Origin of the sequence: Lysinibacillus sp. NPDC048646, from assembly GCF_050272295.1 — a bacterium.
In the GTDB taxonomy this organism is placed as follows: domain Bacteria; phylum Bacillota; class Bacilli; order Bacillales_A; family Planococcaceae; genus Lysinibacillus.
Genome location: NZ_JBNNLZ010000028.1, coordinates 1 through 55174 on the forward strand (window position 1 = coordinate 1; position 55174 = coordinate 55174).

54 protein-coding genes, 3 tRNA genes and 1 rRNA gene are annotated in these 55174 nt (G+C 38.4%); 53 read left to right on the forward strand and 5 right to left on the reverse strand.

The features are described 5' to 3' along the window. The 11 genes from rrf to rsmI form a co-directional block, all read left to right on the forward strand. Window positions 1–93: ribosomal RNA gene (gene rrf / locus ACQKII_RS20990) — 5S ribosomal RNA — on the forward strand; the annotation flags it as partial. Window positions 94–489: 396 nt separating this feature from the next. Next, entirely contained in the window at window positions 490–1914 is a 1425-nt protein-coding gene (locus ACQKII_RS20995; protein WP_427462408.1) for an aminotransferase class I/II-fold pyridoxal phosphate-dependent enzyme, read from the forward strand. A gap of 17 nt (window positions 1915–1931) precedes the next feature. Then, a complete protein-coding gene (gene tmk / locus ACQKII_RS21000) occupies window positions 1932–2561 on the forward strand; it encodes a dTMP kinase (RefSeq protein WP_427462409.1) in 630 nt (209 codons plus the stop codon). A 180-nt stretch (window positions 2562–2741) separates the two neighbouring features. Next, entirely contained in the window at window positions 2742–3071 is a 330-nt protein-coding gene (locus tag ACQKII_RS21005) for a cyclic-di-AMP receptor (protein ID WP_010857007.1), read from the forward strand. A gap of 185 nt (window positions 3072–3256) precedes the next feature. Next, window positions 3257–3697, forward strand: a complete 441-nt coding sequence (locus ACQKII_RS21010; RefSeq protein ID WP_054768425.1) for a YaaR family protein — start codon at window positions 3257–3259, stop codon at window positions 3695–3697. A 565-nt stretch (window positions 3698–4262) separates the two neighbouring features. Next, entirely contained in the window at window positions 4263–5267 is a 1005-nt protein-coding gene (holB, locus tag ACQKII_RS21015) for a DNA polymerase III subunit delta' (RefSeq protein ID WP_427462451.1), read from the forward strand. Then, window positions 5260–6075, forward strand: coding sequence for a PSP1 domain-containing protein (locus ACQKII_RS21020; RefSeq protein ID WP_427462410.1), 816 nt, complete (start codon window positions 5260–5262; stop codon window positions 6073–6075). The genes holB and ACQKII_RS21020 overlap by 8 nt, the downstream gene beginning before the upstream one ends. 26 nt (window positions 6076–6101) lie before the next feature. Further along, window positions 6102–6458 carry a DNA replication initiation control protein YabA gene (yabA, locus tag ACQKII_RS21025; protein WP_427462411.1) on the forward strand — a complete coding sequence of 119 codons (357 nt, stop codon included), beginning with the start codon at window positions 6102–6104 and terminating at the stop codon, window positions 6456–6458. Between the two features lie 63 nt (window positions 6459–6521). Next, the gene (locus ACQKII_RS21030) at window positions 6522–7271 is read left to right on the forward strand and encodes a tRNA1(Val) (adenine(37)-N6)-methyltransferase (RefSeq protein ID WP_427462412.1); all 750 of its coding nucleotides are present in this window, start codon (window positions 6522–6524) and stop codon (window positions 7269–7271) included. Further along, on the forward strand, window positions 7255–7518 hold the full coding sequence (locus ACQKII_RS21035; RefSeq protein WP_427462413.1) for a GIY-YIG nuclease family protein: 264 nt from the start codon (window positions 7255–7257) through the stop codon (window positions 7516–7518). Before ACQKII_RS21030 ends, ACQKII_RS21035 begins: the two co-directional genes overlap by 17 nt. Then, window positions 7515–8390 (forward strand): 16S rRNA (cytidine(1402)-2'-O)-methyltransferase, encoded by an 876-nt coding sequence (rsmI, locus tag ACQKII_RS21040; RefSeq protein WP_427462414.1) that lies wholly within the window; start codon window positions 7515–7517, stop codon window positions 8388–8390. The genes ACQKII_RS21035 and rsmI overlap by 4 nt, the downstream gene beginning before the upstream one ends. A 278-nt stretch (window positions 8391–8668) precedes the next feature. Here the strand turns inward: rsmI and ACQKII_RS21045 are convergent, their stop codons facing one another. Then, window positions 8669–8947, reverse strand: a complete 279-nt coding sequence (locus ACQKII_RS21045) for an AbrB/MazE/SpoVT family DNA-binding domain-containing protein (RefSeq protein ID WP_427462415.1) — start codon at window positions 8945–8947, stop codon at window positions 8669–8671. Between the two features lie 346 nt (window positions 8948–9293). On the opposite strand from ACQKII_RS21045, the gene metG reads away from it, so the two are divergent. From metG to ACQKII_RS21170, 25 genes are all read left to right on the forward strand, one after another. Continuing rightward, window positions 9294–11270: a methionine--tRNA ligase gene (gene metG, locus ACQKII_RS21050; RefSeq protein WP_427462416.1), complete on the forward strand. Its 1977-nt coding sequence runs from the start codon at window positions 9294–9296 to the stop codon at window positions 11268–11270. 254 nt (window positions 11271–11524) lie between these two features. Beyond that, entirely contained in the window at window positions 11525–12295 is a 771-nt protein-coding gene (locus ACQKII_RS21055) for a TatD family hydrolase (RefSeq protein ID WP_427462417.1), read from the forward strand. Between the two features lie 135 nt (window positions 12296–12430). Further along, window positions 12431–13642, forward strand: coding sequence for a ubiquitin-like domain-containing protein (locus tag ACQKII_RS21060; protein ID WP_427462418.1), 1212 nt, complete (start codon window positions 12431–12433; stop codon window positions 13640–13642). Window positions 13643–13808: 166 nt separating this feature from the next. After that, window positions 13809–14375, forward strand: coding sequence for a ribonuclease M5 (rnmV, locus tag ACQKII_RS21065; protein ID WP_427462419.1), 567 nt, complete (start codon window positions 13809–13811; stop codon window positions 14373–14375). Beyond that, entirely contained in the window at window positions 14368–15249 is an 882-nt protein-coding gene (gene rsmA, locus ACQKII_RS21070; protein ID WP_427462420.1) for a 16S rRNA (adenine(1518)-N(6)/adenine(1519)-N(6))-dimethyltransferase RsmA, read from the forward strand. Before rnmV ends, rsmA begins: the two co-directional genes overlap by 8 nt. Window positions 15250–15404: 155 nt before the next feature. Further along, a complete protein-coding gene (gene veg, locus ACQKII_RS21075; RefSeq protein ID WP_219363879.1) occupies window positions 15405–15665 on the forward strand; it encodes a biofilm formation stimulator Veg in 261 nt (86 codons plus the stop codon). A gap of 113 nt (window positions 15666–15778) precedes the next feature. Further along, complete coding sequence (locus tag ACQKII_RS21080) at window positions 15779–15961, forward strand: small, acid-soluble spore protein, alpha/beta type (RefSeq protein WP_010857022.1); 183 nt, start codon at window positions 15779–15781, stop codon at window positions 15959–15961. Window positions 15962–16270: 309 nt separating this feature from the next. Beyond that, window positions 16271–17137 (forward strand): 4-(cytidine 5'-diphospho)-2-C-methyl-D-erythritol kinase, encoded by an 867-nt coding sequence (gene ispE / locus ACQKII_RS21085; protein WP_427462421.1) that lies wholly within the window; start codon window positions 16271–16273, stop codon window positions 17135–17137. A gap of 56 nt (window positions 17138–17193) precedes the next feature. Continuing rightward, window positions 17194–18021, forward strand: a complete 828-nt coding sequence (gene purR, locus ACQKII_RS21090; protein ID WP_427462422.1) for a pur operon repressor — start codon at window positions 17194–17196, stop codon at window positions 18019–18021. Window positions 18022–18024: 3 nt separating this feature from the next. After that, on the forward strand, window positions 18025–18399 hold the full coding sequence (locus ACQKII_RS21095) for a RidA family protein (RefSeq protein ID WP_427462423.1): 375 nt from the start codon (window positions 18025–18027) through the stop codon (window positions 18397–18399). A 239-nt stretch (window positions 18400–18638) separates the two neighbouring features. Beyond that, on the forward strand, window positions 18639–18932 hold the full coding sequence (gene spoVG / locus ACQKII_RS21100; RefSeq protein WP_427462424.1) for a septation regulator SpoVG: 294 nt from the start codon (window positions 18639–18641) through the stop codon (window positions 18930–18932). A 271-nt stretch (window positions 18933–19203) separates the two neighbouring features. Next, a complete protein-coding gene (gene glmU / locus ACQKII_RS21105; protein ID WP_427462425.1) occupies window positions 19204–20574 on the forward strand; it encodes a bifunctional UDP-N-acetylglucosamine diphosphorylase/glucosamine-1-phosphate N-acetyltransferase GlmU in 1371 nt (456 codons plus the stop codon). A gap of 24 nt (window positions 20575–20598) precedes the next feature. After that, window positions 20599–21558, forward strand: coding sequence for a ribose-phosphate diphosphokinase (locus ACQKII_RS21110; protein ID WP_143996618.1), 960 nt, complete (start codon window positions 20599–20601; stop codon window positions 21556–21558). A 342-nt stretch (window positions 21559–21900) separates the two neighbouring features. Then, window positions 21901–22488: a 50S ribosomal protein L25/general stress protein Ctc gene (locus ACQKII_RS21115; RefSeq protein WP_427462426.1), complete on the forward strand. Its 588-nt coding sequence runs from the start codon at window positions 21901–21903 to the stop codon at window positions 22486–22488. A 248-nt stretch (window positions 22489–22736) separates the two neighbouring features. Next, a complete protein-coding gene (pth, locus tag ACQKII_RS21120) occupies window positions 22737–23297 on the forward strand; it encodes an aminoacyl-tRNA hydrolase (protein WP_427462427.1) in 561 nt (186 codons plus the stop codon). Between the two features lie 235 nt (window positions 23298–23532). Next, entirely contained in the window at window positions 23533–23760 is a 228-nt protein-coding gene (locus ACQKII_RS21125) for an anti-sigma-F factor Fin (RefSeq protein ID WP_143996615.1), read from the forward strand. 314 nt (window positions 23761–24074) lie between these two features. Continuing rightward, complete coding sequence (gene mfd / locus ACQKII_RS21130; protein WP_427462428.1) at window positions 24075–27587, forward strand: transcription-repair coupling factor; 3513 nt, start codon at window positions 24075–24077, stop codon at window positions 27585–27587. A gap of 198 nt (window positions 27588–27785) precedes the next feature. Then, a complete protein-coding gene (spoVT, locus tag ACQKII_RS21135) occupies window positions 27786–28319 on the forward strand; it encodes a stage V sporulation protein T (RefSeq protein ID WP_427462429.1) in 534 nt (177 codons plus the stop codon). 163 nt (window positions 28320–28482) lie between these two features. Then, complete coding sequence (locus ACQKII_RS21140; protein ID WP_427462430.1) at window positions 28483–30102, forward strand: putative polysaccharide biosynthesis protein; 1620 nt, start codon at window positions 28483–28485, stop codon at window positions 30100–30102. A gap of 9 nt (window positions 30103–30111) precedes the next feature. After that, entirely contained in the window at window positions 30112–31572 is a 1461-nt protein-coding gene (mazG, locus tag ACQKII_RS21145; protein ID WP_427462431.1) for a nucleoside triphosphate pyrophosphohydrolase, read from the forward strand. A gap of 4 nt (window positions 31573–31576) precedes the next feature. Continuing rightward, complete coding sequence (locus ACQKII_RS21150; protein WP_427462432.1) at window positions 31577–31867, forward strand: RNA-binding S4 domain-containing protein; 291 nt, start codon at window positions 31577–31579, stop codon at window positions 31865–31867. A 145-nt stretch (window positions 31868–32012) separates the two neighbouring features. Continuing rightward, window positions 32013–32312, forward strand: coding sequence for a sporulation protein YabP (gene yabP / locus ACQKII_RS21155; RefSeq protein WP_004229167.1), 300 nt, complete (start codon window positions 32013–32015; stop codon window positions 32310–32312). Continuing rightward, on the forward strand, window positions 32309–32800 hold the full coding sequence (gene yabQ / locus ACQKII_RS21160) for a spore cortex biosynthesis protein YabQ (protein ID WP_427462433.1): 492 nt from the start codon (window positions 32309–32311) through the stop codon (window positions 32798–32800). Before yabP ends, yabQ begins: the two co-directional genes overlap by 4 nt. Before the next feature lie 16 nt (window positions 32801–32816). Next, window positions 32817–33221 (forward strand): FtsB family cell division protein, encoded by a 405-nt coding sequence (locus tag ACQKII_RS21165; RefSeq protein ID WP_427462434.1) that lies wholly within the window; start codon window positions 32817–32819, stop codon window positions 33219–33221. A gap of 134 nt (window positions 33222–33355) precedes the next feature. Continuing rightward, window positions 33356–33784 (forward strand): S1 domain-containing RNA-binding protein, encoded by a 429-nt coding sequence (locus ACQKII_RS21170; protein WP_054768432.1) that lies wholly within the window; start codon window positions 33356–33358, stop codon window positions 33782–33784. 244 nt (window positions 33785–34028) lie between these two features. On the opposite strand, the gene ACQKII_RS21175 is transcribed toward ACQKII_RS21170, so the two are convergent. The 4 genes from ACQKII_RS21175 to ACQKII_RS21190 form a co-directional block, all read right to left on the reverse strand. Beyond that, window positions 34029–34280 carry a hypothetical protein gene (locus tag ACQKII_RS21175; protein ID WP_427462435.1) on the reverse strand — a complete coding sequence of 84 codons (252 nt, stop codon included), beginning with the start codon at window positions 34278–34280 and terminating at the stop codon, window positions 34029–34031. Window positions 34281–34500: 220 nt separating this feature from the next. Beyond that, window positions 34501–34572, reverse strand: a tRNA-Glu gene (locus ACQKII_RS21180). A gap of 5 nt (window positions 34573–34577) precedes the next feature. Next, a tRNA-Met gene (locus ACQKII_RS21185) sits at window positions 34578–34654 on the reverse strand. 10 nt (window positions 34655–34664) lie between these two features. Next, a tRNA-Gly gene (locus ACQKII_RS21190) sits at window positions 34665–34739 on the reverse strand. 453 nt (window positions 34740–35192) lie between these two features. Between ACQKII_RS21190 and ACQKII_RS21195 the strand changes: the two genes are divergently transcribed. The 17 genes from ACQKII_RS21195 to lysS all read left to right on the forward strand — a co-directional run bounded on the left by ACQKII_RS21195 (window position 35193) and on the right by lysS (window position 54586). Further along, entirely contained in the window at window positions 35193–37586 is a 2394-nt protein-coding gene (locus ACQKII_RS21195) for a SpoIIE family protein phosphatase (protein ID WP_427462436.1), read from the forward strand. 28 nt (window positions 37587–37614) lie between these two features. After that, complete coding sequence (gene tilS, locus ACQKII_RS21200; protein WP_427462437.1) at window positions 37615–39021, forward strand: tRNA lysidine(34) synthetase TilS; 1407 nt, start codon at window positions 37615–37617, stop codon at window positions 39019–39021. Between the two features lie 68 nt (window positions 39022–39089). Beyond that, on the forward strand, window positions 39090–39632 hold the full coding sequence (gene hpt, locus ACQKII_RS21205) for a hypoxanthine phosphoribosyltransferase (protein ID WP_427462438.1): 543 nt from the start codon (window positions 39090–39092) through the stop codon (window positions 39630–39632). A 303-nt stretch (window positions 39633–39935) separates the two neighbouring features. Further along, window positions 39936–41960: an ATP-dependent zinc metalloprotease FtsH gene (gene ftsH / locus ACQKII_RS21210; RefSeq protein ID WP_427462439.1), complete on the forward strand. Its 2025-nt coding sequence runs from the start codon at window positions 39936–39938 to the stop codon at window positions 41958–41960. Window positions 41961–42069: 109 nt separating this feature from the next. Further along, window positions 42070–42918 carry an aldo/keto reductase gene (locus tag ACQKII_RS21215; protein WP_427462452.1) on the forward strand — a complete coding sequence of 283 codons (849 nt, stop codon included), beginning with the start codon at window positions 42070–42072 and terminating at the stop codon, window positions 42916–42918. A 334-nt stretch (window positions 42919–43252) separates the two neighbouring features. Further along, complete coding sequence (locus ACQKII_RS21220) at window positions 43253–44020, forward strand: type III pantothenate kinase (RefSeq protein ID WP_427462440.1); 768 nt, start codon at window positions 43253–43255, stop codon at window positions 44018–44020. 20 nt (window positions 44021–44040) lie between these two features. Continuing rightward, window positions 44041–44922 (forward strand): Hsp33 family molecular chaperone HslO, encoded by an 882-nt coding sequence (hslO, locus tag ACQKII_RS21225; protein WP_427462441.1) that lies wholly within the window; start codon window positions 44041–44043, stop codon window positions 44920–44922. Then, complete coding sequence (locus ACQKII_RS21230) at window positions 44906–45865, forward strand: peptidyl-prolyl cis-trans isomerase (RefSeq protein WP_427462442.1); 960 nt, start codon at window positions 44906–44908, stop codon at window positions 45863–45865. Before hslO ends, ACQKII_RS21230 begins: the two co-directional genes overlap by 17 nt. 149 nt (window positions 45866–46014) lie before the next feature. Next, a complete protein-coding gene (gene cysK, locus ACQKII_RS21235) occupies window positions 46015–46944 on the forward strand; it encodes a cysteine synthase A (RefSeq protein ID WP_427462443.1) in 930 nt (309 codons plus the stop codon). A gap of 156 nt (window positions 46945–47100) precedes the next feature. Next, the gene (locus ACQKII_RS21240; protein WP_427462453.1) at window positions 47101–48480 is read left to right on the forward strand and encodes an anthranilate synthase component I family protein; all 1380 of its coding nucleotides are present in this window, start codon (window positions 47101–47103) and stop codon (window positions 48478–48480) included. After that, window positions 48477–49058 (forward strand): aminodeoxychorismate/anthranilate synthase component II, encoded by a 582-nt coding sequence (gene pabA, locus ACQKII_RS21245; protein WP_427462444.1) that lies wholly within the window; start codon window positions 48477–48479, stop codon window positions 49056–49058. The genes ACQKII_RS21240 and pabA overlap by 4 nt, the downstream gene beginning before the upstream one ends. Beyond that, a complete protein-coding gene (pabC, locus tag ACQKII_RS21250) occupies window positions 49059–49898 on the forward strand; it encodes an aminodeoxychorismate lyase (RefSeq protein WP_427462445.1) in 840 nt (279 codons plus the stop codon). A gap of 13 nt (window positions 49899–49911) precedes the next feature. Next, window positions 49912–50766 (forward strand): dihydropteroate synthase, encoded by an 855-nt coding sequence (gene folP, locus ACQKII_RS21255; RefSeq protein ID WP_427462446.1) that lies wholly within the window; start codon window positions 49912–49914, stop codon window positions 50764–50766. Continuing rightward, entirely contained in the window at window positions 50766–51134 is a 369-nt protein-coding gene (gene folB / locus ACQKII_RS21260; RefSeq protein ID WP_427462447.1) for a dihydroneopterin aldolase, read from the forward strand. The genes folP and folB overlap by 1 nt, the downstream gene beginning before the upstream one ends. Next, complete coding sequence (gene folK, locus ACQKII_RS21265; RefSeq protein ID WP_427462448.1) at window positions 51131–51652, forward strand: 2-amino-4-hydroxy-6-hydroxymethyldihydropteridine diphosphokinase; 522 nt, start codon at window positions 51131–51133, stop codon at window positions 51650–51652. Before folB ends, folK begins: the two co-directional genes overlap by 4 nt. A 178-nt stretch (window positions 51653–51830) precedes the next feature. Next, window positions 51831–52871: a tRNA dihydrouridine synthase DusB gene (gene dusB, locus ACQKII_RS21270; protein ID WP_427462449.1), complete on the forward strand. Its 1041-nt coding sequence runs from the start codon at window positions 51831–51833 to the stop codon at window positions 52869–52871. A gap of 212 nt (window positions 52872–53083) precedes the next feature. Beyond that, window positions 53084–54586: a lysine--tRNA ligase gene (lysS, locus tag ACQKII_RS21275; RefSeq protein WP_427462450.1), complete on the forward strand. Its 1503-nt coding sequence runs from the start codon at window positions 53084–53086 to the stop codon at window positions 54584–54586. The last annotated feature ends 588 nt before the right edge of the window (window positions 54587–55174 follow it).

Consider the following 55174-nt stretch of genomic DNA (forward strand, 5'->3'; position numbering starts at 1 on the left):
CACACCCGTTCCCATACCGAACACGGAAGTTAAGCTCTTTAGCGCCGATGGTAGTTGGGGGCTTCCCCCTGTGAGAGTAGGACGTCGCTAGGCACCTGTAAAAAGATCAAAGAGAAATCTTTGGTCTTTTTTTATTTTTGTTTTATATCGGGAAGGAAATTTTGCTAGGTTACTGGAATGGAAAAAGGTTATTTGATTAAATGCACCTTATATTCGTCAATTGATTGAAATTAATAGATGCTTGTCTAAGTGGATTGTTGGTGTACTAGGAGGTGCAACGACTTGAACGAAATAGAATCAATACCATGGGAAGGGCAAAAGTGAAAATTAATATTTTATTTAAAGAAATGCAAGGGGACAACGGTGTCTACTTTTTATAATGAACGATACTGTAATGGAGTAATCTCACCTATTTCGTAGGATTGCTTTTTTATCCTGTTGGAATCCCGTATAATTAAAGAACAATATAATGGAAATGGGTGTCTTGCTTTGCAAAAGAAAAAGCCAATTGTGGAAGGACTAGAGGGTTTTCGACAACAACAAAATATTTCTTTTCATGTGCCAGGTCATAAGCATGGAGAATTGTCACACTTACCTCAAGCTTTCAAAGATGTAATGCGTTATGATGTGACCGAATTATCGGGTCTGGATGATTTACATCATCCAGAGGAAATGATTTTTGAGGCAGAAGCTTTGCTTGCGGACACATATGGAGCAATGAAAAGTTTCTTTTTAGTAGGAGGCACGACTGTTGGGAATTTAGCAATGATTTATGCCACATGCAAAAAAGGCGATCAAGTTATTGTGCAACGTAATGCCCACAAATCTATTTTTCATGCTATTGAGCTTGTTGGGGCAAAGCCTATATATGTTTCACCGCACTGGGATGATCGGACATTAACTGCCACTCATATTTCATTTACAAATCTTAAAGAAGCAGTGGATAATTATCCAAAGGCGAGGGTAGTCGTTTTAACGTATCCAACTTATTACGGTATGGTTTCTAAAGAAATACAGCAACAGATTGCCTATTGTCACGAAAAAAGGATACCGGTCTTGGTAGATGAAGCGCACGGAGCTCATTTCAGCGTTTGTGCATTATTTCAACCTTCTGCTTTGACATACGGGGCAGATGTTGTTGTACAATCTGCGCATAAAACATTACCAGCCATGACAATGGCATCTTTTATGCATGTTAATTCAGAATTAGTTGATGTTGATAAAATTAATCACTATTTACGTATGCTCCAATCTAGCAGTCCATCTTATCTATTATTAGCATCATTAGATGATGCACGTTATTATGTACAGACATATATGGAGAGTGATGGTGCATATATAATAGAGAAAAAAAATCAGTGGGTTGAAGCATTACGTGCAATTGGTTCACTTCATGTCATTGAGGTAGATGATCCTTTAAAGCTATTGCTTCGTGTTGATGGTTATAGTGGCTTTCAAGTGCAAGAGGCTTTAGAAGCCAAACAAATTTATGCGGAGCTAGCAGACGCTCATCAAGTATTACTCGTATTACCACTTTTGAAGCTTGGACATATCTATCCATTTGCTGAAATACGCGTTCGTATTAAAGATGCCGTGACAGCGTTATTATCCATGAAAAAAACTGAAAAACTTTTTGCTACGCAAACGGCATATAATTTTATAGCGATTTCCGAACCTACCTGCACGTTCGAAGAAATAGCCAATTTAGATAAGGAATGGCTTCCATATATGCGTGCAATGGGACGAATTGCTGCAAGTATGATTATTCCTTACCCGCCCGGTATTCCATTACTAGTTCCAGGAGAAAAAATTACAGTGTCAAAATTGAGTCAGCTTGAGGAGTTGTTAGCAACCGGTGCAACTTTCCAAGGGAATCATCGTTTAGAAGAAAAAATGATTGAGGTCATTAAATAGTTGGAGGCAATAACAGCATGAATTGCAATTTATTTATAACATTTGAAGGTCCAGAAGGTGCGGGTAAAACAACAGTCATTCAACAGATTGCTGAGCGATTTGCACTAGAAAATATAGATGTATTAGCGACGAGAGAGCCAGGTGGCATTGAAATTGCTGAAAAAATTCGTACCATCATTTTAAACCCAGCACATACAGCGATGGATGAACGTACTGAGGCATTATTATATGCAGCTGCGAGAAGTCAGCATTATTTTGAAAAGGTTCGACCGGCTTTAGATGCTGGGAGGATGGTTATTTGTGATCGCTTTATCGATTCATCTTTAGCTTATCAAGGATATGCTCGTGGTATTGGTGTAGATGAAGTACTATCTATTAATGAGTTTGCAATAGGTAAGAAGTTACCAGATATTACGATTTTATTTGATCTGGCACCAGAGGTTGGTTTAGCACGTATTCATGCACATGGAGAACGAGAAGTGAACCGTTTAGACGTTGAAAGCTTGGCCTTTCATGAAAAGGTTCGTGAAGGGTATTTACAATTGGTAGAACGTTATCCTGAGCGTATATATGTTGTCAATGCAGACCAAAATATTGAGCGTGTGGTGGAAGATGTATGGTCATTACTGTCTGAGGCAATGCAGTAAAAGTGTGAAGTTGTCTACCGTATTGTGATATAATGGTAACATCTAATTAATTTTTGTTTTACAGGTGATAAACCTTTAAAATAAGAATTAAAGGTTTCATTAGATGTTACAGAATCTGTATTGTGGTTATACGATTTTAAAACCTATGATAGGTTAATTTTATAAAAGGGGTGAGTGCGAATGAAGTTAGTCGTAGCTGTGGTGCAAGATCAGGATAGTAGCCGCTTATCGAATGCTTTAACGAAAAATCAGTTTCGCGCAACAAAATTAGCGAGTACAGGAGGCTTTTTACGCTCTGGTAATACGACGTTTCTCATTGGAACGGAAGACTCCCTCATACCCAAAGTTTTAGATATAATCCGTGATAATTGTCGAGCGCGCGAACAAATGGTTGCCCCGGTTTCACCATTAGGCGGTAACGCAGATTCTTATATACCTTATCCTGTGGAGGTAGAGGTAGGAGGCGCTACTGTATTTGTTTTACCAATTGAACAATTTCACCATTTTTAATTTTAAGCAGTATATTTAATATACCTAGAGTCTTCGCGTCAGATTAGATTATGAATTAGTATTGTGTTTCGCGCAATGTTAATTCAAGACGCGAAGTTTTCTGTGGAAAATATGGAATAGATATAGATAAGGGGCAAGTTCGCTAAGGCGAAGTTGATAAGAAAGCAAGTGGGGGCGAATACAGCTTGAAAATCAATCAAGATTTACGTGTTGGATTAAATACTAATCGCAAAGAGCCACTGCAAAATAATAATCAGAATAACCGTTTCGGTGATATGGTCGTCAAGCAAGGTTCTAAACTGCAGACTGAACAGCTAACACGATTATTAGGGGATATCTCTACTGCTGGAGATCGTGTTGCAAGATCGCGCAATTTACGTGAACTTGCTCGTTTTAAAATGCTTGTGAAGCGTTTCTTACAGGAAACTGTAGAGCATGGTATGGAATTAAAACAATCACATACATGGAATCGCTTTGGTGAAGGAAGACGCTTAAAAATAATCGAAACAATCGATACTCGTCTCGTGGAGCTAGCACAAGATCTTTTAGATGAGGAAAAGGAAGCAATAGACCTTCTCGATAAAATCGGTGAAATTAAAGGCTTATTAATTAATTTATATATGTAAAACCCGTGTCTTTTCACTTGTAGGCGCGGGCTTTTTTCAAATACTTTCAGCAAGGGTCTCTTATAAATGAGAGAATACTAATGGTTTAAGTCACTTGCAGATGAAATTAAGCTTCCGGCAGATGTAAAGAATTTTCAAGTGAGCTGGTTAGGGTAGTTAATTTAAGCTTAATGTAAAGGTGTTTTAACTAGAGAAAAATCTATTCTGCCCAAATATAAGAAGATGTACCGGCGACAGGCACAACAGCTAATAGAAAATTCCACGTCTGGTGGTATTACTGAAATGCCTGACATTGTGTTTACCTAACACATTTTAGAATCCTGACATATTGTTTATCCTCGTAAAAGTGAAGTGATAACAATGCGTCAGTGAAGGATGTATTTTGTACCGAAAGCGTAGCGACAGATGTTTTTTTGCGCGAAAGCAAAGCGACAGCAGCAGCAGGTACTTTTTGCGCGAAAGCAAAGCGACAGCAGCAGCAGGTACTTTTTGCGCGAAAGCAAAGCGACAGCAGCAGGTACAATTACGCCAAGGCGTAGTTGATAGAGGAAGGAATTTAATGAAAATGGCCAAGAATGTTGAAGAGCTATTCACACTACAACCAGTCGTAATGAAACAGCTTCAAACGATTTTTGACAAAAATAGATTAGCACATGCTTATATTTTTGACGGTGAAAAAGGGACAGGAAAAGCGGCTATCATGCAATTTTTTGTCAAATTAATGCTTTGCGAGCAACCGCATCAAAATGTTCCATGTGAAACATGTCGAAATTGCAGACGTGTTGATTCGGGAAACCATCCTAATATTCATCAAATTTATCCAGAGGGTCAATTTATTAAAATTGATCAAATTAGAGAACTCATTGCAGAAATGAAGATGATGGGTGTTGAAGAAGGGCGTAAAGTCTACGTACTTCATCATGCAGACCGACTCAATATTGCATCTGCTAACATGATATTAAAATTTTTAGAGGAACCGAACGGAGAAGTGACAGCTATTTTATTAACTGAGCAAATGCAGTCTATTTTACCAACAATACGCTCGCGCTGTCAGCATATAAAATTTCAAAAAATGCCACGTCAAGTATTGTTAAAGCATTTGCAGGAAAACAATGTTCCTCACTCGATGGCTTCTACAGTGAGCATGATGACGAATGAGCTCGAAACAGCTATTTTTTTAGCAAATGATGAGCAGTTTGCACATGCTCGAAAAACAGTGTTAAAATTAGTAGAGGCAATTCGCCAAAATGTACATGAAGCAATGCTCGTTGTACATGAAGAATGGTTGCCACTGTTTAAGGAAAAAAGCGAGATGGAGCAAGCATTGGATTTACTACTATTTGCTTACCGTGATATAGTGTCAATAAAAGCTAATCCCGAAGCAGCTTGTACTTATCCAGACATGTTACAGTCATATAAAGAAACCGCATTACATTCGACTTACGAACGTCTGTCTAGTCAAATAGAGGCCATTTTACAGGCTCGCGCATCTTTACAGCGTAACATGAATAGGACGTTAATGATGGAGCAGCTAATGCTAAATCTGCAGGAGGGATATACATTTGTATAATGTAGTGGGAGTCCGCTTCAAAAAAGCGGGTAAAATATATTATTTTGATCCAGCATCATTTCTACTAGAAGACAGCCAATATGTTATTGTAGAAACAGCTCGCGGTGTAGAATACGGGAAAGTGGTTGTTCCTCAAAAAGTAGTGGGGGAAAATGATGTTGTTTTACCACTTAAACAAGTACTACGGCCAGCAGATGAACGTGACCGTATACAAGTTGAGGAAAATACAACTGAGTCAAAGCGGGCATTTGAACTAGCAAGTACAAAAATCATCGAGCATAAACTAGAAATGAAGCTTGTTGATGTTGAATATACATTTGATCGTAATAAAATCATCTTTTACTTCACAGCAGAAGGACGTGTTGATTTCAGGGATCTTGTAAAAGATTTAGCCTCTGTTTTTAGAACACGTATTGAGCTTCGCCAAATAGGTGTTCGTGATGAAGCTAAGCTATTAGGTGGTATTGGTCCTTGTGGCCGTATGCTATGCTGTTCAACATTTTTAGGTGATTTTGAGCCAGTTTCTATAAAAATGGCAAAAGATCAAAACTTATCTTTGAATCCTTCAAAAATATCTGGACTTTGTGGTCGTTTAATGTGCTGCTTGAAGTACGAAAATGATGAATACGAAGAAGCGAAAGAAGGTATGCCAGACATTGGTGAAATCACAATGACACCAGATGGTCGTGGTAAAGTAGTAGGTTTAAATGTGCTGGAAAGACTCATTCAAGTATATTTACAAGAGCAAGAGCGCACAGCTGAGTATACATTAGAGGAACTACTAGCAGGCGAAAAAAATCTTATATAAGATAGAGAATTAACGAGGTGGCTTGGGTGAAGGACCGTAATTTTTTAGATACCGTTATGGAGTTCGAACAACAGCTCGAAGCAATGCAGGAGCAATTTGGCGCATTGAAGCAATTTGTAGCGTTAATGATGGAAGAACATAAGGCACTCGAAACAGAAAATCATCACCTTCGTACACGTCTAGAAGTACTTCTTTCGAAAGAAAACATCGTACAAGCTGCAGATGAGAAGAAAGAGAATCTATTAGATATTGGTGAGGGATATGATAACTTAGCACGTCTATACCAAGAGGGTTTCCATGTTTGTCATGTTCACTTTGGAAGTTCACGTAAAGGTGAAGATTGCCTGTTTTGTCTATCATTTTTAAATAAACAAAATGTGTAATAGAAGACTGATTCCCGCTTCGGTGGTATCAGTCTTTTGTTTTGTATAGTAGGAGGAAGGATTATGGAAAATTGGTTGAAGGATGATGAAAGGCTCGACTACTTGTTGGCAGAGGAATTACGTATTATCCAGAGTCCATCTGTCTTTTCTTTTTCATTGGATGCGGTACTACTTTCGAAATTTGTCAATGTGCCATATCATAAAGGGGAAATTGTTGATTTATGCTCTGGTAATGGTGTAATTCCACTATTTTTAAGTGCACGAACAAAAGGACACATTACGGGAGTAGAACTACAACCCCGTTTGTTTGATATGGCAGAGCGCAGTATTCGATATAATAAATTGGAGAGTCAAATTCATATGGTGCTTGGTGATGTAAAGCATATTCCAGCGCGACTTGGCATTGAAAAATATGATGTTGTGACTTGTAACCCACCTTATTTCCTAGCGCATGAAGCGAGCGATAAGAATCTAAGTGAGCATTATGCGATTGCACGTCATGAACTTCATTTAACATTAGAAGAAGCAGTGCAATCTGCAAGTAAATTACTAAAGCAGGGTGGAAAAGCCGCATTCGTTCATCGTCCGGGTCGTCTACTTGATATAGTTACAGCCATGCGTGCAAATCGATTAGAGCCCAAGCGTATGCAGCTGATTTATCCGAAAGAGGGCAAGGAAGCAAATACACTATTAATAGAAGGAATTAAAGATGGTAAGCCAGATTTGAAAATTTTACCATCCTTATATGTATACAATGCAAACAATGAATATACAGCTGAAGTGAAAGAAATGCTTTATGGAAAAGAACAATAGACATTGTTTCTATGTATTAGAATGTGCAGATCAGTCGTATTATGCAGGCTATACAAATAATGTAGACAAGCGTGTTGCAACACATAATGCAGGAAAAGGTGCAAAATATACAAGAGCAAGGGGTCCGGTGAAGTGTATTTATGTGGAAACCTTCAATACAAAGCAAGAGGCAATGCGTGCAGAATATGCCTTTAAGCAATTAACACGGGCGCAAAAGACAGAGTATATAGGGAGGAATGAATCGTGAAATCTCAAAAAAGTACGATGCATGATCATAAAGGATGTTTATATCTGGTAGCTACACCCATTGGCAATTTGGAGGATATGAGTGTACGTGCACTACGTATTCTAAAGGAAGCAGATATTATTGCTGCCGAGGATACAAGAAATACGAAGAAGCTATGCAATTATTTTGAGATTGAAACAGCACTTGTGAGTTATCACGAACATAATATAAACGTGGGAGGAGAAAAACTATTAGGCTTCTTACGAGAGGGTAAAACGGTCGCGTTAGTAAGTGATGCAGGGTTACCTTGTATTTCGGATCCAGGTGCAGATATTGTCGTTAAGGCAATTGAAGAGGGCTTTGCAGTTGTACCAGTGCCAGGAGCGAATGCCGCAATATCAGCCTTAATTGCTTCCGGTTTAACACCGCAACCATTTTTCTTTTATGGATTTTTAAAGCGCGGTAAAAAAGAACGACGACAACAATTGGAGGGGCTAAAAAAGCGCCAAGAAACCATTTTATTTTACGAGGCACCTCATCGACTCAAAGAAACATTAAAGGATATGGAGCTAATTCTCGGTAATCGACGCATTGTACTAGCACGTGAGTTAACTAAGAAATTCGAGGAGTTTTTACGTGGTACTTTAACAGAAGCGGTAGAATGGTCGCAATCTGAGGAAATCCGTGGAGAATTTTGTATTGTCCTTGAAGGAAATAGCAATGCAGAAGAAGAAAATACGGAAGTTGCATATTGGGAAGCCATGACTGTTGTGGATCATGTCGATTATGTGATTGCCGAATCAGGTGTTACTTCAAAGGAAGCCATTAAAGAAGTAGCTAAATTACGTCAAGTAGCTAAACGTGATATTTATAATGAATACCATAGCGAGTAAATGAGTTGTCTCCAAGGAGGCAACTTTTTTATTTATAAAAGCAATTCTCTTCAATCGCACAATACATGAATGTACTTTTATCTGAGAGGTATATTTTCTGAATTGAAAATAAATGTAAAAAAGGGTAATCTTAAGTGATAGAAGTCTGACATGGACAATATATGTCAATTTTAGAGGAAATATAATTAAAATTAGACTTCTCCATATAAAAAAGAAGTTTTTTGCAAATAATAAAAAAACACCTAAATCCTGTTGTTGATTTAGGTGTAGGAAAGAAACTATTTTTTTAAGTTATTTTCGATTTCTTTCATTAACGTTTCTGCGCCTTCGGGACTTAAAATTAATTTGCCTCCAACTAGACGGAAGTTATCATCAGAAACTTCACCAGTAACAGCGCAAGTCATATTAGGCATATATTTCTTTAAGATGATTTTGTCATCATCCACATAGATTTCTAAAGCGTCTTTTTCAGCAATTCCTAATGTACGGCGAAGTTCGATAGGAATTACAACACGACCTAATTCATCGACTTTACGAACGATTCCTGTTGATTTCATAATTTTTTTCCTCCTGAAAATAAAAGTTATATTGGTGTTTCGTCAAATTTCGACATTATTTCTTTGTCTGATAGTTATCATACCAAGTAATGCCATAAACGTCAATTAATTAATACAGCATTAATTTTCTAATTGTAAAAATTTCTGAGAAGAAAACAGATATTTTGCTTTTTTTAAAAGGTTTTTATTATAGATTTAAATTTATAGTAAAAAAGCTTCTTTTAAAATACATTTTATGGATTAATATATTATTCGACAATTTTCGCATTTGATAAACTTTCATTGAAACGAAATTCGTACTTCGATAGAATAGATATTATACTGTGAAACAATGGAGGCAGTTCTCGTGAGCGAACAAAACAAAACATTCTATATAACAACCCCGATTTACTATCCAAGTGGGAAATTTCATATTGGTACCGCGTATACAACAGTAGCTTCTGATACTATTGCACGTTATAAACGATTACGCGGATATGATGTACGCTTTTTAACTGGGATGGATGAACATGGTCAAAAGATTCAAGAAAAAGCTGCTGAAGCGGGCAAGCATCCTCAAGAATATGTAAATGAGATTGCAGATACTGCGAAAAAGCTTTGGGTTTTGATGGACATCTCTTATGATGATTTCATCCAAACTACAGAGGAGCGTCATACGACAGCTGTCGAAAAGATTTTCCAAAAGTTTTTAGATAATGACGATATTTATAAAGGTGAATACGAAGGGTGGTACTGTACACCTTGTGAGTCATTCTTTACAGAAACACAATTAGTAGAGGGTAACTGCCCAGACTGTGGACGTCCTGTACACAAAGTAAAAGAAGAATCGTATTTCTTTAATATGAAGAAATACGCGGATCGTCTATTAGCTTATTATGAAGAAAATCCTGAATTCATTGAACCGGAATCTCGTAAAAAAGAAATGATCAACAACTTTATTAAACCGGGTCTTGAAGATTTATCTGTTTCAAGAACTTCATTTGATTGGGGCATTAAAGTACCTGGTGATCCAAAGCATGTTATTTACGTGTGGGTTGATGCGCTAACAAACTATATTACATCTTTAGGCTATCTATCAGATGATGAAACACTATTCAACAAATATTGGCCAGCGGATGTACATGTTGTAGGGAAAGACATCGTCCGCTTCCATACAATTTATTGGCCAATTTTCTTAATGGCTCTTGATTTACCTTTACCGAAAAAAGTGTTTGCACATGGTTTCATCATGATGAAGGATGGAAAAATGTCAAAATCAAAAGGTAACGTTGTCTATCCTGAGATGCTGATCGAGCGCTATGGTTTAGATGCTACACGTTACTTCTTATTACGCGAACTACCATTTGGCTCTGATGGTGTATTTTCGCCAGAGTCATTTGTTGAACGTACAAACTTCGACTTGGCTAATGATTTAGGAAATTTATTAAACCGAACAATATCAATGATTAACAAATATTTTGACGGCATTATTCCTGCTGAAAATCTACAACCGACAGAATTTGATACAGCATTAAAAGAGCAAGCAGAATCTGTACGTATTAAATATGAAGAAAGTATGGAAAAAATGCAATTTAGTGTCGTATTAGCAGACTTATGGACGCTCGTTTCACGTACCAATAAGTATATTGATGAAACACAACCATGGGTATTAGCGAAAGATGAATTAGACAAGCCAAAATTAGGGTCTGTTATGCGTAATTTGGCAGAAAGCTTACACCAAATTGCTGTCATGTTACAACCATTTATGACAGCAACTCCGTTACGCATTATTGACCAACTCGGTTTAGATGACAAATTCTTAGCATGGGACACAATTGAAACATTCGGCAATGCTATTCCAGCAAACATTAAAGTGGTAGATAAAGGTATTCCTATTTTCCCTCGTTTAGATAGTGAAATCGAAATTGCCTATATACGTGAGGAAATGCGTGGTTCTGTGAAAACCGCTCAAGATGAAGAACCCAAAGCAAAGCAAGCAACTGAAGAGATTCCAGAAATTACTGAAATTACCATAGATGATTTTATAAAAGTAGATTTACGAGTAGCGACTGTCACCGCATGTGAATCTGTACCGAAAGCAGATAAATTATTAAAGCTCCAAGTAGACCTTGGATACGAGCAACGACAAGTAGTTTCGGGAATTGCCAAGTTCTATTCTGTAGAAGAGCTAATCGGTCAAAAAGTTATCGTTGTAACTAATTTAAAACCAGTTAAATTACGTGGTGAATTATCGCAAGGAATGATTTTAGCCGGTGAAAAAGATGGGATTTTAAAGTTAGCAACAGTTGACTCAAAACTTGAAAATGGTGCAAAAGTAAAGTAAAAAAATCAAGAAAGGCCTGCTGAATGAGAAAACATTCTGCAGGCTTTTCCAATCTGCATTAAGATTAGTTTTTTTGTTATTTCAAAATAATTATTTAGCGTTATTTAATGGATGTTTATGGGTATATAGAAATATAAATCTTAATGTCGAATATGCGAATTGTCACAATGACAAATTATTTGTAACGAATTTGTAATGTTTACGAAAAATATGAAATAATATTTTTTAATAAAATCAATGATAGGAGAATGAAAATGTTCATCGATACACATGTACACTTGAATGCAGATCAGTATGAAGAAGATTTACAAGAAGTAATTAATAGAGCTCTTGAAGCAAAGGTTGAGACAATGGTTGTTGTTGGTTTCGACCGTAAAACAATCTTGAAAACAATGGAACTCATTGAACAATATGATTTTATTTATGGTGTCATCGGATGGCATCCAGTTGACGCGGTCGATTGTACCGATGAGGATTTGAAATGGATTGAAAACTTAGCAGCGCATCCTAAGGTTGTTGGTATTGGAGAAACTGGACTGGACTATTATTGGGATAAATCCCCTAAAGATGTTCAGCAAGCACTATTCCGTAAGCAAATACATTTGGCACAAAAAGTAAAATTACCAATTGTTATCCATAACAGAGATGCTACAGGTGATGTTGTACAAATTTTACGTGAAGAGAATGCCGCATCTGTAGGGGGAGTTATGCACTGTTATAGTGGCAGTGTGGAAACCGCACGCGAATGTATTGCTATGAATTTTATGATTAGTTTAGGGGGACCCGTGACATTCAAGAATGCTCGTATGCCAAAGGAAGTTGCAACAGAGATACCTTTAGAGCATTTGATGATTGAAACAGATGCCCCATATTTAGCCCCGCATCCTTATCGTGGGAAACGTAATGAGCCAGCATTAGTACCATTAGTTGCAGAAGAAATTGCCCGTTTAAAAGGGTTAACGATTGAAGAAGTAGCGAGAGAAACTACAGACAATGCGAAAATATTTTTTGGGATCGACGATTAACTAGCTGAGATGCCTCCAATACTGGATTTGTGGTGGGCTTAAAAAAGCACAGTCATTTTTTTTGAAATACATTTGGGTTGACAGTGTTAAATCTAGTCCGTATAATCCAAATTTGTATTAAGGAGGCGTTTTTTCATGTCAAATAATTCCATGAAAAACTTGTTCTTAGGATCATTGAGGAGTAAGCAAACAGTGATAAGAATTACTACACTTGTCCTGTTTGTAACTGTAATATCATTCGTACTTTATCAAGGTACCAAAAAAACCGTAACGCTTGATGCTGACGGAGAAGCAATTGAAGTAGCAACACATGCCAAAACTGTAGAAGAGTTTTTACAAAATCAAAATATAGATGTAGCAGCGCATGACAAAATATCACCCTCTCTGAACACCAAAATTGTTAACGGAATAGCAATTACATGGGAACAGGCAAAAGAAGTAACCATCTCAGTTGACGGAAATCAGTCAAAAGTTTGGACAACTGAAAAACTAGTGAAGAACATTTTGAAGGATGCCAATATCGAAGTATCAGAGCACGACGCATTAGTTCAAGGTTTGGATACAGAAGTAGGAGCAGATAACAAAATCGATATTCAAAAAGCGTTTCAGGTAGCGCTTGTCGAGGGCTTAGAGAAAAGACAAGTTTGGTCCACTTCGACTACGGTCGCTAACTTTTTAAAACAACAGGGAGTTCAGTTAAATGAATTCGATCGTGTCGAGAATAACCTGGAGGACGTTATCACTCCAGAGAGTAAAATCGCAATAGTTCGCGTAGAAAAGGTTATCGATGTAGTGGAAGACTCTTTAGATTTCGCAGTTGAAAAGAAGCAGGACGCTTCTTTGCAAAAGGGGAAAGAAAAGGTGGTAACAGCGGGCGAGAAAGGTTCTATTTCTCGAACGTATGAAGTCGTGAAAGAAAACGGCAAGGTTGTGGCGAAAAATCTACAATCTGAAAAGGTAGTAAAAGAACCTACGAAGCGAGTGGTTTCAGTGGGCACTAAAATGCTTGTAGCGAGTGCACAGACTGTATCACGTGGTTCAACTGAGCCTGCTAGTGGGAAAGAATTCTATGTAACTGCGACAGCTTATACGCCTTATTGTAAAGGTTGTTCTGGAACATCAGCTACAGGCATTAATTTACGATCGGACTCTGGCTTGAAAGTAATTGCAGTAGATCCTTCTGTTATTAAGCTTGGCTCAAAAGTATGGGTTGAAGGCTATGGAACAGCAATTGCTGGGGATACTGGCGGCTCAATTAAGGGTAATAAGATCGATATACTAGTACAATCAGATGCTCAGGCTCGTAACTGGGGGCGTAAGAAAGTACGCATTAAAGTATTAAAATAAAAAAAATGTAAAATATATCAAAATGTTATTCACTTAGCATTGCTTTCCTGTATTGACTGGCAGGGAAGCTTTTTTACGTATAAAACTAAAGAGCTGAGTATTTCTGTACAATCATACAGGGCAGTTGTAAAATGGTCTGAAGATAAGGTAGAAAAGAGGAGCCTTTTTGCAAATACAAGAAATTATTGTCGTTGAAGGAAAAGATGATACAACAGCAATAAAACGAGCTGTTCAAGCAGATACAATAGAAACAAACGGATCTGCTATTTCAGAAGAGACACTGAAACGTATTCAACATGCACAGGATAAACGAGGTGTTATTGTTTTTACTGATCCAGATTTTCCAGGACGTCGAATTCGTGCTATTATCGAGCAACATGTAGAAGGAGTAAAACATGCGTTTTTGCCAAAAGCAAAAACTATCGCGAAAAATGGTAAAGGCTTAGGGATTGAACATGCAGCAGATGAAGATATTCGTTCGGCATTACGTCTAGTCTATACCCCAAATAATGAAAATCTAATCACGGATGATATTACATTAGAAGATTTAATGACAGCATGTTTAATTGGCCATCCACGGGCAAAAGCACGCCGTGACCGTCTAGGTGAGATTTTGAATATCGGCGCAACAAACGGTAAACAACTTCATAAAAGATTAAAAATGTTTCAAATAACGGAACAGCAATTTGGTGCGGCTGTCGCACAGTTAGATCAGGAGGAAAATAATGCATAAGGATATTGCAACACCGATTCGAACACAGGAAATTTTAAAGAAATACGGATTTTCATTTAAAAAGAGCTTAGGTCAAAATTTTTTAATTGATCCAAACATTTTACGTAACATTGTTAGCCATGCAAACTTAACTGAAAACAGTGGTGCAATTGAAGTTGGTCCTGGGATTGGAGCTTTGACAGAGCATTTAGCACGAGGCGCCAAAAAAGTCGTTTCTTTTGAAATCGATCAACGTTTATTACCAGTGTTAGAAGATACATTAAGTCCATATAATAATGTGTCAATCATTCACTCAGATATTTTAAAGGCGGATGTGGCAAAGGTAATTGAAGAGGAAATGCCAGGTATTGATGATATTATGGTTGTAGCTAATTTACCTTACTACGTTACGACGCCGATTCTACTGAAATTATTAAATGACCGTCTACCGATTCGAGGCTTTGTTGTGATGATGCAGAAGGAAGTAGCAGATCGTATAACAGCAAAGCCAGGCACAAAGGAATACGGCTCGTTATCGATTGCAATTCAATATTATGTGAAGGCTGAAATCGCAATGACGGTACCGAAAACGGTATTTATGCCACAACCCAATGTAGATTCTGCTGTTATCCGTCTTATTAAACATGAAGAACCACCAGTAAATGTCATTAATGAAGATTTCCTGTTTGTTGTAACACGTGCATCATTCGTACAGCGTCGTAAAACAATCTTCAATAACCTTCAGTCAGGTTTACCAAACGGCAAGGCGAATAAAGAAAAAATCTTAGAAGCTTTAGCAGCTGCAGATATTGAACCAACACGTCGTGGAGAAACACTTTCTATTTTTGAGTTTGGAAAATTAGCGGACGTTCTTTATCCAACGTTTGCAAAGTAAAAATTTTTGTTAACATTTTCATGAAATATGAAAAAAATATATTTTTTCTTTAAAAATAAGTTGACAACATTTATTGTTGGCTGATAAAATATTATATTTTGTTGACATTTTTGGGCGTAGCACTTATACTATTTATTAGTGAGGTGTAAGCGAAAATGCCAAAAACTTTAGCGGACATTAAAAAGTCGTTGGATTGTCATTTGGGTAAACGTTTGCAGTTGAAAGCAAACGGCGGTCGCAAGAAAACGGTCGAGTGTGCAGGGATATTACGTGAAACATATCGTGCAATCTTCGTAGTAGAACTTGATCAAGAAGACAATGCGTGCAAGCGCGTATCGTATAGTTACACAGATATTTTAACTGAAGCAGTAGAGATTACATTTTTAGACGAAGCACAGGCTGCTGTCGCAAAATAGTTTCTAGTACTTATTTCTATATTTTGAAGCACTCATGCATGTTAAAAACTGCATGAGTGTTTTTCGTTTTATGGGACATACTAAATTCGTCAGTTGTAAAAGGAGGAGTTTATATGCCTAGAAAAGGTATCATGTCACCTCGATTAAAAGAAGAGATTGCCAAGGAGCTTGGATTTTATGATGTTGTGGAAAGAGAAGGCTGGGGCGGCATAAAAGCTCGGGATGCTGGTAATATGGTGAAACGCGCTATTGAAATGGCAGAACGAGCAAGTAGTGAGCAAGAGCGTAATAAGTAGTTTATTTAAGATAGAATAGACTATTTATCAATTTTACTTCATTCAACGGCTAGGGGATTACAAACCTCTGCTAACACAACAAAACAACTGACGAAAGAGAACCGTTACGCCATAGAAGGTAAACGGTTCTTTTTTTCAGTTTTAGTTTTCTCATTATGGTAAAATAAAATGAAATAATCTTGCGAGAAAAGTGAACGTGGATGTCATGGATTTTGAAAGGAGTTAATTGTGCATGCACAATTCAAAATCCGGACGTAATTACGCCAAGGCGAAATTGATACGTGCTGTTGTTATGAGGGAGGAAGTAAGATGCTTTATGTAAAGGCGCCTGCGAAAATTAATTTAACATTAGATGTGCTATATAAACGACCAGATAATTATCACGAAGTGGAGATGGTCATGACGACTGTCGATTTGGCAGATCGTATTAGCTTAGAGTCCCGAGAAGATGGTGTAATTGAAATTATCTCCACTGATAATTTTGTGCCCAATGACCACCGTAATTTTGCTTATCAGGCAGCGCGTCTTATTAAAGATACATACGGCATTGGACAAGGTGTATCCATTACAATTGAAAAAGAAATACCTATTGCAGCAGGACTTGCAGGCGGTAGTAGTGATGCAGCGGCTACATTAAAGGGCTTAAATGAGCTATGGAATTTAGATTTATCAATAGATGAGTTAGCCGAACTAGGAGCTAAAATAGGTTCAGATGTTTCTTTTTGTGTATACGGCGGTACAGCACTAGCAACAGGGCGAGGGGAAAAAATTCAAGAATTACCTACACCTCCAAATTGTTGGGTTGTGTTAGCCAAGCCGAAAATAGGTGTATCAACAGCAGAAGTCTACGGCGGGTTAAAGGTTGAAGGGTTAGTGCATCCAAATACTAAGCAAATGATTCAAGCAATTGAGACAGAAGATTATGAGCTACTTTGTGCATCGTTAGGAAATGTTTTGGAAACTGTAACATTTGAGTTACATCCAGAGGTTGTCATGTTAAAAGAGCAGATGAAGCGCTTTGGTGCAGATGCGACATTAATGAGCGGAAGCGGTCCAACGGTGTTTGGTCTTGTGGATAGCGAAGCTCGTGTGAGCCGTATTTATAATGGTTTACGAGGTTTTTGCGAAGAAGTATATGCAGTGCGTATTTTAGGAGAGCGGAATACGCTTGCTTAAAAACGCATAATTGTGTTAATTTTACCTATAAATATTCGTGTTTAGGAGAGGGTCGCATGAAATGGAAACGTAGTGAACGACTAGTTGACATGACGTACTATTTACTAGAACATCCACATCAGCTGATCCCGCTAACTTATTTTTCAGAACTATATCAATCTGCAAAATCTTCGATTAGTGAAGATTTAACGATTGTAAAAGAAACTTTCGAAGAAAAAGGAATCGGGTTATTGATGACAGTGCCGGGCGCTGCAGGGGGGGTAAAGTATATCCCTAAAATGTCCGAAACAGAAGTTCGATTGGTCATACAGGATTTAAAGGCAGAACTAGAACATTCAGATCGATTATTGCCTGGTGGTTATTTATTTATGACGGATTTACTTGGCAATCCAGATTTAATTAATCGGGTAGGCAAGGTGTTTGCATCTGCATTTGCTAATCAACAAATCGACGTTATTATGACCGTAGCAACAAAAGGTATTTCAATTGCCCATGCTATTGCGAGACATTTGAATGTACCTGTTGTAGTTGTAAGAAGAGATAGTAAGGTAACGGAAGGTTCTACCGTTAGTATAAACTACGTATCTGGTTCTTCCAGAAGAATTCAGACAATGGTATTATCAAAAAGAAGCATGAAGAGTGGACAGCGTGTACTTATCACCGATGACTTCATGAAGGTCGGTGGTACGATGAATGGCATGAAAAATCTATTAGAGGAGTTTGACTGCCAGTTAGCAGGCATTGCGGTGCTTGTAGAAGCAGAGCATGCAGACGAAACGTTAGTAGATGATTATTACTCACTTGTGAAGCTTCATGAAGTTAATGAAAAAGACCGTACAATTGCATTAAGTGAAGGTAATTATTTTTCAAAAAGGGAGAAATGACAAATGAATATAGTAGCAACAACGAATGCACCAGCAGCAATCGGACCATACGCACAAGGAATGATCGTGAATGGCATGTTTTATAGTTCAGGTCAAATTCCACTTACTGCAGCAGGTGAATTAGTGGATGGTGATATTGTCGCTCAAACGAACCAAGTATTTGCTAACCTCAAGGCAGTATTAGCAGCTGCAGGATCATCATTAGACAATGTAGTGAAAACAACTGTCTTTATGAAAGATATGAATGATTTTGTTGCGATGAACGAAGTATACGCTAGTCATTTTGGAGAACATAAGCCAGCTCGTTCTGCAGTAGAGGTAGCACGGTTACCGAAGGATGTAAAAGTAGAAATTGAAGTTATTGCCATTGTAAAGTGAAAAATATCAAAAACCCTTTGAAAGAGTAACAAGCTCTTTCAAAGGGTTTTTTTAATAACGAGAAGGTAGTTGACAAACAATTGTCAAACTTTCTGTAAATTAGAGAAAATATTATAGAGAATTACAAATGAAGTATTCAAATTTTTTTGAAAATTTGGTAGACTATAAAAAGGGAAATATTCGGTAATTCAGAATATGATATTTTCATTTAGGCATCTAAGAAGAGAGGTGGTGAGAAAATGGAAGTTACTGATGTAAGATTACGTCGTGTACAAACAGATGGTCGCATGCGTGCGATTGCTTCCATTACACTCGACAATGAGTTTGTGGTACATGATATTCGTGTAATTGATGGCAATACAGGCTTGTTCGTTGCTATGCCTAGTAAACGTACACCAGATGGGGAATTTAGAGATATTGCACATCCTATCAATTCCACTACACGTAATAAAATTCAAGAGATTATTTTACATGCTTATCACAATTCTAGTGAAGTTGAAGAGGCAGAAGAATTAGAAGGAATTGGCGTCTAGTAAAAAGGGAATTAATGTTGGCTTAGATAACCATTATCAATTTAGTGTATTTCTGGCGATGGTTAGTAAAAAGAACTCTTCAGAATGTGGAGTTCTTTTTATTTTGTGAAAAAAACGAAAACATGCAAATTTAGGGCATTCATTATAACATTCGAGCATAAGCCGTATTTGATTTAGGAATTCATCGATTTGTCAAGTCAACATGCCTTGAAAAGAGTTGAATTTTGCTATATAGTCAAAAGAGAAAATGAGCGTATTGGAGGACTTACAGATGAGCAACATTTTTGCTGTCATTTTGGCTGCAGGTCAAGGTACACGTATGAAGTCCAAATTATATAAAGTGCTCCATCCAGTTTGTGGGAAGCCCATGGTACAACATGTTGTGGATCACATTCAAACATTAGGTGTTAATCGCATCGTAACGGTTGTTGGACATGGTGCAGAAAAAGTGCAACAACAACTTGGTGAAAGTAGTGAGTATGTTTTACAAGCAGAACAGTTAGGCACAGCACATGCTGTTCAACAAGCAGAGGCAATTCTAGGTAATGAAGAAGGTACAACATTAGTTGTATGTGGTGATACACCACTTATTCGTCCGGAAACGATGAAGGCTTTATTTGAACATCACCAAGCTAAAAATGCAAAGGCGACAATTTTAACAGCTGTTGCTGAAAATCCAACAGGCTATGGTCGTATTTTACGTGGCGACAATGGACAAGTGGAGCAAATCGTCGAGCAAAAGGATGCTACTGCAGAGCAACAACTTGTGACGGAAATTAATACGGGCACATATTGCTTCGATAACAAATTGTTATTTGAGACGCTAAAACATGTAAAAAACGATAACGTACAGGGAGAGTATTACTTACCTGATGTGATTGAACTTTTACAAAAACAAGGTGACATCGTCGAAGCATTTGTAACAGAAGATTTTGAAGAAACACTTGGTGTCAATGATCGTGTTGCGTTGTCACAGGCAGAGACTTTAATGCGCGCGCGTATTAATGAACGTCATATGCGAAACGGTGTAACAATCATTAATCCAGAGGCTACGTATATTAGTGCTGAGGCAGTTATTGGTTGTGATACTGTGATTCAATCAGGTTCTATGATTGAAGGCGCTACTGTTATTGGAGAGGATTGTATAATTGGACCCAACACACAAATCATCGATAGTCGCGTCGGTGACCGAACTTCTGTGCATTCTTCTGTTGTGCGTGAAAGCGCTATAGCGGAAGATACAGCTATTGGACCGTTTGCAAATATCCGACCACTTTCTGATATTGGTAGCCATGTGAAAATAGGCAACTTTGTAGAAGTGAAGAAAAGCAAGCTAGGTAATGACACGAAAGTATCGCATTTAAGCTATATTGGTGATGCTGAGATAGGAAGTAACGTCAATATTGGCTGTGGTTCTATTACAGTGAATTATGATGGGAAAAATAAGTTCCAAACAATTATTGAAGATGATGTATTTGTAGGATGTAATACTAATCTAGTTGCACCAGTAAAGGTTGGTAAAGGTTCATTTATTGCAGCGGGATCTACAATTACAAAAGAAGTTCCTGAAGATGCATTGGCAATTGCCCGTGCAAGACAAGAAAACAAACCGAATTATGTAAGCAAATTAAATTCAAAATAATTATCAACTAAACAGGAGGCCATCATGCCGTATCAATATGCAAACTCACAATTAAAAATATTCTCACTTAACTCAAACAATCCACTTGCTCAAGAAATTGCGCAAGAAATGGGTGTTGAATTAGGTAAATCTTCTGTGAAACACTTCAGCGATGGAGAGATTCAAATTAGTATTGAAGAAAGTATTCGAGGTTGTGACGTGTTTATCGTGCAGTCTACTTCTGCACCTGTAAACGAACATTTAATGGAGCTTTTAATAATGGTGGATGCGGTTAAACGTGCATCTGCTCGTACAGTTAACGTTGTAATGCCTTACTATGGTTATGCTCGTCAAGACCGTAAAGCAAAAGCACGAGAGCCAATTACAGCTAAATTAGTGGCAAACTTACTTGAAACGGCTGGTGCAACGCGTGTCATCGTATTAGATTTACATGCACCACAAATCCAAGGGTTCTTCGATATTTTAATCGACCACTTAATGGCAGTACCTTTACTTTCTGACTACTTCAAATCAAAAGGTATTCCAGCAGAAGAAATCGTTATTGTTTCTCCTGACCATGGTGGCGTAACACGTGCTCGTAAAATGGCAGAACGCTTAAAAGCACCAATCGCTATTATTGATAAGCGCCGTCCAAAACCAAATGTTGCAGAAGTGATGAACATCGTAGGTAATGTTGACGGAAAAGTGGCAATCTTGATTGATGATATTATCGATACTGCTGGAACAATCACAATCGGTGCAGATGCATTACGTGCTGCTGGTGCAAAAGAAGTTTATGCTTGCTGTTCTCACCCAGTACTATCAGGTCCAGCAATTGACCGTATCGAAAAATCGGCAATTAAAGAATTAGTTGTAACGAATACAATTCAGCTTTCTGATGAGAAAAAATCTCCAAAAATCACTGAGCTTTCAGTAGCTAAATTAATGGCAGATGCAATTTCTCGCGTATACGAAAATAAATCAGTAAGTACTTTATTTGATTGATCATATCAAGTTAGCATATAAAATATTTACTGCATGCAATAGGGGTTCAGTGCGTAAACTGCAAGTTCAAATTGCCTTAACGTACAATGAACTTAGCAAAATATGTGACAAATTAAGGACAAATCTACATTTTTTAGTGGATTTGTCCTTTTTGTATGCCTGTCGCGTGTTGAAGTCTATATTAAAGGGTATACTAGTAATTGTTACTAAATATATTTGCGTCACTATTAAAAGGATGTAAATATTGGTAGATCCCTATGCAGATGTCTACTGTTTTGATAGAAGTTAAACCAGGTACATTTTGCTTAGGCGTAATTTTTCTTGGAAGGGGAAGGTATAGATATGAGTACAGTCTTAAGTGTAAGAAAACGCGAAGCTGGGCATCGTTCGACATTAACCCAACTTAGAAAAGGGGGAGCCATTCCAGCAGTAATTTACGGCTACAAATTAGATTCAACCCCAATTTCTATTTCTGCAAAAGAATTTAAAAAGTTCGTTCAAAAAAATGGACGTAATGGCGTTTTTCCAATGGAGTTAGATGGGATAAGAGTAAATGTTGTGGTATCTGAAGTGCAACAATGTAGTTTGAAGGATGAAGTAAATCACATTGATTTTTTAGCCATTAATATGTCTGAAGAATTAGAAGTTGATGCAGCCGTAACGCTTGTTGGTGAGTCTGTTGGTGTAAGAGAAGGTGGCATATTAATGCAACCAAACTTGGAAATAAAAATAAAAGTAAAACCAACTGAAATCCCAGAAACAATTGAGATTGATATTACGAAACTTGCAATCGGGGATTCTATTTTGGTAGCAGATATTCGCGATCAAGTAGATTTTGATATTATAAGTGAAGATGCTTTTACATTGGTAACCATCATGGCACCAGTTGCATCTGTAGAGAAAGAAGAAATAGACAATAGCGATGAATAAATAAGACTCAAAGTATGTTTTAAGGAAATGCTATCAAGAAGGTCTAGAATGACTGTCTTGATAGCTTTTTTGTCGTGAAAAAGTATAATTTTTGAAACTGGAAATAGTAAGATTTAAAATAGATATAGAAATTAATTTGGAATAGAAAATAGCTTTCGATACATTTCTTCGTGAGAAATGTATCGAAATGTTTTCTTAGAGCTCAATATGGTAAAATAATGACTATTAGATTGAGAAGAGAGGTACTTATGAAAATTATTGTTGGTTTAGGAAATCCAGGTAAACCTTATGAGCATACAAGACATAATATTGGTTTTGATGTGGTTGATGCATTAGCGAAAAAATGGAATGCTCCTTTAACAAATTCAAAATTTAATGGTATGTATGTAACTGTACATCGTCCTGAGGGAAAGGTTCTACTTGTTAAGCCTTTAACATATATGAATTTATCGGGTGAATGTGTTGGTCCACTAATGGATTATTTTGATATTGATGTAGAAGATTTAATAGTTATTTATGATGATTTAGACTTAGAAACAGGAAAGTTACGTTTACGTCAAAAAGGTAGTGCTGGTGGGCATAATGGTATTAAGTCATTAATTCAGCATTTAGGAACACAAGAATTTAACCGTATTCGTATTGGTGTTAATCGACCTCCGGCAGGCATGAAGGTAGCGGATTATGTGTTATCAAAGTTTGCTAAAGAAGACCAAGGCGTCGTAGAGGCGGCTGTTGATAAGAGTGTAAATGCAATAGAAGCAGCTCTCTCAAAACCATTCCTTGATGTGATGAACCACTTTAACAGCTAGGTAGTGCTTCTAAATTCCAACTGACTTTATTTAAGCATTTAAACTCTATGCAGGTGTTACAAATGTTTTATGCGCGAAAACGATGTGATAGGTAGATTTATAAAATGTTAAATGATACCTGTACAATGCAGATTTGAACGTTTTTACAACTTTAGCGTTGTTGAATAGTGCATAATCTTTTTCGGTAATGTCTATACTTTAAGTAGTAAGTTGCTTAAGGGAGGATGATTTGGAGATGTCAGTTCGCTATCGATGTCGGCATTGTGAAGTAGAAATAGGGACACTACCATTTGATGCAGATGATACGATTCGGAAGTTGCATATTTTCGAGATGGGTGAGGCGGATGATTATGTTGAAAAGGATCAGCATGGACAAACGACTGTGCACTGCATTTGTGAGCAATGTGAGGATTCGCTTAGACAATATCCAGATTATCATGCACTCAATAAATGGATACAATAATAGGAAGGATGCTTTGGCGCACAATGTGTGCGTTCAAAGCTTTTTCCGTTTTAACTTTATAAAGTAAGAGTCTGCCTATTGAGACAATGCAAATTGTGCCAACTAAAGTCCCCACGGTGTTTTTCTAAACAATCGTGAATAGATCATGAAGTACGGGCGGCAGATCTTATTTTGAAGACAAGCAAGCTATAGCTACAATTACGCTGAGGTGTGATTGATAAATAGACAATAAAAATTCGTATAATTATACTAGATTGATAGTATATGGCGATTAAGGGTAAATAGAATATTGGCGCTGAAAGGAGCTTTTGACTGTGGAAGTTTTACGAAAGCTTGTGTCCCAGGACAAACACATCACATCATTTATAAAGGAAATTCAGAGTGGTCTTACTAAATCTCAGCTTATAACAGGATTAACAGGAAGCGCACGCCCAGTATTGGTCGATGCGTTGTTTGAATATATACAAAAGCCCGTTTATATTGTGTCACCCAATTTATTGCAGGCACAAAAGATGGTTGAAGAACTTGTGAGCTTATTAGGTGAAGAGTATGTGCATTATTATCCTGCAGATGAGTTTATTGCTGCAGACTTATCGGTAGCATCGCCAGAACTACGTGCTGAACGTATAGCAACGCTGGATTGTCTAGCGAGGGGTGAGAGAGGTGTTTATATCGTCCCTGTTGCGGGCTTACGTAAAATGATGCCCCCCAAGGAGCATTGGCTGCAATATTTTTTACAGACAGCTGTTGGTGACGATATTCGGATTGAGGAATGGCTACAAACACTAGTGGCGATGGGGTATGTGCGTAATTCAATGGTGACCACACCAGGTGAATTTGCATTGCGCGGAGGAATCTTAGACATTTATCCACCTTATTTAGAAGCACCTATTCGTATTGAGCTATTTGATACGGAAGTAGACTCAATTCGTACATTCTCTGCGGATGATCAACGTTCCATCGATAAATTGCAAAAAGTTCGTATTCTACCAGCGTCAGAGGTAATCTTGACGAAGGAAGAGCGAATGACATTAGCCAGTCGTTTAGAAGCAGCATTAGCAGCGAGCTTAAAAAAGGTGAAAAAACAGGAGACAAAAGAACTTCTTTATCAACACATTCAATATGATATTGAATTGTTACAACAAGGGGATTTACCGGATTATGTAAACAAATATGGTTCACTTTTATATGAAAAAACAGCTTATTTAGGTGATTATTTTGCGCAGGATGGCGTCGTATTATTTGATGAACTTGGACGTATTCAGGAAGTTATGGACGCGTGGGAACGTGAAGAGGACGAGTGGTTTTTATCGCTGATTGAAGAAGGAAAGATGGTGCACGATGTAAAGCCAGCCTTTTCTTTAAAAGAAATTTTAGCAATGCTTTCACAGCAGAAACTATTTTTATCATTATTCTCACGTACATTTGCGGGTATTTCATTTAATAAAGCGACTAACTTCTCTTGTAAGCCGATGCAGCAATTCCATGGTCAGATGGCGTTGTTACAAAGCGAAATTGAACGATGGCTGATGGGCAAATTCACTGTGCTGATAGTCGCTAGAGATAAGGATCGTGTTAAACGTGTACAGCAGATGCTAGAAGAATATGATATCCATGCAACAATTGGGGAGCCAAATGAGCCAGGGATTTATATTTCTGATGGCGTTTTGTCGAGTGGCTTTGAATTACCATTACAGCGTTTGGCGATTGTAACCGAGGATGAATTATTTAAACAACAGGCAAAGAAAAAAGCACGTGCTCAAAAAATGACGAACGCAGAACGTATTAAAAGCTATACAGAAATAAAGCCAGGCGATTATGTCGTGCATGTGCATCATGGTATAGGGAAATACATTGGTGTGGAAACGTTAGAGGTAAACGGTACACATAAGGATTACTTGCATATTCGTTACCGCGCTGATGATAAATTATATGTACCAGTAGAGCAGATAGATTTAATCCAAAAATATGTGGCATCTGAAGACCGTGAACCAAAGCTACATAAATTAGGTGGTGCGGAATGGAAAAAGGCTAAAGCAAAGGTGTCCTCAGCCGTCCAAGACATTGCCGATGATTTAATCAAGTTGTACGCTAAGCGAGAAGCGGAAAAGGGCCATGCATTTGAGCCAGATAATGATGATCAGCGTACTTTTGAAGCATCGTTCCCTTATGATGAAACAGAAGATCAGCTACGTTCAATTGTTGAAGTGAAGCGTGATATGGAGCGTGAGCGACCGATGGATCGTCTTGTATGTGGAGATGTTGGATACGGTAAAACAGAAGTAGCAATTCGTGCAGCATTTAAAGCCATCCAGGATGGCAAGCAGGCTGCCTTCCTGGTACCGACAACTATTCTAGCTCAACAACATTATGAAACGATTCGCGAACGATTCCAAGACTTTGCCATCAATGTGGGATTATTATCTCGTTTCCGTACGAAAAAGGAGCAAACAGCAACGTTAAAGGGTTTAAAAGAAGGGCAAGTAGATATTGTTGTTGGGACACACCGAATTTTATCAAAGGATTTAACGTTCCAAGACTTGGGTCTGCTTATTGTGGATGAGGAGCAGCGCTTTGGTGTTACACATAAGGAAAAAATTAAGCAACTGAAAACGAATGTTGATGTTTTAACATTAACGGCCACACCAATTCCAAGGACACTCCATATGTCTATGGTTGGTGTACGTGATTTATCGGTTATTGAAACGCCACCTGCAAATCGTTTTCCTGTACAAACATATGTCATGGAGCATAGTGGTGCATTAGTGCGTGAAGCTATTGAACGAGAAATGGCACGTGGTGGCCAAGTATTCTACTTATACAATCGAGTGGAAGATATGGCTCGTAAGGTCGATGAGATTCAAATGCTTGTCCCTGAGGCGCGTATTGGACATGCAAATGGGAAAATGACTGAATCGGAATTAGAATCTGTGATTTTAGCCTTTTTAGAGGGTGACTACGATGTGCTAGTTACGACAACGATTATTGAAACAGGTGTTGATATTCCTAATGTGAACACGCTTATTGTACAAGATGCTGATCGCATGGGTTTAGCCCAGCTTTATCAATTACGTGGCCGTGTTGGACGTTCGAATCGTGTGGCGTATGCGTACTTTATGTATCAGCGTGACAAGGTACTAACAGATGTGGCTGAGCAAAGATTGCAGGCTATTAAAGAATTTACGGAGCTAGGCTCAGGCTTTAAGATTGCGATGCGCGATTTATCAATTCGTGGTGCTGGAAATTTACTTGGCGCGCAGCAGCATGGCTTTATTGATTCAGTTGGCTTCGACCTGTACTCGCAAATGCTTGAAGAGGCCATTGCAGAACGCCAGACTGGTGTGAAAAAAGAGGATAAGCCTGAAATAGAAATTTTACTAAATATTGACGCATATATACCGGATGCATATATACCAGATGGCTATCAAAAAATTCAGATGTATAAGCGTATTAAGGCAATGGATCAAATTGAGGATTACGGAGAGATCATGGAGGAGTTAGAGGATCGCTTTGGAGATCTTCCGGTTGAAACAGAGCGTTTACTGCGTATTGCTCGTATGAAGGTCTGGGGCTTGGGCGCAGGCGTAATGTCAGTAAAGGAAAAACAAAAAGTTATCTCAATTTTATTTTCTGAAGAAGGTACAGCGAAGGTTGATGGTAGCAAAATTGTTTCAGAGTCAATGAAGTTTGAGCGAGCTGTTGGATTTGGCATGGACGGCATGCAATTGAAATTAACGATTGATGAACGTAAAAGCGGAAAATATCAGTCGTTTGATATTTTAGAAGAAATGATGCAAATTATTGACAAAGCAAAAAAAGAGCAATGAAAAAGGACTGATTATTATCATAGGTGATAATAATCAGTCCTTTATTTATTTCTTATTATTCCTTTTCCATTTTTAACTGGTTTGAAAAATATTGTTGGCTTTGAAATCCTTTTTCTTCAGTTTTTGCATAGATTGTTTATTTAAAATCCATACTATTGTTGAATACAAATTTGATTGTAGCGAAAGCGAGGCATTTAGATGAAAGCAACAGGGATTGTTCGTCGTATTGATGATTTAGGGCGCGTGGTTATTCCAAAAGAAATTCGTAGGACGCTACGTATTCGTGAAGGTGACCCTTTAGAAATTTACACGGATCGTGAAGGGGAAGTCATTTTAAAAAAATATTCTCCGATTAATGATTTAGGGGAATTTGCGAGAGAATATGTAGAAACGTTATATGAAACGATGGGTACTCCAGCATTTGTAACGGACAGAGATGAAGTTATTGCGGTTTCCGGTATCGGTAAGAAAGAGTATATAAATCGTCGTATTACATCCTTTGCGGAAAGTTTTATGGACGAGCGCTCAACAAAGATTGAAAAAATGGAAACAACAATTGAAATTGTTCCTGGACAATATGAGCAGGTAAAATCTTATTGTGCAACACCAATTATGGTCAATGGCGATCCAATTGGCTGCATTATTGTTCTTTCCAAAGTGCATTTTGTTGGTGAAGTAGAAGTAAAAGTTGTGGAAACAGCTGCAAATTTCTTAGCTAAGCAAATGGAATAATTAATGAATATTTAAAGTTATTGTGATGACCTTCTAGGCGAAACAATAACTTTTTTTTTCGTACATAGTTGTAAGCTATAATAATGGAGAAGTAAACTGGCGCTTCAAACTTTTGAGTTATGCTATACTATTGGCATTGTTAAAGAAGGAAAGAGGATAGTTTATGTCGGAACGTTTTGGCATGAAAAGTTACATGAAGGGTGCTGCTTTATTAACAATTGCGGCTCTTATTGTAAAAGTACTAAGTGCAATTTATCGTGTACCTTTTCAAAATCTTGTTGGTGATGAAGGCTTCTATATTTACCAACAGGTGTATCCAGTAATATCTATTTTTGTTGTTTGGACATCAAGTGGTTTTGCAGTAGCCATTTCTAAGATGCTTGCTGATAATGATTGTATAGTAGACCCCATAGAAAGAACACAAAAAAGAAGCGGCATTATGCGTATTATTTTTCGTTATTTAACGTTGCTGTCGTTCGTATTTTTTTCTGTACTATTTGTAGGTGCGGACTTGCTAGCTAATTTGATGGGTGATGGAAAGCTTACACCATTGCTACGTACAGGTTCCTTTATAGTACTTGTTATGCCGGCTCTGGCCATTTTAAAGGGTGGTTTTCAATCAAGAGGTATTATGGAACCGATTGCTTACGCACAAGTACTTGAGCAAACTGTAAGAGTATGTTTCATCTTGGTAGGTACATTTATTGTGATGACAACGACAAAGTCGCTTTATGGTGCCGGACAAATGGCAATTACAGGCACGGTCATCGGTGAATGTTTTGGATTTTTACTACTTGCGTATATCTTTAAAAAACGCTTTGGGACATTTATAGGTAAGCAACAACAACAAATAGCAAGTCTACCCGTTTTGAAAGAAGTCACTTTACTAAGTTTAAGTGTTAGTATGAGCAGCCTGTTATTACTGGGCTATCAGCTAGTAGATTCTTTTACCATCTATTCACTACTAATTGATAGTGGAATGGATCAGACTTTAGCAAAGGAAACGAAGGGTATATATGATCGTGGACAGCCGTTAGTACAGTTAGGTATTGTCATTGCTTCTTCGCTGTCGCTTGCCATTGTCCCACTTGTTGCCCATATGTCAAAAAAACGGGAAGGGCGGAGTGCTATCCCGTTTATTCAATTAACCTATAGATCATCTGTATTATTTGGTTGGGCGGCATCTTTAGGTCTAATATTAGTTATGCCTTATATTAACGCGATGCTCTTTAAAACAGATGCACTATCAGATGTCCTGATGTTATACGTGCTACAAATTGTACCTTTGTCGATCATTTTAACATTTACTGCAATTTTACAAGGCTACGGAAAATTAAAAAAGCCAGCGCTCTTTTTATTTACAGGCTTTATCATGAAAATACTGTTGAATGTGCTGACTATTGATTCGCTTGGTGTATTAGGTGCAGCCATAGCAAATAATGTCGGGCTGTTGTTCTCGGCGCTAGCCCTTGTTTTTTATTTAAAAAAAATGACAGGTATTCAATTGGCCCCTGTAAATTTTTATAAAAAGATCAGCGTGGCCTCGCTAAGTATGACAGTGGTAGTTGTCCTCTGGTTACAATTTGTACCAACATTTTTAAGTAGTTTTTTATCGGCGCGTTTTGTAGCTGTGGTAGCAGGCCTCAGTGCCGTCAGTATAGGAGCATTGGTAATGATTACAGTCATAGCAAAGCTACGTGTGCTTGCAGAAAAAGAGTGGTATTTACTTCCGTTTGGTAGAAGAATGGCGGTATATCAACTATGGTTAAATCGAAAGAAGTAGGTGGATTTATTGAATACATTAACAGTAATTGGCCTTGGGGCTGGTGATTTTGATCAGTTACAAATGGGCGTTTATAAAAAACTGAAGGCAGCAAAACATTTATATGTTCGGACTGTCGATCATCCCGTACTAGAAACGCTATCAGCCGAGGGTTTGCAATTTGAAGGCTTTGACGCAGTATATGAAAAGCATGGTACATTCCAGCCAGTCTATGAGGAAATTGCAGAAAAGCTGATCGAAGCAGCTGTATTTGGAGACGTGATGTATGCTGTACCAGGACATCCACTTGTGGCTGAGCAAACGGTGCAGCTTTTAATTACTGCGGCAGATGAGGGAAAAGTAAATTTAGTCATTGAAGGTGGACAGAGTTTTCTTGATCCAATTTTTGGCGCATTAAAAATTGATCCGATTGAGGGTTTTCAGTTACTTGATGGAACAAGTTTTTCCATGAACGATATCAATATGCGTCAGCATGTTTTAATAGCACAAGTATACGATACATTCAGCGCATCTGAAGTGAAGTTGACATTGATGGAGAAATATGATGATGAATATCCCGTAACTGTTGTTACTGCTGCTGGCTCATCGCAAGAAAAGTTGGTGATAGTCCCACTTTATGAGCTAGACCAAAGTGTTGAGGTGAATAATTTAACAACTGTCTACGTGCCACCAGTGAAATCGCAAGAGGGGGCGTTGCGAGACTGGACAACCCTCCGTGAAATTATTGCCACTTTACGCGGACCAGATGGCTGTCCATGGGATCAAAAACAGACACACGAATCACTAAAAAAATATTTGCTGGAAGAAGCACATGAATATTTGGCTGCTGTAGATGCAGAGGATGACTTTGCGATGATTGAGGAGCTTGGGGATGTTCTGTTACAAGTATTCTTGCATGCACAAATTGGAGAAGACCAAGGTTACTTCACACTAGAAGATGTTTTGGCTTCAATTAGTGAAAAAATGATTCGTCGTCATCCACATGTCTTTGGAGATGTATCTATAGAGGATGCAGATGGTGTTGTTGCAAATTGGGAGGCTATTAAAGCTGAAGAAAAAGGAATTAGTGAAAAGCCATTGTTGGATGAGGAATACCGTGCGTCGTCCTCCCTGCAAACTGCTTACAATTATCAAAAACGGGCAGCTAAGGTTGGCTTTGATTGGCCCGATGTGAGCGGTGCTTGGGACAAGTTTGCAGAGGAATGGCAGGAATTCCGCAATGAGGTGACGAAAGGTTCTAATGCAACACGTCTAGATGAGTTTGGGGATGTATTGTTTACACTTGTTAACTTAGCACGTTTTTATAAGTTGTCACCGGAGGAAGCCATGCTACATGCTAATGAGAAGTTTGCAAGACGCTTTGGCTTTGTAGAGGAAAAGGTGAAAGCAAGTGGTAAGCCATTTACAGCATATACTTTAGAACAATTAGACGCTTTTTGGGATGAAGCGAAGCAGTTAGAAAGGGAGTAAAAAAATGCGATTAGATAAATTTTTAAAAGTTTCACGATTGATTAAACGACGTACGCTAGCAAAAGAAGTAGCCGATCAAGGTCGTATTACGATTAATAGTAAGGTAGCAAAAGCGAGTAGTAGTGTAAAAGCAGGAGACGAGCTAGCCATTCGCTTCGGACAAAAAATTGTGACTGCGCGCGTGGAAGAAATACGTGATACTGTGAAAAAAGAAGATGCAATAAAGATGTTTACTATCTTAAAAGAAGAGCGACTTGAAAAAGTTGAACCTGAGTTTATCGACGACGAGGATTGATTTTCACTTAACTTTAGTCTCTTTAAATCTCTCAATAACGAGGACGGAAATTATTAAAAGTATGGCAACTTTTATAAAGTTGTCATGCTTTTTAGGTTGTCCGCATAAATTGAACAGAAGCTAGGACGACTAAAGGAGGAAAAAAATGACGCTACATCAAGAAAGTAATCGTTACACAATCCCATCTGGTGAGCATATTTTAACGATTCGTAATCGTAAAAGAATGGACATGACTTCTGTAAAATCAATTGAACGCTTTGATCAGGAAGAGTTTTTCATCAAGACGTCCCAAGGGCATTTGTTAATTCGCGGAGAAGAACTGCATATCGTTCATTTAGATGTAGACAAAGGGTTATTAACACTTGAAGGAACTGTAAAAACCTTACAGTACGACGAGGAGGAAAGTGGCTTCTCGAAAGGTTTCCTTCATAAGTTATTTGGATGATTGTTAGCGAGCAACTTGTTCAGCTATTAGTCATGGTTATGAGCGGTATAGCAGTTGGTTTTATTATTGATAGCGTAAGGCTAATCGTTTTTTCAACTCCAAAAAGGTCAAGCCGCCGCAAGTGGATGATGTTATTCGAGTTACTAACGTGGATTCTACTTGGGGGGTTGACATATTATTTATTATTTTGGCTAAAGGATGGCGCTTGGCGGGCTTATGACCCGCTAGCGCAAATCGCAGGTATTTTTTTGTATCAAACATTTTTTCAGACATTTTTACGTTTCGTTGCACGCATTTTGGTGAATATAACATGGAGACCCTTGTGGTTCATTGTACGATTAATAATCGCTCTTATTCGACAAATTTTGCAACTACTCGTTAATATTAGTTCCTTTGCTATAAGACCTTTTGTCAAAATTTATTCGTATTTGTCCTACACTTTATTAAAAAAATTTCGATATATCAAGTATAATAAAAGACAACAATAACTTCGGAGGTGCGGGCATGACTAAACGTCATTCATCAAATGATGAGCAACAAAATTATACGAAGCTTGATAATGACTATGTCCGTAACACGGATAAAGCTATAAATCGCAAAGCACAATCACGGAAACGAAAATTGCGCCGTATTGTTTTTTTTGCGATTGTGCCAGTCGTCATTATTGCCTTTCTCTTTAATATACTTTCGAATCAATCAGAAACGCTAGAGGTTAAAGAGAAGAAAAAGGTAGAAGTAGAACAGCATTTAACAGAGGTAAAAGAAGAACAAGAGATTTTAAATCTTAAAATTAAACAATTAGAAGATGATGAATACATTGCAAAGATTTTACGCAAAGAATATTTCTTAACAAAGGACGGCGAAATTAATTTCGTTATTCCAGAAGAGAAAGATAAAAAAGACGACTGAAAAGCTATGTATTGTTGACACTCTTTTTTAGTCATATATAATGAAAAGAGAAACTTATTGCAGTAAAAAGTTTGATTAAATTGATTACATGGCTCAAAAGAGTCGCTTAATTTTTAAGGAGGAGCATTTTTTTTATGTCAATTGAAGTAGGCAGCAAGGTACAAGGTAAAGTAACAGGAATTACAAATTTTGGAGCATTCGTTGAGCTGCCAGATGGCAAAACAGGCTTAGTACACATCAGTGAAGTTGCTGATAATTATGTAAAAGATATCAATGAGCATCTAAAAGTTGGAGATGAAGTTGAAGTAAAAGTGATGAATGTTGAAGCGGATGGAAAGATTGGTCTTTCAATCCGTAAAGCAAAGCCTCAAGTTGAGAGACCTGAGCGTCCTCAACGTCCACGTCGTGACAATCGCTCTAACGATCGTAACGAACGCCACCAGCCCAAAGAAAACTTTGAGCAAAAAATGGCACGTTTCTTAAAAGATAGTGATGAGCGATTAACAACACTAAAACGTGCAACAGAGTCAAAACGCGGTGGTCGCGGAGCTAGACGAGGGTAGTTTGCTGACTGTTTTAATCGTAGAAAAAGTGTATTAAATACTGTGGGGATTGGTTTTTGTTTAGAACAAAGGCTGATCCCTTTTTGTATTGGTTGGTAAATAGTTTCAAAATTTATATTGGATTCACTTGATGACAAGGAGATAAACTTGGCGATAAGGAATTTTATTAGAAATTAAAAAAAGCACGTAACTCAATTTTATTAAAAAAGAAATTACGTGTTAGGCAGTGCATATTATGTTGTATCTATAATGTGGATGTGGGTCCTTTTTTCTTTTTAGGTGCTGGTACAGTTGGTTGCTCGATAGATTCTTCAGCTAATTTTTCAGCTGGATGGACAACCATTTTCACAAGTAAAAAAACACCATAGATGCTAATAACTAAACCTGCGAGTAATAATAATATTTGTACATAGAATGGCAAATTAATGAGTATCGATGCGAGAATAATCATCGAGCCACTTCCACAGATTAAAGCGGCTTTTGTTAATGAACCCAAAGAAAGTAACCCCCTCAATAACAAGTGCATTTTATTTTAAGTATGCCACAATTTTTGCAAGGTAGCATAATCAAAAGACGAACTGATCTAGATTACAGACAATTGTCTTTGTCAAAACATCTTAAGTACTGATGATAGTCATACTTAGTTGACAAAATACGCTGCATTATTTATAGAAAAAGCGTCTCAGAAGTACTTCTGAGACGCTTTTTGTGCATGATGACCCCTACGGGATTCGAACCCGTGTTACCGCCGTGAAAGGGCGGTGTCTTAACCGCTTGACCAAGGGGCCTACTATGGTGGCGGCCGAGGGGATCGAACCCCCGACCTTACGGGTATGAACCGTACGCTCTAGCCAGCTGAGCTAGGCCGCCAATATTCAAATGGAGCGGAAGACGAGGTTCGAACTCGCGACCCCCACCTTGGCAAGGTGGTGTTCTACCACTGAACTACTTCCGCATACCTCTTCTTTTTAAAGGACAAATTAAATAATACAAGCGATTATAATAAGAGTCAAGTAGATTTTTAAAAATAGTTAATAAAAATAAGCGATATGTATAAATTAAACATTTCCATTTAGAACTATACGATGATAAATCGTCATCAAGCCTACAGAATAGAGAACGACGTTTGTTGCATCAGTCATTATGATAGGTATGAATTTCAGTATCTTGATCAAATTTTGTAGGTATTTGTTTTTGTCTGGTAATGATCGTGTACATTTTCTCCGCCTTACAGGGAAGAAAACTACTGATTATATGTAACTAACAGTTTTTATAGTAGTTGCTGCCATTTCTCGTATTTATGCATACGTATTCGTCGAAAATTTTATATTTTTTTCTGTCATCGTCAGACAATCTTTCCACACATAATTTCTTATAATAGCCAAAAGTGTAGAAAGGGGATCGTGAAATGACAAGTGTTGAATGGTATGAAACAGAGCATGTAGAAGACCAAAAATTAGGGGCGAAAAAAAGACTATTATTAATAGGCTCCCTATTTTTTTTAACATCCTTTTTTTTAGCTCAGTCTGTTGTGTTTGAAGCAGCTGTACCTTTCTCCGTTCCTTTTTGGGCAATAATTCGTAGCAAGTACAAGGAATATGCCAAGTTTGTGTTATTTGGAAGTTTGATTGGTTGTTTTTTTCTTGGCTTTGGACAAGTGCTCATTTTGGCACTACAAATCGTTATGTATGAATGCATCATGCGTTTTCGCTATTGGCAGTTGCCACAAAGTATTGCAGTATCACTAGCTGTAATAATCGTCCAAATTTTGTGGCAAGGAGTTATGTATCAGGGCTTACCACCTGTGCTTGTACAGTTTTATGTGGGTTGTGAAGCAGCCTTAGCCCTTATCATGACATTATTTATGCAGGTCCTGTTTGTAAACTCCTATGAGTGGTTTACTAGTCATTGGACATATGAAAAGCTAGGTTCAGGGTTAGTCGTATTTGCCGCCATGCTTACGGGCATGCAGGCAGTGGTTATTAGTTATTTTTCATTGCCGATTTTTTTATTACAGTTACTTATTTGCTTTGGAGCTTTGGTCGGAAGTGTGCCGTTAGCGACGGTAATCGGGGCGGTACTTGGAACACTAATAGGTGTTGCGAAGCTGTCGTTTACAGGGATGTTATCTGTTGCAACATTAACCGGACTATGTGCTGGTATGGGCGCTCGGGCAGGGAGATTTGGTGTGGCAATTGGAAGTATTATGCCAAGTGTGTTTTTTTTATTCTATGATGCAACATTGCCGTTAGATAGTGTATATTTTACGTCGATTGTTATCGGGAGTATTATTTTCTTAGTTATTCCAAAAAGTTATTCGGACAAGGTGAGGAACAAGTTGTTTCCACAACGTGAAGAAGTATTATTAGCACGCCAGCATTGGTTGACAGAGCATGTTACGTTGAAGTTAGAACACTTTCAACACTTTGTACAATTCATGAAGGAGCTAGTATTTGAGCGTTTTATGACAGCTCCTGTAGCAACGAAGGAAGAAGTCGCTCCCATGAATACATGTTTAAGCTGTTTTCGCCATGATAGGTGTTGGGGTGCACAAAACAATGGTATGGACAAGCTAATGACAGATTGGTTTCATATGAAGGGTGTGGGAAAGGATTCTTCCATTCACCGCGTAGAAGAACAAATACGTTATAAATGTGTAAAATCGACAAAGATTTTTGAAGAACTAGATACAGAGTTGTATAGAGAGCGCATTAATGGGCAGTATTTTCATGGGAAGAAAATGATTGCACTGCAATTACGTGATATGAGCAATCATCTAAATCAGCTAATTGCAGAGATGAAAGAGGAGACGATTTCTTTCGTCAGTGTGGAAAAGGATATTATTCAGCGTTTGAAGGATGCGAATATCGAATGTTTTCAGCTAGATGTGTTAAGCAATAAAGCAGGTGCGCGAAAAATTGTATGTGCACTAGCTCCTGCACGCGTCAACTGGGAGGACGATACGACATTAGCGGAACGGATGATTTTACCGATATTATATGATATTTTCGATGAACCTTTCGAAATTGAGAAGGTAGTCACATGTGATGTACCGTTCCGTCACATTCAAATCAGCTTTAGGTCTGCTATTAGCTTCGAAGTAGAGTATGATATATATAGTATGTCAAAAGATGCGACATTGTATTCAGGGGACTCACATGCCCTATTTCAATTGCATCCTGGGCTCTTCGCGATTTTATTATCAGATGGTATGGGACAGAGTAAAGAAGCTCAACATGAGAGTAGGAAATTGATTCATTTGATGCGAGAATGTTTAAATTTCAATATGAACCCAGAGACAGCCATGCATACTTTGCATTATGTCATGTCACTGAAGCAGCAAAATGATATGTATGCCACACTTGATTTTGCACTCGTTGACTTGCAACATGGTGATTTATGGTCATGGAAGGCTGGCGGAATGTCTACGTATATTTTACGTGGTAAAGAGGTGTTGAAGGTTGAAAGTAATGCTGCACCAGTTGGATTCTTGTCTATTTCAGCGGTCGAGGCTGAAAAAAGAAAGTTGAAGGCGGGTGATGTCATTCTCATGCATTCAGATGGCTTATTTTCAAGTGTAGCTGATTGGGATGAACAGGAAGAGGCATTTTTAGCACAAGCACAACAGGTTGCTGGCACAAATAAATCGATACAAGAAAAGTTAACAACTATTATGCAGTCCTTCCAAGCTTATTATGAGATAGAAGATGATTGTACAGTTTTGATGTTAGAAGTTACACATGTTGTCCCAACTTGGGCTGTCTTTAGACCGGTTCAATACTCCATGAGTAAGACATCATAAAAGAAAACGAAAAGGGGAGGAGAAGCGTTTGTCATTTGAATTAAAGGTCAAACAATTTATTGAAGAAGAGCAATTATTACAGCAAGACGACCATCTTCTCGTCGCCGTTTCGGGCGGTGTAGACTCTATGGCTTTGCTCCATTATTTTGTAAAAACAAAAGAGCAATGGGGAATTAGGATAGAAGCGGTGCATGTCGATCATATGCTGAGAGGTGAGGCATCTGCGGAAGATAGGGCTTTCGTCCAACGATATTGCAACAAATACGGCATTATCTTGCATGCAACTGCAATCCCAATACCCGAAATTATGGCTTTAGAAAATGGAAACTCACAGCTTATTTGTCGCAGAGAGCGTTATCGTTATTTCGGAGAAGTCGTGCAAAAAACGATGGCTACCAAGCTTGTAACTGCACATCATGCGGACGACCAACTGGAGTCAGTATTAATGGCCCTGACGAAAAATGCAACGATGAATAGTATGCAAGGTATTCGCCCACAGCGTTTTTTTGAAGGAAAATCATTAATTCGTCCGTTTTTAACGGTTACAAAGACTGAAATAAGGGAATATTTACAGAAGCAAGGTTTAGATTATAGAGAAGATGCTAGCAACAATAAAGACGATTATGTAAGAAATCGTTTTAGACACCACGTAGTACCCTTATTGGAAGTAGAAAATCCTCGAGTAGCAGAGCAGGTGAGTCATTTTACACAGCATTTGCAAGAAGATGAGGCATTCTTGATGACAATGGCACAAGAATCATTTTCCAAGATAGTGAAAAGAAACAACGGAAATATGTATAGTATGGAGATTGCAACATTTCAATTGGTACCAGTTGCTTTACAAAGGAGACTCATTTTAATACTATTAAACTATCTTTACAAAGATTCAAATACGATACAAAGTTATGCTTTATTGACTTCACTTTCAAAGCTATGTGAAGCGACAGCAGGTAATGCTGAGGTTCACTTGCCAGAGGGGTTAATAGCAGTTCGCAGTTACGGAAAATTTACGATTCAGAAAAATGAATCATGCGCAGGTCAAACTGCTGCTGAGAAACAGATAATTTCGACTACAAATGGGTGGAAAACACTGACAAATGGTATGCGTCTTTGTTTAGTTAAATTGCCTGAATTATCAACTGAATTGCTGACGGATACTGCACAACTTTTTTATTTTAACGCTAGCAAACTTACACTTCCGCTCTATGTTAGAGTACGTAAGGAAGGAGACCGAATGCTGTTAAAAGGAATGGATCAGCCAAAACGCTTATCTCGCCTTTTTATAGATGAAAAGATTCCTTTAAATGAGCGAAATAGCTGGCCGTTACTGATTACTCAATCTGATGAGGTCGTAGCGGTAATTGGTGTGCGTATGGGAATTTTCTTTTCCACCACTGCACAGCCAAACGATGATACAGTGCTCATCGTAGACTAATGGTCTTTGTAAAATATTTCACCTTTATTAAGGCTGAAAATTTTTGATACACACGAGGAGGAATCGATATGTTACAAAATGACATCGAAAAAATTATGATTACGGAAGAACAATTGCAAGAAAGAATTGCTGAGTTAGGTGCTCAATTGACAGAGGAATACCAAGATTCATTCCCGTTAGCTGTTGGTGTACTAAAAGGTGCGATGCCATTTATGACTGACTTGATGAAACGTTTCGATTCTTTCATCGAGCTGGATTTTATGGATGTCTCTAGTTATGGGAATGCTACGGTTTCATCTGGTGAAGTGAAAATCTTAAAGGATCTAAATACAAGCGTTGAAGGACGGGACGTATTAATTATCGAAGACATTATCGATAGTGGTTTAACTTTAAGCTACCTAGTTGATCTATTTAAGTACCGTAAGGCAAAATCCATTAAAATCGTTACACTTTTAGACAAACCGTCAGGACGTAAAGTGAACCTGTCTGCAGATTATGTTGGTTTTAAGGTACCCGATGGATTTGTTGTTGGTTATGGTTTAGACTATGCAGAGAGGTACCGAAACTTACCTTATATCGGTATTTTAAAGCCAGCAGTCTACTCTTTTTAATTTTAAATAGTTAACTGAGAAACGTAAACTGTATAAAATTAAAGCCTCCAGCGGATGCTATAGATTTTGAGCTGTTTGCACACAATTCAAAATCTGGACACATTGTTTAACTGTACCGAAAGCACGAAAGCACAGCACTAGGTACAATTAAGTTGGAACGTAATTTGCTACAAATAAATATGTTTAGATTTTGACAAAAATCGAACGAAACTTTTTTTAAGTAAGGCTTTTCGTTGTATGATGAAATCATGGTATGTTAAGATTTTACTTATAATTTTTCTGTTTGTAATGAGGAGGCTGGAGATGAATCGAATATTTCGATATACCATATTTTATTTACTGATTTTCTTAGTGATTATCGGTATATTTGGTACTTTCAACGGTGGAAAATCACCGACGAAAGAAATTACTTATCCAGAGTTTTTAGAGGCTCTTGATAAGAATGAAATTACAGAAGCAAAAATTCAACCTGATAAATCAGTTTATATCGTTGAAGGTTCAATGAAGGGCTATGAAAAAGGCGAAAGTTTTACAGTGAACCTACCACGTGACAATCAATCGTTAATGGATCGAATCGATGCTGCTGCGAAAGATAAAAATAGCAATATTGATTTTTTAAAAGCACCAGAGACTAGCGGATGGGTACAGTTTTTCACAGGAATCATCCCATTCATCATCATCATCTTCTTATTCTTCTTCCTAATGAGTCAATCTCAAGGTGGAGGCAATAAAGTAATGAGCTTTGGTAAAAGTAAAGCTAAACTCTATGATGATCAAAAGAAAAAGGTTCGTTTTACAGATGTAGCGGGTGCAGATGAAGAGAAAGCGGAACTTATAGAGGTTGTTGATTTCTTAAAAGATCACCGCAAATTCACTGAAATCGGCGCACGTATTCCAAAAGGTATCTTACTTGTAGGTCCTCCAGGTACAGGTAAAACATTACTTGCTCGTGCGGTAGCAGGCGAAGCAGGCGTTCCATTCTTCTCGATTTCGGGTTCTGACTTCGTAGAAATGTTTGTCGGTGTCGGTGCATCACGTGTTCGTGACTTATTTGAAAACGCGAAGAAAAATGCACCATGTATCATTTTCATCGATGAAATTGATGCGGTTGGTCGCCAACGTGGCGCAGGTCTTGGTGGCGGTCACGATGAACGTGAACAAACACTGAACCAATTGTTAGTTGAAATGGATGGCTTCGGTGCAAATGAAGGTATTATTATCATCGCTGCAACAAACCGCCCAGATATTTTAGATAAAGCCTTATTACGTCCTGGTCGTTTTGACCGTCAAATTACTGTAGGACATCCTGATGTAAAAGGTCGTGAAGCAATTCTAAAAGTGCATGCACGCAATAAACCTTTAGCAGATTCAGTTGATTTGGGTGCTGTAGCACAACGTACACCTGGTTTCTCAGGTGCGGATTTAGAAAACTTATTAAACGAAGCTGCACTTGTAGCAGCACGTAAAAGTAAACGTTCGATAAATATGGCAGATATCGATGAGGCGTCTGACAGAGTAATTGCGGGTCCAGCGAAAGCTAGCCGTGTATACTCAGCTAAAGAGAAAAAACTTGTTTCCTTCCATGAAGCAGGGCATGTTGTTGTTGGTCTACAACTTGATGAAGCGGATACAGTACACAAAGTAACAATTGTCCCTCGTGGTCAAGCGGGTGGTTATGCGATTATGTTACCGAAGGAAGAACGTTTCTTCACGACAAAACAAGAGCTGTTAGATCGTATTGCTGGGCTTCTTGGTGGTCGCGTAGCTGAGGAAATTGTACTTGGCGAAGTATCTACCGGTGCTCATAATGACTTCCAAAAAGTAACAAGCATAGCACGTGCTATGGTTACTGAATATGGTATGAGTGAGAATCTTGGCGCAATGCAATTTGGTTCAAGTCAGGGTGGCAATGTATTCTTAGGTCGTGACTTTAATTCTGATCAAAACTATTCAGATTCGGTTGCCTATGAAATTGATAAAGAAATGCAAAAAATTATCGATACGCAGTATGAGCGTACGAAACGTATTTTAACGGAAAAACGTACTTTACTTGATTTAATTGCGACAACATTGATGGAAAAAGAAACATTGAACGCGCAAGAAATTGAGCATTTACGTGACCATGGCGTTTTACCAGAACCAGAGGTTGTGGAAAAACTGGACGCTCCAAAAGCTGAAGCACAGCCAATGCTAGAAAAAGTTGGGGAACAACCAATTATTAAAAAAGAGCTGCTAAGTGATGAACCGAATCCAACAACAGCTGATTTACCAAAAGACGATGGTGAACGACAAGATACACCAAAAGGTTTCGATGAAAAGCGTGATTAATGACGTAGTGGACTGTTTACGAATTTCGTAAACAGTCTTTTTCTTTGCCTTTTTTTAGCATAAAGCATTAGGATATAGATAGTATATTATGCAATTGCATAATAAATGGATGGGAGTGTTGAACTTGGGAAACGTAACATTGAATAATGGCCTTGAAATGCCGTTAATTGGCTATGGGGTTTTTCGTGTGCCTGAAGGTGAAGACTTGGCAGAGGCCGTGAAAACAGCAATTGCTAAAGGCTATCGTAGTATTGATACAGCTCAAATATATCGCAACGAAGAAAGTGTTGGGCGAGGAATTCGTGCAGCAATCGCTGAAGGATTAGTAACACGTGAAGAACTATTTGTGACATCAAAGGTGTGGAACGACGGGCTTTCCTATGAAGAGACACTTACAGCCTATGATAGTAGTTTAGAAAAATTAGGGCTAGAATATTTGGACCTCTATTTAATTCATTGGCCAGGTATAGATAAAAACCATGTTGAAGCATATAAAGCACTTGAAAAAATTTATCAAGATGGCCGTGTGCGTTCAATTGGTGTAAGTAACTTTCATGTGCATCATCTAGAAAATTTATTAAAAGAGACAACGGTTATCCCTGTTATAAATCAAATTGAATTCCATCCGCATTTAACGCAAGAGGAAGTGCGAGCCTATTGTAAGGAACATGGTATTCAAGTAGAGGCATGGTCACCTCTGATGAATGGTACTCTGTTGGAGGAAGCGTTAATTCAAGAGTTAGCTGCTAAATATAGTAAAATGCCTGCACAAATTGTTTTACGATATGATGTTCAGCATAGCGTTGTGACTATTCCAAAAACAATGACGCCTGCGCGTATGACAGAAAACTTAAAAGTCTTTGATTTTTCACTGACAGATGAAGAAATGGCGAAGTTAGATGCATTGAACGATGGCTTGCGCTGCGGTCCAGACCCAGAAAAATTTAATTTTAAATAATGCTCAAGGAGCAACCTTCATTACACGTTGGTTTGCTCCTTTTATCATGAGTATGAATGCTATTTCCTTCGTTTAAAATTATGGTATCATTTTCTAAAGTGTTCTAACTTTATTCGGTAGAAATCTCTCATCTCTATTGTACGGAGATAATTTCAACTATTTGTTTATTCAGTGGACGTTAGAATACTGTATAAAGTTATAGCCTCAGGCGGATGTTACAGATTTGGAATAGTGTTGAATATCTTTGCGCATAACAATGTCCAAACAAACTGTTTATTTGACTGAATGCAGACAGAACGCTCGTCGAGGTGCAATAGATATGGAGGCTTCAGGCATGATTTTAGTATTAGATGCAGGAAATTCAAATATAGTATTAGGTGTCTATGATGCTAATGAACAACTAGCTTTCCATTGGCGAATGGTGACCGATCTTCATAAAACGGAAGATGAGTATGCGATGCAAGTACAAGCCTTTTTTAATCATGCAGGCATTTCATTTGAACAAATTATGGGCATTATTATATCCTCGGTTGTACCGCCTATTATGTTTTCATTAGAAGCGATGTGTCAAAAGTATTTTCATAAAAAACCACTTGTTGTTGGCCCAGGTGTGAAAACAGGATTAAATATTAAATACGAAAATCCAAGAGAGGTTGGGTCAGATCGCATAGTGAATGCTATTGCCGCACTTGATGCTTACAAGACACCACTCATTATTGTTGATTTTGGTACAGCGACAACATTTTGTTATTTGAATGAAAAAGGTGACTACATGGGTGGTGCTATAGCCCCGGGTATTACCATTTCTACGGAAGCGTTGTATACGCAAGCCGCTCGATTACCGCGTATTGAAATAATGCGCCCTACACATATTGTTGGGAAAACAACAGTTTCTGCCATGCAGGCCGGAATTTTTTATGGCTTTGTTGGACAAGTTGAGGGCATCGTTAATCGCATGAAGACACAAAGTAAAGAAGAACCACTTGTTATTGCGACGGGTGGGTTAGCAAATTTAATTGCTGGGGAGACGCAAGCTATTGATGTGGTCGATCCGTTTTTAACATTAAAAGGCTTATATCAGCTATATAAACGCAATCACTAAGAAATGAGGGACTATCATCTATGAAAGATTATTTAGTAAGAGGTTTAGGGTTTAATGGGCAGGTGCGTGTATTTGCAGCCTGTACTACGGCAACAGTAGGAGAGGCTCAACGTCGTCATAATACATGGCCAATCGTGTCTGCAGCACTTGGACGTTCCATGACAGCGGGTGTAATGATGGGAGCCATGTTGAAAGGCGAAGAAAAAATTACCATCAAAATTGAAGGTGACGGTCCAATCGGTCCTATGGTAATTGATAGTAATGCTAAGGGTGAAGTTCGTGGCTTTGTGACAAATCCTCAGGTGCATTTTGATTTAAATGAGCATGGTAAGTTAGACGTGCGTGCAGGTGTTGGGACAGAGGGTGCATTAACGGTTGTAAAAGATCTTGGCCTACGCGATATGTTCTCCGGACAAACGCCAATCGTGTCAGGAGAAATTGCAGAAGACTTTACTTACTATTTCGCTACTTCTGAACAGGTGCCATCATCAGTAGGCTTAGGTGTATTAGTAAATCCAGATAACACAATTCTTGCAGCAGGTGGTTTTATTCTTCAACTAATGCCAGGCTGTGAAGAAGAAACAATAAATGAAATCGAACAGCATCTAGCGACTTTAGAACCGGTTTCAAAAATGATTGAAAAAGGCTATACACCAGAGCAAATTTTAGAAGCAGTTTTGGGGAAAGATCATGTCCGAATTTTAGATTCAATGCCGGTTGAATTTAAGTGTCAATGTTCAAAAGAGCGATTTGGTGCAGCCATTATAGGATTAGGGTCAGCAGAAATTCGAGAAATGATTGAAGAAGATGGCGAAGCAGAAGCGCAATGTCATTTCTGTTTAGAAACATATCATTTTTCAAAAGAAGAGCTAGAAGGGTTCATCGATGAGCTCAACGCGTAATCGACGGCCTCTAGCATCTACCAACCAAACGCCCTTATCGCAACGACGCTTAAAGACGAAACCGGTTTTAATAGTACTAGCTATTTTGTTATTAGGAAATCTGTTATGGTTTATTGCTTGGTTAATTCCCAATAAAGCACAGGAAATTGGTAGCGACGAACAAGTCGCTGCCATTGATGGTGATCATATAACACGCCAAGAGTGGATGATTGCTATGGAAGAACGTTATGGCAAAGAGACATTACAAAACTTAGTCAATGAATCCGTAATGGAAAAGGCGGCCAAAAAATACAAAATTAAAGTATCTGATAAAGAAATTGATTTAGAGCTTGCTTTAATGCGGTCAGCGCAAGATAAATTTGATACGGCAATGCAAAATCTCTCTGCAGATCAACTACGACAAAAAATACGTTCACAGCTAATATTAGATAAGGTACTTACAAAAGATATGGACATTAAAGAAAATAGTATAGAAAAAGACTATGAGGAAAATAAGGCTCTTTACAATATTGAAACAAGCTATCGTACAAAGTTTATTGAAGTAGCATCCAAAAAAGCAGCTGAAGAAGCATTAAGTGAACTTAAAAACGGTTCTGATTTTTCAGTGTTAGCACGTGAAATTTCAGTGGATAGTGCATCTGCTAGTTTGGGTGGAGATATTGGCTTCCTGACAGAAAAACAGGAAAATATCGATCCTTCAATACGGAAGGCGGCTAAAGCATTATCAGCAAAAGAGATTAGTAAGGCGTTTAAGTTGGATAATGGTCATTATGCGATTGTGCAAGTTCAAGAAGTAATAGAAGGTCAATCCTTTACATATGACGATGTGAAAGAACATATTGAACGTGAGCTTGCACTGGAGCAATTGCCACAATCCGTGACACCAGAAGCATTTTGGTCGGAATTTAAAGCAACTTGGTATTACGGAGAAGAAAAGAAATGATGAGGAGCCAGGAAGTCGCATACTTTCTGGCTTATAATAAATTTTCTGAAAATATAAGTTTTATTTATTGACAATCGAATGGAAAACTTGATAAAATACAAAATAAGTAAAACCTATAAAAATAGTAGGGATTGGGAGTGGAATGTATAATGAGTAAATTAGCAAACTCAGTAGCTGAATTAGTTGGTAAAACGCCAATCGTAAAATTAAATCATGCAACAAATGAAAATGAAGGTACAGTATACGTAAAATTAGAATATTTTAACCCAGGTAGTTCAGTAAAAGACCGTTTAGCATTAGCGATGATCGAAGCAGCTGAAAAAGATGGTACTTTAAAACCTGGTGGCACAATTATTGAACCAACTTCAGGTAATACGGGGATTGGTTTAGCGATGATTGCTGCGGCAAAAGGCTATAAAGCGATTCTAGTAATGCCAGAAACGATGAGCTTAGAGCGTCGTAACTTATTGCGTGCTTATGGTGCAGACCTTGTGTTAACACCAGGGCCAGCAGGTATGAAAGGTGCGATTGCAAAAGCAGAAGAATTATCTACTGAGCATGGCTACCTCCTTCCGCAACAATTTACAAACCCAGCAAATGCAGTTGTTCACCGTTTAACAACAGGTCCTGAAATCGTAGAAGCATTCGAAGGTTTAAAATTGGATGCATTTGTAGCGGGCGTTGGTACGGGTGGTACAATCACAGGTGCTGGTGGTGTATTAAAAGAGAATTACCCAGAAATCGAAATTATCGCTGTTGAGCCAAAAGATTCTCCAGTGTTGTCAGGTGGTCAACCAGGTCCACATAAAATCCAAGGTATTGGTGCTGGTTTCGTACCAGCAGTATTAGATACAGATGTTTATACATCTGTATTCCCTGTAGAAAACGAAATTTCATTTGATGTAGCTCGTAAAGTAGCTCGTGAAGAAGGTATCTTATGTGGTATTTCTTCAGGTGCAGCTATCTACGCTGCTATTGAAACAGCAAAACGTTTAGGAAAAGGCTCGAACGTTCTTGCAATCGTACCTTCAAACGGTGAACGTTACCTATCAACTCCTTTATATCAATTCGAAGACTAATCTTACTTTTTATCACGAGACTCCATTAATTGGAGTCTCGTTTTTCGTTTAGCAAAAAAATTAGCCTCACTGCATTTTTCACGTTAAGATGGAATTACATCATATGATTTAAAGGGGAGTTGCAACGTGGGAACATTACATACGACAACATTGAAAATGGATGCAGACGCATTTTTTTATAGCTATAAAAGGCAAACAGAAGAAGAACAGGCACATGTTTTTTTAGAAAGTGGGCGTGGGGGACATTTTAACATCGCTGCTTGGCAACCGTTAGCGACTGCGCAATCGATTGAGGATGGCTTACATGTAAGGTGGAGAAATGGCAATAGTGAAATCTTATACGGTGAACCACTTGCTTTACTGGAAGAATTAGTCGCAAGATATCAAATTCCTTATCATATTGAGCTCCCTGTTTTTCAGGGTGGCGCGATTGGCTTTGTGTCTTATGATTATGCACGCAAAATTGAAGTGTTGCCAGAGATAGCGGCAGATGATTTGTCTGTGCCAGACATTTATTTTTATATTTTTGACTGCTGGGCAGTGCATGATGTAAATACAAATGTTGTTACGCTTATGAAGCTAGAAGGCTGTGAAGTGAATTTGGAGGAGCGTGCACATGCATGGCAGGTAGCAGCACAAGAAGGTATTACTACACGCAAATTCGAAAAGGCAAATGCAGTAGAGATTGTCAACGATGAAAGTGAATTACTCGTGTCTTTTGCAGGGACTGATTTTGAAGCAGCAGTAAGTAAAATCCAAAAATACATCGCGCAAGGGGATGTATTTCAGGTGAATTTGTCTGTACGTCAATCAAAAAAATTAAATGCTACAGCTATTGATGTATATGAGGCATTGCGTGCATTTAATCCTTCCCCCTATATGGCTTACATTGAAGCGACAGATTTTGCTGTCGTATCTGGTTCGCCCGAGCTCTTAGTGAAACGCCACGGAAATGAATTATCAACGCGCCCAATAGCAGGGACGCGTCCAAGAGGAAAATCACAAGAGGAAGACTTAGCATTAGCGCAGGAATTAATTGATAACGAGAAGGAACGAGCTGAGCACGTAATGCTTGTTGATTTGGAACGTAATGATATAGGACGAGTGTCGGCGTACGGTACTGTTGAGGTAGATGAATTTATGGTTATTGAACGCTATTCGCATGTTATGCATATTGTTTCCAATGTACGGGGTGAAATTGCTGATGGCAAGACCAATGCCGATGTGGTACGTGCAATGTTTCCTGGTGGTACTATCACTGGAGCACCTAAAATTCGGACGATGGAGATTATTGAGGAACTAGAGCCGGTGCGCCGAGGGTTATATACAGGCTCGATTGGCTGGTTAGGCTATACAGGTGACATGGAGTTTAATATTGTTATACGAACAGCATTTATCCAAGATGGAGTAGCCCATATTCAAGCAGGTGCAGGTATTGTTATTGACTCCATACCAGAAAGGGAGCACCAAGAGTCCTTAAATAAAGCGAAAGCGATGTGGCAGGCAAAGGCGATGGCAGAGGAGCGAGCAAAATGATTTTAATGATTGATAACTATGATTCTTTTACGTATAACCTTGTACAGTATTTTGGCGAGTTTGGACATGAACTGATTGTGAAGCGAAATGATATGTTAACGGTAGAAGATATTGAACAACTTGCGCCTGATATGATCGTTATATCGCCGGGGCCATGTAGTCCAAATGAGGCAGGAGAAAGTTTAAATATTATCAAATATTTCACGGGAAATATTCCGATTTTAGGGGTTTGCCTTGGTCATCAAGCGATTGCACAGGTTTTTGGTGGCAAAGTTATTCGTGCCGAGCGATTAATGCATGGCAAGACCTCTCCTGTGTTGCATGCTGAAATTGGCTTACATACAGGTATGCCGAATCCGTTCCAAGCAACCCGTTATCACTCGCTTATTGTAGAGAAGGAATCATTACCAGAATGCTTTGAAGTGACAGCATGGACAACGGAAGGCGAGATTATGGGTATTCGTCATAAGGACTACCCAATTGAAGGGGTTCAATATCATCCCGAGTCTATTATGACCGAGCAAGGTAAAAAATTGCTGCGTCATTTTATAGAACTGTACGTAGAGGGAGTAAAATAAATGCAATGCTGGATGAATGGCAACTATATTGCAGCGGAGGATTTACGAATTTCTCCATTTGATCACGGTTTTTTATATGGGCTTGGTTTTTTTGAAACGTTTCGAACATACAACGGGAAGGTGCTATGTTGGGAGGCACATATAGAAAGGTTACAAGCGGCTCTTGCCCAATACCGTATATACATGTCCTGTACAGAGGATGACTTACTCGCGGTGATTGAGCAATTGAATGTTCAGGCTGGCGGACAAGATGGTTATTTTCGTATAAATGTATCAGCTGGAGATCATGGTATTGGTTTACAGCCGACAAAATATATGGAGCCGAATGTAATTGTTTTTCGCAAGGAGTTACTTGATACGCCTCGTGGAAAGGAAAAATCAGCGCAGTGGTTAGTAACACGTCGTAATACTCCTGAACGTGGTATTCGTGTCAAGTCACATCATTACGGCAATAATGTTTTGGGGCGCTTTGAAATGCCGTCATTGGCGGAACAAGAGGGTTTCTTTTTAACGGAGGCTGGCTATGTGGCTGAAGGTGTAACATCAAATATTTTTTGGGTGAAAAATGATATACTATATACGCCTTCCTTAGAGACAGGCATTTTACCTGGCATTACGCGGGCATGGGTTATAGAGCGAGCACGATCTCTCGGTATTGAAGTGCAGCTAGGGCTTTTTACGAAAGAGGATACAGAGCAAAGTTCTGAATGCTTTATTACAAATTCCGTGCAAGAACTTGTTCCAATTCGTGCATTAGAGAATGTGCAGCTACTTGGCAACAAAGGACCTATTTATATACGTTTGCATGAAGCGTTTGTGAAGGAAATGGAACAAGGATAAAAGGAGTATCAAGATGTTAGAAAAATATAAAACTCCGTTAACGATTAACGGAATTACTTTAGACTATACTAGCGAAACGTTTGTCATGGGAATTTTGAATGTCACACCCGATTCTTTTTCAGATGGAGGTAAATACAATAACGTTGAAGCAGCCGTTGCGCAAGCGAAAAAGATGGTAGCTGATGGCGCTAAAATTATTGATGTTGGTGGTGAGTCCACACGACCTGGCTATGAGCGTATTTCCGATGAAGATGAAATTGGACGTATTGTACCGGTTATTCAAGCATTGCTTGCTGAAGTACCAGCAATTATTTCGGTGGATACGTATAAAGCGAATGTAGCACGTGCAGCGGTTGAAGCGGGTGCACATATCATTAACGATATTTGGGGTGCAAAGTCAGAACCTGAGATTGCGCAGGTTGCAGCACAACTAAATGTGCCTATCATTCTAATGCATAACCGTGAAAATCAGAACTATGGTGCTGGTTTTTGGGCAACAGCAAAGGCTGACTTAGAAGAAAGTATCTCGATTGCAAAGAAGGCTGGTGTACCCGATACCCACATTATTTTAGATCCAGGGATTGGCTTTGCAAAAACGACGACTCACAATATTGAAATGATGCAGCATTTAGATGATTTAGTGTTAATGGGTTATCCTGTGCTACTGGCAACATCACGTAAGTCAATGATTGGCAATGTGCTGAAGCTGCCAGTTGAGCAGCGTTTAGAAGGTACCGCTGCAACAGTTGTATATGGCATTGAAAAGGGTTGTCATATGATCCGCGTGCACGATGTGAAGGAAATGGCTCGTGCTACGTATATGACGGACGTGTTAGTTGGTAAACGATTATATGAGGAGGAAGCTTAATGGATTATATTCATTTAAAGGACATGCAGTTTTACGGCTATCACGGTGTGTTAGCGGCTGAAACTACCCTAGGTCAACGCTTCCGTGCCAATGTTTCCCTCGCGGTTGATATGACAAAAGCTGGTGAAACGGATGATTTGGTTTATACAGTGAATTATGCTGAGGTATATGCGATATGCCGTGATATTGTAGAAGGTGAACCCTTTAAACTAATTGAAGCGCTTGTATCAAAAATTGCCAACACTGTGCTAAAGGCATATCCTGACAAAGTAAAAGGTGTTCGCGTGGAGCTTATTAAGCCAGATCCACCGATACAGGGCTATTACAAAGAGGTATCTGTTGAAGTGACGAGAGGTGAATTCCGATGAATAATGTCTTTCTATCAATCGGTACAAATATTGGCGAGCGTTATGATAATCTTCAGCAAGCTATTAAGCTTTTAATGGAGAAGGAAAAAATAGAGGTTGTCCGAATTTCTTCAATTTATGAAACTGCGGCTGTGGGCTTTACAGATCAAGCAGATTTTTTAAATATTGCAGTTTCTATTAAAACGAGTTATTCTCCTTCTGAAATGTTGGGAATTTGCCAGTCAGTTGAAAACGAACTAGGGCGTGTTCGTGAATTTCGTTGGGGTCCTCGAATCATTGACCTTGATATTTTACTTTATAATCACGAAAATATTGAAACAGAGAACTTAATTGTTCCACATCCAAGAATGTATGAACGGGCTTTTGTGTTAGTGCCACTGATAGAAATTACACCTACACCAGTGGGCGAGCAATTACAGCTAGCTCATGATACGTTGAAACAGTTGAATTGTGAAAATGAAGGCGTAACCTTATGGAAAGAATCGCTAGAGCAAAATATGGTGGGTTCCGTTAAATAAATCACACAACCTAAAGATAAAATTATTAAGAGTGTTGTGATGACACTGATGATTCTCTTAGGGAGTCTGATTGATAAACGGAACCATTAGTGGATGTATTAACAACTATGGCACGGCCATTAATAATAGATACTTAGGAATTGAAGGGTGAGAGCCCACTAGAAGGAGGAAATCAACGTTGAGTCAGTCAACTGAGAAGCCGTTCCAAATTGGCGATATTGTCATGGACAACCGTGTCGTATTAGCACCAATGGCCGGAATTTGTAACTCTGCTTTCCGTTTAACAGTTAAGGAATTTGGAGCAGGGCTTGTATATGCTGAAATGATTAGTGATAAAGGAATTGTCCAAAAGAACGAAAAAACATTAGGCATGCTATATATCGATGAACGTGAAAACCCACTATCTTTGCAAATCTTTGGTGGAGATAAAGCAACATTAGTAGAGGCGGCAAAGTATGTAGACGAAAATACAACAGCGGATATTATTGATATTAATATGGGCTGCCCAGTTAATAAAATCATTAAATGTGAAGCGGGTGCTCGATTACTTTTAGATCCAAATAAAATATACGAAATGGTAGCAGCTGTTGTTGATGCGGTGAAAAAGCCAGTCAGTGTAAAAATGCGAATTGGTTGGGATGACCAACATGTATTTGCTGTTGAAAATGCTCAAGCTGCAGAACGTGCTGGTGCTTCAGCGGTAGCAGTGCACGGTCGTACACGTGTTCAAATGTATGAAGGTAAAGCGAATTGGGATATTATTCGTCAAGTAAAAGAAAACGTCTCTATTCCTGTGCTTGGAAATGGCGATGTCGAAACGCCGCAAGATGCGAAGCGTATGCTTGAAACAACTGGAGTAGATGCAGTGATGATTGGCCGTGCTGCATTAGGGAATCCATGGATGATTTATCGGACTGTGCAGTATCTGGAAACAGGTGAACTAAAAGAAGAGCCAGGTGTACGAGAAAAAATTGATGTGTGTTTATTACACTTTGAACGTCTTATGCAATTAAAAGGTGAAATCGTAGCCGTGCGTGAAATGCGCAAGCATGCATCATGGTACTTGAAAGGCATTCGTGGTAACGGTAAAGCACGTAATGCAATTAACCAAACAGAAACGGCTGTGGAGCTTCGCGCCCTATTAAATGGACTTGTCCAAGAATATGAGGAACGCGAATCTAATCTTCTTATTCCAGAGTTAAAAGAAATGATTCTATAAAAGTACAAGGAGACGTCTTATTAGGGATGTCTCCTTTTTACATGACAGCGGTAGCATTGAGAAAGTGGGGGTGTTTCTATTAAGCACTTTAATTATTTGAATTATTAATCATTTTGACTCTTGTGGAAATTAAACCGAAACAGATGAATACAGCTTTAAAATTGTGTACAATAGAAATATTATGGACGTAAACGCGGACAATTTAATAAGGAGTGAAACAAGTGTCAAACATAGAAGAATTAAATGATCAGCTTTTGGTGAGACGCCAAAAAATGACGACTATTCGTGAAAATGGTCAAGATCCGTTTGGTAGCCGTTTTGAACGAACACATTTATCAACAGAAGTACGTGAACAATTTGCGGATCAAACAAAAGAGCAGCTAGAAGAAAACCTTCAAGAGGTTATTATCGCAGGTCGTATTATGACAAAGCGTGGTAAAGGAAAGGCTGGCTTTGCACATATTCAAGATTTAGGTGGGCAAATTCAAATTTATGTTCGCCAAGACCACGTTGGTGAAGAGGCTTACGAATTATTCAAACAAGCTGACTTAGGTGATATCGTAGGTATTCGTGGTAACGTCTTCCGCACACAAGTAGGAGAGCTTTCAGTAAAAGCAGAAGGATTTACATTCCTGACGAAGGCATTACGTCCAATGCCAGAGAAATTCCACGGCTTACAGGATGTAGAGCAACGTTATCGTCAACGTTACTTAGATTTAATGACAAATGAAGATAGCAAAAATACATTTATTACACGTTCTAAAATCATTCGTGCTATTCGAAACTATTTAGATAATGAAGGTTATTTGGAAGTCGAAACGCCAATGCTTCATACAATTGCTGGTGGTGCAGCGGCTCGTCCGTTCATTACACACCATAATGCGCTTGATATGGAACTCTATATGCGTATCGCTATTGAATTGCACTTAAAACGTTTAATCGTTGGTGGACTTGAAAAAGTATATGAAATTGGCCGTGTTTTCCGTAACGAAGGTATTTCAACACGTCACAATCCTGAATTCACAATGATTGAGCTATACGAAGCATACGCAGACTACAAAGATATTATGTCTCTAACGGAAAACTTAATTGCACATGTAGCGCAAGAAGTTCTTGGTTCGACAACAGTTCAATATGGAGAAGATGAAATTAACCTCGCTGCAGGTTGGAAACGTGTCCATATGGTAGATGCCGTTAAAGAAGCTACGGGTGTGGACTTCTGGCAAGCTATGACAAAAGAACAAGCACAAGCGCTTGCTCAGGAGCATGGAGTAGAAGTTAAACCTTCACATGAAGTGGGTCATATCATTAATGAGTTTTTCGAGCAAAAAGTAGAAGAGACACTTGTGCAGCCAACATTTGTATTCGGACACCCAGTAGAAATCTCACCTCTAGCTAAGAAAAATCCAGAGGATGAGCGTTTCACAGACCGTTTTGAACTGTTTATCGTTCGTCGTGAGCATGCAAATGCATTCACAGAACTTAATGATCCAATCGATCAACGAGAACGCTTTGAAGCGCAGTTAGCTGAAAAAGAAGCTGGTAACGATGAAGCGCACGATATGGATAATGATTTCGTAGAAGCGTTGGAATATGGTATGCCGCCAACAGGTGGTTTAGGTATCGGTATCGACCGTTTAATCATGCTTTTAACAAACTCTCCATCAATCCGTGACGTACTATTATTCCCGACGATGCGCCACATTACAAAATGATTTCTATATAAAAGAAGGTCCTAATTAAAAGGGCCTTCTTATTTTATCGAGATTTACAAGAAACCGATGTATAGTAAAAAAATTAATGTCATAGCTACAACAAATACTAGAAATAACAATGCTCGAAAAGTCTATTAATAGCTTACTAATGAATGATTTATCGAAAAAGATATTTTTATAGTAAAAACACTTGCGCTTGTTATAGATTCGTGATAAATTATTACTTGTCGTTAAGACGACGCGAGAAAAACATAACGAACTTGAAATTGCATCACAAAAAAGATGTTGACAACAACTTCTCGAAGTGATAGATTATAAGAGTTGTCACTTTTGACAGGGTGAAAAAACTTGAAAAAAGTTGTTGACAACGAAAGTGAGAAATGTTAAGATATAAAAGTTGCTGAAACAAAGCGGCGACAAAATGAACCTTGAAAACTGAACAAGCAAAACGTAATCAATAAAGTTTTTAGTAGCTAACTTCGGTAAGTGAACAAAACAAAATTTTGGACATCAAAATTGATGCCAGCAAAACAATTTGAGCTTATCAAATTTCTTTTATGGAGAGTTTGATCCTGGCTCAGGACGAAC

Bases quoted from the DNA above. Each gene is read 5' to 3' on its own strand.
- folP (WP_427462446.1), top strand. From the start codon at position 49,912: ATGTTAGAAAAATATAAAACTCCGTTAACGATTAACGGAATTACTTTA.
- ACQKII_RS21195 (WP_427462436.1), top strand. From the start codon at position 35,193: ATGACAAGTGTTGAATGGTATGAAACAGAGCATGTAGAAGACCAAAAA.
- ACQKII_RS21170 (WP_054768432.1), top strand. From the start codon at position 33,356: ATGTCAATTGAAGTAGGCAGCAAGGTACAAGGTAAAGTAACAGGAATT.
- veg (WP_219363879.1), top strand. From the start codon at position 15,405: ATGCCAAAAACTTTAGCGGACATTAAAAAGTCGTTGGATTGTCATTTG.
- ACQKII_RS21035 (WP_427462413.1), top strand. From the start codon at position 7,255: ATGGAAAAGAACAATAGACATTGTTTCTATGTATTAGAATGTGCAGAT.
- ACQKII_RS21220 (WP_427462440.1), top strand. From the start codon at position 43,253: ATGATTTTAGTATTAGATGCAGGAAATTCAAATATAGTATTAGGTGTC.
- purR (WP_427462422.1), top strand. From the start codon at position 17,194: ATGAAATGGAAACGTAGTGAACGACTAGTTGACATGACGTACTATTTA.
- yabP (WP_004229167.1), top strand. From the start codon at position 32,013: ATGACGCTACATCAAGAAAGTAATCGTTACACAATCCCATCTGGTGAG.
- tmk (WP_427462409.1), top strand. From the start codon at position 1,932: ATGAATTGCAATTTATTTATAACATTTGAAGGTCCAGAAGGTGCGGGT.
- ispE (WP_427462421.1), top strand. From the start codon at position 16,271: ATGCTTTATGTAAAGGCGCCTGCGAAAATTAATTTAACATTAGATGTG.
- ACQKII_RS21095 (WP_427462423.1), top strand. From the start codon at position 18,025: ATGAATATAGTAGCAACAACGAATGCACCAGCAGCAATCGGACCATAC.
- ACQKII_RS21215 (WP_427462452.1), top strand. From the start codon at position 42,070: ATGGGAGTGTTGAACTTGGGAAACGTAACATTGAATAATGGCCTTGAA.
- ACQKII_RS21060 (WP_427462418.1), top strand. From the start codon at position 12,431: ATGTCAAATAATTCCATGAAAAACTTGTTCTTAGGATCATTGAGGAGT.
- pabC (WP_427462445.1), top strand. From the start codon at position 49,059: ATGCAATGCTGGATGAATGGCAACTATATTGCAGCGGAGGATTTACGA.
- ACQKII_RS21055 (WP_427462417.1), top strand. From the start codon at position 11,525: ATGTTCATCGATACACATGTACACTTGAATGCAGATCAGTATGAAGAA.
- ACQKII_RS21125 (WP_143996615.1), top strand. From the start codon at position 23,533: ATGTCAGTTCGCTATCGATGTCGGCATTGTGAAGTAGAAATAGGGACA.
- ACQKII_RS21230 (WP_427462442.1), top strand. From the start codon at position 44,906: ATGAGCTCAACGCGTAATCGACGGCCTCTAGCATCTACCAACCAAACG.
- ACQKII_RS21030 (WP_427462412.1), top strand. From the start codon at position 6,522: ATGGAAAATTGGTTGAAGGATGATGAAAGGCTCGACTACTTGTTGGCA.
- hpt (WP_427462438.1), top strand. From the start codon at position 39,090: ATGTTACAAAATGACATCGAAAAAATTATGATTACGGAAGAACAATTG.
- spoVG (WP_427462424.1), top strand. From the start codon at position 18,639: ATGGAAGTTACTGATGTAAGATTACGTCGTGTACAAACAGATGGTCGC.
- folK (WP_427462448.1), top strand. From the start codon at position 51,131: ATGAATAATGTCTTTCTATCAATCGGTACAAATATTGGCGAGCGTTAT.
- ACQKII_RS21115 (WP_427462426.1), top strand. From the start codon at position 21,901: ATGAGTACAGTCTTAAGTGTAAGAAAACGCGAAGCTGGGCATCGTTCG.
- rsmA (WP_427462420.1), top strand. From the start codon at position 14,368: ATGCATAAGGATATTGCAACACCGATTCGAACACAGGAAATTTTAAAG.
- ACQKII_RS21045 (WP_427462415.1), bottom strand. From the start codon at position 8,947: ATGAAATCAACAGGAATCGTTCGTAAAGTCGATGAATTAGGTCGTGTT.
- folB (WP_427462447.1), top strand. From the start codon at position 50,766: ATGGATTATATTCATTTAAAGGACATGCAGTTTTACGGCTATCACGGT.
- hslO (WP_427462441.1), top strand. From the start codon at position 44,041: ATGAAAGATTATTTAGTAAGAGGTTTAGGGTTTAATGGGCAGGTGCGT.
- ACQKII_RS21165 (WP_427462434.1), top strand. From the start codon at position 32,817: ATGACTAAACGTCATTCATCAAATGATGAGCAACAAAATTATACGAAG.
- ACQKII_RS21005 (WP_010857007.1), top strand. From the start codon at position 2,742: ATGAAGTTAGTCGTAGCTGTGGTGCAAGATCAGGATAGTAGCCGCTTA.
- pth (WP_427462427.1), top strand. From the start codon at position 22,737: ATGAAAATTATTGTTGGTTTAGGAAATCCAGGTAAACCTTATGAGCAT.
- glmU (WP_427462425.1), top strand. From the start codon at position 19,204: ATGAGCAACATTTTTGCTGTCATTTTGGCTGCAGGTCAAGGTACACGT.
- ACQKII_RS21110 (WP_143996618.1), top strand. From the start codon at position 20,599: ATGCCGTATCAATATGCAAACTCACAATTAAAAATATTCTCACTTAAC.
- pabA (WP_427462444.1), top strand. From the start codon at position 48,477: ATGATTTTAATGATTGATAACTATGATTCTTTTACGTATAACCTTGTA.
- holB (WP_427462451.1), top strand. From the start codon at position 4,263: ATGGCCAAGAATGTTGAAGAGCTATTCACACTACAACCAGTCGTAATG.
- ACQKII_RS21150 (WP_427462432.1), top strand. From the start codon at position 31,577: ATGCGATTAGATAAATTTTTAAAAGTTTCACGATTGATTAAACGACGT.
- ftsH (WP_427462439.1), top strand. From the start codon at position 39,936: ATGAATCGAATATTTCGATATACCATATTTTATTTACTGATTTTCTTA.
- ACQKII_RS21240 (WP_427462453.1), top strand. From the start codon at position 47,101: ATGGATGCAGACGCATTTTTTTATAGCTATAAAAGGCAAACAGAAGAA.
- yabQ (WP_427462433.1), top strand. From the start codon at position 32,309: ATGATTGTTAGCGAGCAACTTGTTCAGCTATTAGTCATGGTTATGAGC.
- spoVT (WP_427462429.1), top strand. From the start codon at position 27,786: ATGAAAGCAACAGGGATTGTTCGTCGTATTGATGATTTAGGGCGCGTG.
- ACQKII_RS21140 (WP_427462430.1), top strand. From the start codon at position 28,483: ATGTCGGAACGTTTTGGCATGAAAAGTTACATGAAGGGTGCTGCTTTA.
- cysK (WP_427462443.1), top strand. From the start codon at position 46,015: ATGAGTAAATTAGCAAACTCAGTAGCTGAATTAGTTGGTAAAACGCCA.
- ACQKII_RS21080 (WP_010857022.1), top strand. From the start codon at position 15,779: ATGCCTAGAAAAGGTATCATGTCACCTCGATTAAAAGAAGAGATTGCC.